The following is a 56,872-nucleotide window of genomic DNA, read 5'->3' on the forward strand; positions in this document are numbered from 1 at the left end:
CTCCTCAACGGCCCGTGCACCCGGGTCCAGGCTCCGCGGCTGCAGCGGATCACCTGCAGAACCCGACAGGCCAACACTCCCTGGAAGGGCGAGGATGATACGGAAATGGCGGTTATCGGCGGTGAACGCGATCGCCGCCCGGCCGTCCTCCCAGCCGCAGCGGAACCCGGTGGCACCATACCCGGTGAGCATGTCCTGGATTTCCGCACGGAAGGCGGCACAGCTGATCGAGGCGCCCCGGACATAATTAGTCGTCATGTCTCAGGGTAGGCCGCTCCGTGCCCCGGCCGCATTATGTAGGCCGGTCCGCATTAGGTGCCGTGCCGTATGGTCAGAGGTACGGAGCAATTCTTGCTCCTGTTATGGCGCAGCACCCTGTGCTGCCGCCGAGGAGCGCATCATGGCTGATAAATCCCCCCGACAATCCGCGTCCAAGAAATCCGGCAAGTCGATCAAGGAAAAGCGCAGCGAGAAGAAGGCCAAGGCTGCGGACAGCGCGGCCGCGGAAACACTCTCCGCCACCAAAAAACGCTGAGGCCCGCGACCTTGCTGAGCCTCGGGGTCCTGGCCACAACGCGCAAGGCCGGCGAACGCAGGCTGCCCATCCATCCGCTGCACTTCGAACGCATCGACGCCGACCTGCGCGAACGGATCATCCTCGAACAGGGCTACGGTGAGCGCTTCGGCGTTTCCGACGCCCAGCTTGAGCCGCAGGTAGCCCGGATTGTGTCGCGGGAAGAGCTCATCGCCGCGGCCGACGTCGTGGTGCTGCCGAAACCGCAGCCCGAAGACCTCGCCGAGCTGCGCGACGGGCAGGTCCTGTGGGGCTGGCCGCACTGCGTCCAGGACCGTGCGGTCACCCAGTTGGCCATCGACAAACGCCTGACCCTGATCGCCTTCGAGGCGATGAACCACTGGGCTTCGGACGGCGGATTCGGCCTGCACGTCTTCCACAAGAACAACGAGATGGCCGGTTACTGCTCGGTGCTGCATTCGCTGGAGCTGATCGGTTCCACCGGCGACTACGGACGCCGGCTGAGCGCCGTCGTTATTGGGTTCGGGGCCACCGCCCGGGGTGCGGTGACGGCGCTTAACGCGCACGGCATCCATGACGTCCAGGTCTTGACGAACCGCGGGGTGGCGGCGGTCGGTTCGCCGATCCATTCCGTGCGGATCACCCAGTTCGACCACGATGCCACCGCCCCGTATCTGAGCCACGTCATTACGGACCAGGGCCGGGTGCCGCTGGCGCCGTTCCTCGCCGGGAGCGACATCGTGGTCAATTGCACGCTGCAGGACCCCAACAACCCGCTGATCTATCTCACCGAGGCGGACCTGGACGGTTTCCGGCCGGGCAGCCTGATTATCGATGTGTCCTGCGACGAGGGCATGGGATTCAGCTGGGCGAAGATGACGACCTTTGCCGATCCCATGTTCGAGGTCGGGGACCACATCCACTACTACGCCGTGGACCACACACCGTCGTACCTGTGGAATTCGGCGACCTGGGAGATCAGTGAGGCGCTGATGCCGTTCCTGCGGCCGGTCATGACGGGGCCGGACGGCTGGAACGCTGATGACACCATCAGGCGGGCGATCGAAATCCGCGCTGGCGTCGTTGCGAATCCCGCGGTCCTGGCCTTCCAGAACCGCTCGGCGGATTACCCGCACCTGCCCGCCTGACGGCGGCTGCAGGCAGCAGACGGGGCGCGGTTCCCTGCCTTGACAGCCTCCGCTTGTGCCCGGCAGCTGCCTCGATCTTGCGCGGGGTGGAGGCCTCGCTGACCGGGATGGTCATGCTTGGCGCACGAGGGCTTTATGCGGCAGGGCGTTCGACACTGGACGAAAATAACGACTGGTTGGTATGTTGTGGGCATTCAACTCTCCACCATCGACGAGCGGGAGTGCATATGTTAGCTGCTTGCGTGACACGTACAGATGCAGACCATCCAATCCGGGGCTTGACCGTCGCCGATGTGCCGGAGCCTCCCTGCCGGGACGGCTGGGTGCGGGTAAATGTCCGCGCGGGGTCCATCAACCAGCACGATGTCTGGATCCTTAAAGGAACGGTACCGCTTACCGTAGGGCTGCCCGCCGTCATCGGAATGGATGCCGCAGGTACGACCGACGACGGACAGGATGTGATCGTGCACGCTGTGTTGGCGGATCCAGCCTTCAGGGGCAGTGACGAGACCTTGGATCCCCGGCGCACCTTCCTGCCCGAAGCCGGGCACGGCACTCTCGCCGAAGTCATTGTCGTGCCGCGGCGCAACCTGGTGGCAAAGCCGAAGGAACTTTCCTGGGCGGAGGCAGCGTGCCTGCCTACGGCCTGGCTGACCGCTTACCGCATGCTTTTCACCAAGGCAGGTGCGCGTGCGGGCGACCGGGTGCTCATCCAAGGTGCCGGCGGCGCCGTCTCCACGGCCGCCATCGTCCTTGCCCGGGCGGCCGGGCTGCAGGTCCACGTCACGGCCAGGGATCCAGTCCGGGGCGAACGCGCCCGCCGGATCGGGGCCCACGAGATCCATCAGCCCGACGATCGGCTTCCGGACCAGATGGACATCGTCATCGAATCGGTCGGTGCAGCCACGTGGAAAGCGTCCTTGGCCGCTGCCCGGCCCGGGGGGTGCGTCGTCGTCTGCGGCGCCTCGACCGGGTTCACCGTCCCGACGAATCTGGCCCGGATTTTCTCAAAACAATTGCGAATCGCCGGGTCAACGATGGGCACGCGCGCCGAGCTCGAATCACTGGCGGGGTTCCTTGTTGCCCACGGCGTGCGGCCCGTCGTCGATTCCGTGAAACCGCTCGCGCAGGTCGCGCATCAATTTGACCGGCTGCTAGCCGGGGCGGCGTTTGGGAAATTGGCGGTGTCGATGTGACGTACGTTGAGGTGGAACGGCGTGGAGGCGCTTCCTGGGCGCGGCTGTGCCGGCCGGAACGTGCCAATGCCCTCGGCCCCGAGATGGTTCAGGAACTCAGGGCATGGTTGCGGGCGGTAGGGGGTGATCCGGGCATTTCCGCCCTGGTCATCACGGGCTCGGGCACGTCGTTTTGTCCCGGAGCGGATATCAAGGCCTCCCTGGCCCTGGCGCACGCCCCGGAGGAACGCGCGGCGTACCTGGCCTCGGGGCGAAGCCTGATGGAGGATCTATCCCGGGCGCCGGTCCCGGTGGTCGCCGCGGTCAATGGGGTGGCCTTTGCCGGCGGATTTGAACTCGTCCTTGCCTGCGATCTGGTGGTCGCGGCAGAAAGCGCCGTCCTCGGGGACCTGCACCTGGCCAGCGGGCGCATTCCCGCGTGGGGGTCATCGGCCAAGCTCATGTCCGCCCTCGGTCCTTGGCGCGCGGCGCAGGCGCTGCTCCTGCCGCAGCGTTTCACGGCCGAGCAACTGCGAGGATTCGGCGTCATTGCCGACGTGGTGCGCGATGCCGATTTGCCGGCGGCCGTCGACCGCATCGTGGACGGACTGGCCCGGGTCGAAGCCGGGGCCCTGCGCGCCATGAAGGCGCTGCTGGCCGCCCAGAAATCCGAACTCCTGGGCCGGCTTTCGGCCGTGGAATGGGAATCCTTTACCGCGTATCTGGCCGGACCGCAGATGCAGGAAATGCCGTGGGCCAGCCGCCCGCAGAAAGACCTTGACCATTCCGTGTGAGCTGGCTTACAGTTCAATCCAGTTCAACATACCGACTGGCCGTTATGAAATTTCCAAAAGTCACATTGAGCACCGGCTCAGGCTCCGGGGCACAATGCGAATGCTGCAAGCGATCAGCGACGAGCTTTGCCAGATCAAGGAGGATCTCGTGCACACAGTACGGGCCGAGGGAAACAGCTGTACCGGGAAAAGCCCATGGTAGCGGGGCGCACGATACTGGACGTGAAAGCCCTGTCCATCGTGCACCCGGGCCGGCGGGGCAAGCCTGCCTCCACCGCAGTGGATGGGGTGGACCTGAGCGTGGGAGCCGGGGAAATCGTCGGCGTCGTCGGCGAGTCCGGGTCGGGCAAGACGTCCCTGGCCATGGCGGTTCTGGGGCTTGGCCGGACTACCAGCGGCAGCATCGACGTCGACGGCATCGTGCCCGGACCGCGCCTGCCGCTCGACCAGCGGGCCGCCATCCAGATGGTTTTCCAGGACCCCCACGGTTCCCTCGACCCGCGTCAGAGCATCGGACGGGGCCTGCGCGAACTGCGCCGGCTGCATAAGGCCCGCACCGGCTGGATCAGCGACGAAGACCTGCTGTCGCGGGTCGGGCTCTCGGGGGACGTCCTGACGCGGCTGCCGCACCAGATCAGCGGCGGACAGGCCCAGCGGGTGTCCATTGCCCGGGCGCTGCTGCTCCGCCCCACCCTCTTGCTGGCGGACGAGCCGACGTCGGCCCTGGACGTTTCGGTCCAGGCCCAAATCCTGCGCCTGCTCAAGGGCCTGCGTGACGAAGAAGGCCTCACGATTCTCTTCATCAGCCATGACCTGGCCGTGGTGCGGTCGGTCTGCGACCGGGTCTACGTGATGAAGAGCGGCCGGGTCGTCGAATCCGGCCGGACCGGCGAGGTCCTCGAGCGCCCGCAGCATCCCTATACCCAGGCCCTGCTGGCTGCCGTGCCCGGCGGGGATGCGCGGATTCCGGGCCTTGAGGCGCCGGCTGCCGAAGCGCCGCAGGTCCTCCGGGACGAACTCAGCCAATCCCGGCTGGCTACTGCAGGGGAGACAGCATGATCCGCCTCATCCTGTCCAAGACCGCCAATGCGGTGCTGACGCTGCTGATCGCCTCCTCCCTGGCGTTCTTCCTAGCCCGTGGGAGCGGCAGCCCGGTCCGGGAGATCCTGGGCGACTCCGCCACACCCGAACAGGTCGCCCAGCTCACCGCGGAACTCGGGCTGGACAAGCCGCTCATCGTGCAGTACGGGCAGTTCCTGCTCGACCTGGTCAGCTTTGACCTGGGCGACTCCCTGCGGTACGGGCAGAGCAATCTTGAGCTGATCGCCGGCCGGCTGCCGGCCTCCATCGAATTGGCGCTCTTTGCCCTGCTGCTGGCCGTGGCCGTCGGCGTGCCGCTGGGAATCATTGCCGCGATGCGCGAGGGAGGCGTCGTCGACCGGATCGCCTCGATGCTCGCCCTGCTGGGCCAGTCGGTGCCGCTGTTCTGGCTTGGCCTGATGCTGATCCTGCTCTTCGCGGTACGGCTGGGGTGGTTCCCCGCCGGGCAGAACGACGGCATCGATTCCCTGGTACTGCCCGCCGTGACCCTGTCAACGCTGCCGATGGCGCAGATAGCCCGCCTGACCCGCTCCAGCATGAGCGAGGTGCTGCATGAAGGGTTCATCTCTGCCGCACGGGCCAGGGGGCTTGCCGGGTGGCGGATCATCCTGATTCATGCCTTCCGCCCGGCGTCGCTGCCCGTCGTGACGATCGTCGGCCTCCAGGCGGGAATGCTCCTGTCCGGGGCGGTAACGGTGGAGTACGTCTTCGCCTGGCCCGGATTGGGAAGCCTGGCCACGCAGGCGGTGCAGACCAGGGACTTCCCGCTGGTGCAGTCGATCGTGGTCTTCGGCGCGCTGGTCTTCGTTCTGATCAATCTCGCAGTCGATTTGCTGTACGGACTGGTTGACCCGCGGATCCGGGAGGACGCATGAGTGCCTTGACGAGAACGCCCGCAACGTACGGGGCCGGCAGCAAGGGGCGGGTTCCGTCCCGGGGGACCGCTTCGGTCATCGCTTTCGGGGCGCCCCTGGCCTGCATCGCGCTCATCGCGCTGCTGGCACCGCTGCTTCCGCTGTCGAACCCCAACGCCCAGGTGCTGTCGGAGGCGCTCCGGCCGCCGGCGTGGTTGGAAGGCGGGGACTGGAGCAGTCCGCTCGGAACCGACCAGCTGGGCCGGGATGTCCTCTCCCGCCTCGTGTTCGGCGGCCAGCTCACCTTCGTCATCGCATTTACCGGCATGGTGGCCGGGGCGGTTCCGGGCATCCTGCTGGGCCTGCTTGCCGGCTACCGGCGGGGGTGGGTGGACGCCGTGATCTCGCGCCTGGTCGAAGCCCAGCTGGCCCTGCCGTTCATCCTGGTTGCGATCGCCATTATCGCCGCCAACGGGCGGTCCCTGCCGATCCTGGTGGCCGTCCTGGCCCTCGTCGGCTGGGCCCAGTACGCACGGGTGATCCGCGCCGAAACGCTGTCCCTGCGGGAGCGTCCCTTTGTGCTCGGCCTGCGCTGCGCTGGGGTGCCCACCTGGCGTATCATGCTCGGTCACCTCCTGCCGAACCTGGCCGGATCGGCGACGGTGCTTGCGACCCTGCAGATGGGCACCATCGTCCTGGCCGAGAGTGCGCTCAGCTTCCTGGGCCTGGGCGTCGTCGCCCCGGACATCAGCTGGGGGGCCATGCTGGCCGAAGGCCGCGAGCAGCTCACGCTCGCGTGGTGGGTGGCGCTGCTGCCGGGCCTGGCCATTACCGCCGTCGTGCTCCTGGTCAACCTGTTTGGCGACGCCCTGCGATCCCGATTCGATCCCAAGAAGCGGAGTTTCTAGATGAGCACAGTCCTGTCGGCACGTTCCGTCACCATCGAAGCAGCCACCGGTGCAGGTCCCGTCAAACTGGTCCACGACGTCAACCTGGACATCCGCGAGGGCGAAATCCTGGGCCTGATCGGGGAATCGGGCAGCGGCAAGACCACCGCTGCCCGGGCGATCGTGGGTCTTCTCGAGCGGAACGTCCGCGTGAGCTCGGGAGAGATCGCATTGCGCGGGAAGACGATCTCGTCCCCCGAGGTCGACGACTTCAGGAATGTGCGGGGGAGCGAGATCGGCATGGTCTTCCAAAGCGCCTCGATGTCGCTGAACCCGCTGATGAAGGTTGGCAAGCAGCTGAAGGAAGTGGTCCGCCGGCATCAGCGGCACCTGTCCCGGCAGCAGATCACCGAGCGGCTGGACCAGGTGCTTCGACAGATGGGATTCACGGATCCCGCCCGCGTCCTGGCCTCCTTCCCGCACCAGCTCTCCGGCGGCATGCGCCAGCGGGTTTCCATCGCCCTGGCCGTGGTGACGAATCCCGCGGTGGTCATCGCCGACGAATGCACCTCGGCGCTGGACGTCACGACGCAGGCCGAGGTGGTGCAGTTGCTGCGTTCGCTGACCACCGACTCCCGCACGGCGATGCTCTTCGTCACCCACGACCTGATGCTGGCCCAGGACCTCTGCTCCCGGATCGCCGTCATGTATGCGGGGCAGATCATCGAAACGGGCGACGCCCGCGAGGTCGTTAGCAACCCGCGGCACCCCTACACCCGCGCCCTGCTGGCGGCAATCCCGACGTGGGGCGAGGAAGAGATCCAGGGGATCGAAGGCTCTCCGCCACGGGTGGCGGCGGATTGGCAGGGATGCCGGTTCGCCCCGCGGTGCCCCGTCGCGAGGGACGAATGCACCCGGACCAGGATTGGGTGGACCCCGACCGGGACCCGGTCCGGTGCCCGCTGCCTCATCGTCGAGGAGGAGGAACCGGAGTCCTCCGGTTCCATGCTCGACCACGTGTAACCGAGTTTGTCCCAGGTATTTCCATGCACTTTGTTGCTACACCTTAGGAGGCTCTACATGATTCGTTCCCGTCGCAGAAAGCACGCGCTACTGGGATTGGTGGTTGCGCTGGCCCTCGGCGCCGCCGGCTGCTCGGCAGGCGGCACCGAAGCTGCCAAGAGCACGTCCGGCACGGCCGGCACGCTCAAGGTCGTGGTCCCCACCGAGCCCGTAACGCTGAACCCGGTCCTGTCCGTGATCAGCGATGCCCGGGTGTGGGGCTCGATCATGGACCCGCTCGTCGACGTTGATTCCGCGGGAGCGCCCCAGGACACCGGCCTCGTGACCGCATGGAAGCAGTCCTCGCCCACCGAGTGGGACCTCACCCTCCGCAAGGGGGTGAAGTTTTCCAACGGCGAGCCGTTCGACGCGGCCGCGGTCAAGTTCGTGATTGAGCAAAACATTACGGACCCTGCCGCGAAACTGGCCACCTATATGAGCGTGGTCAAGGCAGTGGAGGCCGTCGACGCGTCCACTGTCCACATCACGACGAAGTCCGCCTACAATGCCCTTCCGCAGCTGCTGTCCGTCGTCTATGCCGCTCCGCCGGCCTATTACAAGGAGAAGACTGCAGCCGGCTTTGCAAAGGCGCCCGTCGGCACGGGTGCCTTTGTGTTCGACTCCTACGACCCGGGGCGCCAGATCGTGGTCAAGAAGAATCCGGACTACTGGCGCGGGCCTGCCAAACTGGACGGCATTACCTTCACCTGGGCCCCGGACGCGGCGTCGCGGACATCGCTGCTGCAGACCGGGTCGGCAGATGTCGCGATCGATGTCTCGGTTGAACAGAAGGCCGCCATTGAAAGCGACCCGAAGCTGCAGCTGGCCGCCGAACCATCGACGGCGGAGATGATGGTCTTCTTCGAGGCGGCCAAGGCCCCCTTTGACGATGTGAAGCTGCGGCAGGCCGCCGCCATGGCCATCGACCGCGATGCATTGGTCAAGTCCCTGTTCCACGGTGACGGGGCCAAGGCCCAGCCGCACATGATCGGCCAGCTGATGTCCTCCACCCCGAAGCACGAGTCCCCGGTCGCTTACGATCCGGAGGGTGCCAAGAAGCTCCTGACAGGGAGCCAGCCGGCCATTACCTTCTCGTATACGGTCGGCCGCTACCCCCAGGATTCGAAGGTCGGCGAGGCCGTGGCCGGCATGCTCGAGGCCGTCGGTTTCAAGGTCAAGCGCAATCCGCTCGATGTGGCCAAGTTCTTCGAGCAGCGGCCTGCCGGCGCGTTCGAGATGTACATGTACCAGGTTTCGCCGGTGTTCCTGCAGCCGGACGTCTACGTTCACGGCTTCCTCACGGAAAAGAGCATCACCCACCACTGCGTCGACCCGCGGATCGATGAGCTGTCGGCCCAGGCGCTGGAGGCTGGGACCCAGGCCGAGAGCGAGCAGAAGTACGCCGAGATTGAGGACTATGCGCTCAACGAGAAGTTCTGCAACGTCCCGCTTTACGACGTCGTGGGCCTGTACGGGCTCTCGGACAAGGTCGAAGGGTTCGTGGCGCCCCGCAACCAGCTGCCGAACTGGTCCGTCGTCTCGATGAAGGGCTGAACCGCCGCATGAACAGTTCCGGGCAGCACCGCAGGGCGCACCGGCGGTGCTGCCCGGACCGTATGGACTTAAGGAGTGCCGGGTAATGGACGGGATCTTAGCTGGAACGCAGGAGGAATCCTGCGCCGGGGTTGTCCGGCTGAACTGGGCCTCGGCCAGGTCGCGGAACGCGATCGGTGCGGCGGAAGCCGGGGGGCTGGCGGCCAGATTGGACCACCATGCCGTCCTCGGCTCCACCGCCGTCGTGGTCCTGGGACTGGGCCAGGCGCCGTTCTGCAGCGGCTGGAACCTCCGGGACCTGGATGAGCTGCGGGGGGCCACGGTGGAAGAAACCCGGGCCTTCTTTGACCACGGGCGCCGGCTCCTTGATGCGGTCAGCAACTGCCCGCAGCCGGTGATCGCGGTCGTGGCCGGGGCGGCACTGGGCTTCGGCTGCTCGCTGCTGTCCCGCTGCGACCTTGTGCTGGCGGCCGACGACGCGGTGTTCGGGGTGCCGGAGATCAGGCACGGTTTCGCGCCGGCAACGGTGATTCCCGAACTCCTGGCCACCCTGGGCCCGCGCGAGACGGCGGCGTGGGCCTTGACCGGCGACCCGGTGCCGGCGGCCCGGGCGGCTTCGGCCGGTCTGGTGCACCGGACCTTCGCACCCAGGGACTTGGAGTCCGCGGCGCTGGAACTGGCCCGGACCATGGCCAGGTACGAGCCCGGTGCGCTGCGCGGCACCAAGCGGCTGATCCGGGATGCCGAAGACCTGCCCCGGCAGGAACGGAGGGCCTTGGGCGTGCAGGCCGCAATGGCCGGCTTCGGCGGGCGGGGCCAGTGAACGACGACGCCGGCAAGAGTTGGCGGAGACGAGGAGACATTGTGAGTGATTCAGTATCAACAGGGCGGCTGCGGGTGGGCATGTCCCTGTCCGCCCACTACGAAATCGGCGCCGATCCCCGGGCCGGGCTGCGGGACACGATGGAGCAGGTTGCGCTCGCCGAAGAGGTGGGCCTGGATTCCATCCTGATCGGACACCACTACCTGACGCGGTCGCAGTTCCTGCAGCCGCTCTCGGTGGCGGCCTACCTCGCCGCCCGCACCGAACGGATCCGGCTGGGCTTCGGGGTCTACCTGCTGCCGTTGACCAACCCGGTGGCGCTCGCCGAAGAACTGGCCACCCTCGATGTGCTGTCCGGGGGCCGGCTGATCGCCGGTTTCGGTTCCGGATACCGCAGCGTGGAGTACCGGGCCATGGGCGTGCCCTATGACGAGCGGTTCCGCCGGCTGGAGGAATACGTCACGGTCGTCAGGGCGCTGTGGAGCGGCGATCCGGTGACCATGTCCGGAAGCTTTGGCGAGCTTGAGGACGCCAGGACGTTCCTCCGCCCGGTGCAGCCGGGCGGTCCGCCGGTTTGGGTTGGCGCCTTCGGGCCGGTGGGCATGCGCCGGGTTGCCCGTTTGGATGCCGCCTGGGCGGTGGCCCCGAACGGCGACCTGGACGAGGTGGCGGCCCGGATGGCGTCGTTCCGCGAGACATTGGCGGACCAGGGCCGTTCCCTGGTCCGCGATTATCCGCTGCTCCGGGAGGGATGTGTCGCGGAAACGCGGCAGGCGGCGGCCGATGCGGCGCGCCCGTTCCTGGCGGCCCAGTACGAGGGGTACCGGGGCTGGGACCACGGCGCGTCCATCGATGACCTGCTGGCCGGACAGGCCGTGGTAGGCGACCCGGAGGCCGTGGTCGAGCGTCTTACCCGGTACGCCGAAATCGGCTACACGGATGTGGTCCTGCGCCTGCAGTGGACCGGCATGCCGCAGGAAGACGTGCTCAGGTCCATCCGGTTGCTGGGCCAGGAAGTCATTCCTGCCCTCGAGCACGTTAGGGTCGGGGTGCAGGCATGAAGACATACTGGGTGAAGGGAACGAAGTGAGCAGCAGCAATTTTGGCAATCTTGTCGACGTACACCGCAGCCGGCGTCCCGAGGCGCCGGCGCTGATAACCGCCGAGCGGACCTGGACCTACGAGGACCTGGCCGCAACGGTCCATGCCTTCGCCGCGTACCTGCAGGAAAGCGGGATCCGCCGCGGGGACCGGTTGGCCCTGCTGGGGATGAACTCGGCGCAGTACGTCGCTGCGCTGCTGGCCGTCTACCGGCTGGGGGCCATCGCCGTCCCGCTGAACTACCGGCTTCAACTCGACGAGCTGGAATACCTCCTGACCAATTCCGGCTCCGTCGGCGTGCTGGCCGACGGGCAGTTCACCGCTGTGATGGACACGGTGGGGCAGGCCCTGCCGCCGATGCGCACGCGCATCTGCCTTGACGGGCCGGGCGGCACCGGATGGGTGGCGTTCGACGACGCCGTCGCGCACCATGCCGGTGCCGAGGTGCCCGCCGAGGCGGTCGGCCCGGAGGACATCCAGCGGATCATGTATACGTCCGGAACCACCAGCAGGCCCAAGGGCGTGCTGGTGACCCACGGCATGGTGCAGTGCAACGTCGCGGCGATGACTGCCGAACTGCAGCTGTCCGCGGCGGACCGGATCCTGGTCTCGTCGCCGCTCTACCACATTGCGGGGCTCGATGCGCCCGGGCTGGGAACGCTTTTCACCGGCGGTGCGCTGGTCATCATGCGCAAGTTCGACGCCGCCGAGGCGTTGCGGCTGATCCAGTCGCACCGCGTCACCGGGGGGATATTCGTCCAGGCCATGCTGCATGCCCTGCGGGACGCGCGGGGCACGGGCGCCGACCTCTCCTCGGTCCGGTGGCTGATCTTCGGTGCCGCAGCCGGGGAGCTCTACAGCGACATCCGCAAGCAGTTCCCGACCGCGCGGCTGATCCAGTCCTATGGCCTGACCGAAGGATGTAGCATGGTCAGTTGCGTTCCCGAACGCCTCGCGGTCCAGAAGTATGGCACGGTGGGGACGGCGGTCCCATTTATCGAGTTCCGCGTGGTCGACGCCGAGGGCAGGGACGTTCCAGCAGGAGAGACGGGGGAGATCGTGATCCGGGGCAGCAAGGTGACGCCGGGCTACTGGGCGGCCGAGCCGGGTACCGGCAGCGGATGGCGCGACGGATGGTTCCACACCGGCGACGTCGGCCTGGTTGACCCGGACGGCTGCCTGTCGATCACGGACCGTTTGAAGGACATGATCCGCAGCGGCGGCGAGAACGTGTCCGGGGCCGAGATCGAGCGCGTCATCTACAAGCATCCGGCGGTGCACGAAGCCGCCGTCATCGGTGTTCCCGACGACCGCTGGCAGGAGGTCCCCAAGGCCTTTATCGTGCTCAAGGAGGGTTTTTCCATGCAGGAGGACGAACTGGTTGCCTTTTGCCGGGAACAGCTCGCCTCGTTCAAGACCCCGAAATACGTGGAGTTCCTCGACACGCTGCCGCGGAATCCGTCCGGCAAGGTGTTGAAAAAGGAACTGCGCAGCCCTCAAATGGTGAAGTAATGAATTCCAGTCCGACAGGAGAGCGATACATGGCAGTTTCCCGACGTGGAACCGGATCACGAGGCGGCACCTATGCCCCCGAAGAAACCCGCCGGCTCCTCATGGAGGCCGCCATGAAGTTGTTCGAAGACCGCGGTTACCACGTGACGACGGTCGAAGCGATCGTCAGCGAGGCGGGGGTGACCAAGGGCGCCTTCTATTACCACTTTACGGACAAGGAAGACATCCTCCTCCAAATCCAGGACGACTATATCGACAACCGCCTGCGCAACTGTGAACGGATCCTGGCCTCGACTGACGATCCGTTGGAGCAGTTGAAGGAACTGATCCACGAGGCGCTGATCGGTATTGTCGATTACCGCGCCCAGGTGGCTATTTTCCTGCAGGAGCGCCGCTTCCTGGTGGGCGAGAGGTTCTCGGCCATCAAGGCCAAGCGCGATGCGCTGGATGATCAATGGATGTCGGTGATGCGCGCCGGCATGGAGCAGGGTGTTTTCGCGCCGGTGGCCAGTCCCCGGATAGCCACCCTGGCGGTGCTGGGTATGTGTGCCTGGGCCGTCACGTGGTACCGCGCCGACGGCGCCCTCGGCATGCAGGAGATCGCGCAGCAGATGACCAACATGGTCGTCTCGGGCATTTTCCCGCGCCCGGGCGGAGCCGGAACCGCATAGCCGCCGATGCCGTACCGGCGGCCCGCCCGCCGGTACGGCAAATGTCCCCGGACCTCTTGTGGACTGGAGATTCGATCTGTAACATACCGACTAGTTGGAAGGTTTGTTCTCCGGAACAGCCTTCGGCGGCTTGTTCGGTACTGCAACATACTGACCAGTCGGAATGTATAGGAGCGAATAGTGAAATTTGGAGTGATGCACCTTTTCCCCGCGGACGGGGATGACCGCGATGTCCTGCTGGACACGGTCGACGACATTGCCTTGGCGGACGAGCTGGGATTCGACTCGGCCTGGCTGGCGGAACACCACTTTTCCCGCTACGGCCTCCTGGGCAACCCCCTGATGCTTGGCTCGCTGCTGGCCGAACGGACCAAGCGGATCACGCTGGGCACGGCGGTACTTGTGCTTCCGTTCCACGACCCGCTCCGTCTCGCCGAGGACGCAGCGCTGCTCGACAACCTCTGCGGAGGCCGGCTGCGGCTCGGCGTGGGCCGGGGGTACCAGCCCAAGGAGTTCCGCGGCTTCGGCAAGCTGGCCGAGCACAACAAGGAGCTGTACCAGGAGACGGTCGACATCCTGCAGCTCGCCTGGACGCAGCAGACGTGGTCGTACCACGGCAAACACTACAACTACGACGACGTCGAGATCTATCCGCGGCCCTATACCGCCGGCGGGCCGCCGCTGATCCATGCCTGCTCGTCCCGCGACTCGTACCGGGCCCGCGGCCTGCGGGGGGAGCCGATCATCTCCTCGCCGCAGTTCACCCCGCTCAGCCTGATGCAGAAGAATTTCGACAGCTACAAGGACGCCCTCGAGGAATCCGGGCACAACATCGCCGACTTCGAACTCCCCTACATGCAGCAGGTCTGGTGCGGGGACGGCCGGGGCGACCTGCTGGCCGTCAGCGAGGCTGCCCTGGCCTACTACAAGCAGGTGGGCCAGGTCATCCCGGGCTCCGAGGAAGCCACCGAGCGGGAGCGGAAATACTACGAAGCAGTGCGGCGCAACATCGACCTGCTGAATCTGGAGCGCACCCTGACCCACGGCGGCAACTTCGGCTCCGTCGACCAGGTCGTCGATACCCTGGGAACCTTGGCCGAACAGCTCGGGATCACCCACTACATCGGCTGGTTCCGGATCCCGTCCCTCGACCCGGGCATTGCCCGGGCGTCCATGGAGCGGTTCGCCTCCGACGTCATTCCCCAGCTGCGGGACACGCAGCGAGTATCGGCCACCGCCACAGCCTGAAAGGCATAAAAATGAAGAAGACCGTCACTGAACTGCTCGAGAACGTCTGGAACGCCGAGGGGATGGAGACCGATCCCAAGGTGCTCGAGGACATCGTCCTCTATGAGAAGGATCCCTCCATCTCCGCGGCGTTCATCACCTTCAATGCCCCGGAGAAGCTCAACGCCGTTCCGGTCGCCGCCCTGGAGCGGGTCGGCGACCTCGTCCGCGAGGCCGATTACGACGACGAAGTGAAAACCATTGTGTTCCGCGGCAACGGCCCGGCGTTCGGCACGGGAGCCGACGCGGCGGAGCTCGGCCACTACATCGGCTACAAGAAGCAGGCCTCGGGCGAGCGCCGCAGGCCCCCGTCGCAGCGGCAGCGGATCCTGCCGGACAAGCAGCTGCTCTCCGGTGCGTTCGCCGAGGCGATCAGCAACTCGCTCAAGGCGACCATCTGCGCCGTCCGGGGCTACTGCTACGGCGGGCACATGAAGATCGCCCTGAACGCCGACATCGTCCTGGCCACGCCGGACGCGCAGTTTACGCATCCCGCCTTCCGGTATCTGGGTGCGGCGCCGCAGGACATGTACGTTTGGATCGAAAACCTGGGCATCAAGAAGATGAAGGAGATCATGCTCACCATGCGCCCGCTGGGGGCCGTCGAGGCGGAAGCGGCCGGACTGGTCAACAAGGTGGTCGAGCAGGACGAGCTCGACCAGTGGGTGCGTGACTACTGCCAGGCGATCTCCTTCATGCCGCTGGACGGGATGATGATCGGCAAGTCCATGATGCGCCTGGCGCAGGAAGCCCGGGGCAAGGGGGTCGGCGAGATGACCGCCTGGGTGGGCCACGGGTGGGCAACGAACTTGCAGCTGCAGGACGGCGAGTTCAATTTTGTCAAGGAGCGCCGGGACAAGGGCCTGTCGCAGGCGCTGCGCGAGCGGGACGAGGCCGTCGCGCCCTTCTTCCGCCTTGGCGGCCGGCTCGGAGAGGAATGATGCAACTATGAAATTCGGAATCCTTGCCTCCGCGCAGTATCCGTTTAACGAGGACCTGCAGACCCGGCTCGGGGAGCTGTGGGACCTGACCGAGCACGCGGCGGATCTGGACTACGACTCGGTGTTCATGATCAGCCATTTCATGGGCAACCTGCAGACGCCGCAGACCATTTCGACCACCGCGAAGCTGATCGAGCATTCGGGCAACATGACCGTCGGCACGGGCATCCTGCTGCTGCCGCTGTTCCATCCGGTGCACATTGCCGAAGAATTCGCGACCCTGGACCACCTGTCCAAGGGCCGGCTCGTCCTCGGGGTCGGGGCCGGGTACCGGGACAACGAGTACAAGGCCTTCGGGCTGGACAAGTCCCGCCGCTTCGGCCGGATGCGCGAGAGCATCGAGCTGATCCGGGCACTGTGGACCGGCGAAGAGGTCGATTTCCATGGCAAGCACTTCGAACTCGAGGGCGAGCACATCGGAATCCGCCCGTACCAGGAGAACGGCCCGCAGATCTGGATCGGCGCGGGGGCGGAAGGCTCGGTCAAGCGGGCCGCGACGCTCGGGGACGCCTGGTTCGCCCCGGGCAACTCGCCCAAGCCGAACTGGAACGAGACCGCCATGGGGTGGCACGAGGAGGCGCTGGCCGGGGCCGGCAAGCCGCGGGAAGGGCGCGAGTACCCGATTATCGTGCAGCTGTTCTGCGGCGAATCCACCGAGTCGGCACGGGAAATGGTCCGGCCCTACATCCAGGATTCCTACTTCGCGTATTCGGAGTATTCGCAGCTGTCCTGGCAGCGCACGGCCTTCGAGTACCTCTGGGACAACGTGTTCCTGGTCGGCAGCCCGGACGACCTGGCACTGCGCATCAAGGCACTGGAGGCGACCGGCTTCAACCACATCGTCTTCCGGCCCTTCTGGACCGGCATGCCGCCGGAGCTGGCCCACCGGTCCCTGTCGCTCTTCGCGGAAGAAGTCATGCCGCGTTTCCGGGCGGCCGCGGACAGCGGAGCGGAGAAAGGACGATGACCGTGACGTCTGAATCCTTGGTCATGGAGGCGGGCGAGCTGACCTCCGAGTGGTTCCGCACGGTGATGGGAACGGTGCCCACCAGCGTGGCCGTGGTGTCCGGCCGCGGCGCGGGTGGAACGCCGGTGGGCCTGGCGATCGGCACCCTGACGTCGGTATCGCTCAATCCTCCGCTGGTCGCCTTCTGCCCGGGGCGTGACTCGAACAGCTGGCCCAAGATCCGCTCCAGCGGCCGCTTCTGCATCAACGTGCTGGCCGGCGACCAGCAAACGGTCAGCGGCGTCTTCGCGTCCAAGCGCGGGAACAAGTTCGACCACGTGGACTGGGTGCCGTCCGAGGACGGCCTTCCGGTGATCGAGGGCGCCGTGGCCAGCATCGAATGCGTCCTGCAGGATGAGCACGACGCCGGCGACCACACCATCGTCGTGGGGCGGGTCGTGCGGATGGCTGCCAGGCCGGCCGCGCGGCCCCTCGTCTTTCTCGGGGGCAAGTACGGGCAGGTGGCGTGACCACCGCGCTGGCCCCCGGTCTGTTCTCGATCCCGGTGGCCATCCCGATCCCGTCGCTGGCTACGGTGAATGTCTACCTGCTGGAGCTGGAAGGCGGCGGGGTCGCCCTGATCGACACCGGCTGGGATGACGAAGCGTCCTACCGCAGCCTGGTCGACGGGGTCGCGGCCGCCGGGCACGGGCTTGACGACGTGGCGACGATCATCGTCACCCACGCGCATCCGGACCACATGGGCCTGGCCAGGCGGATACGGGATATTTCCGGGGCGCGTGTTCTGATGCACCACGTGGAGGTCGGCAGGCTGCGTGACGGGCCGACCGGACCCCACGCCTACAACGCCGCGGTGCGCCGGACGTTTCCGCGCTGGGGGGTGGAGGCATCGGACCTGGAGAACTGGGTCGGCGCCAGTGCCGCGATGCCGGCCCGTTCCTGGGACGTCGCGGCCGAGCCGGTCTGCCACGGGCAGCTGCTGGATCTGCCCGGCTGGCAGCTGGAAGCGCTGTGGACGCCCGGGCACACGCCGGGGCACCTGTGCCTGTACGACCGCACGACGCGCCTCTTGTTCTCGGGCGATCACGTGCTGCCCCGCATCACGCCGGTGATCGGGATGCATCCGGGCGAGGAGAGCGATCCGCTGGCCGATTTCCTGGCCTCCTTGGAACAGGTGGCCGCACTCGATGTGTCGACGGTCCTGCCCGCACACGGAAGCCCCTTCAGCGGGGTTGCCGACCGGGCCGCGGAGCTCATGGCGCATCACCGGCAGCGCCTGCAGGAAGTGCACTCCCGGGTGGAAAAGCAGCCGGGAGTCACGGCCTGGGGCCTGGCCAACCAGCTCACCTGGTCACGGCCTCTGGCCGACGCGCCGGCCCCCACCCGCCGGCTGGCCCTGGCCGAAACCCAGGCCCACCTGGTGCACCTGCACCGCAGGGGCGAACTGGCCAGGTCCGGCACCGGCGCCGAGCGCTGGACAACAACCTGACCGGGCCGTGCCCGGCTTCCGCCGCGGCTTTCAGAAGGCTTTAAAAGGAGTAGGTATGAACCGCAATCTTGCATCCGATTTGGAACAGCGGGCCGTCTCGGACCCGGATACGGTGTGTTTGACGTTCGAGGACGGCCGGCGGTGGACGTACGCCGGCCTGAATGCGGCGGCCTCGGCACTGGCCGCGGTGCTCGCCGGGGCTGCCGCGGGCCGCGGGCACCGCGTCGCCGTCCAGCTGCCGAATTCCCCCGAACTGGTGGTCACCCTGCTGGCAGCCTGGAAAGCCGGGCTGGTGCCGGTGGCCCTCAGCGGCCTCTACAACCAGGCCGAGGTGCGCAAATGCCTCGACCAGGTGCGGCCCGCCGTGGTGATCTCGGCCGCCGGAGCTGCTCCCGGGGACTCAGCCGAACTGCCGCCGGCCACCGTGGCCCGGATTGCCGCCGCCCACGAAGGGACCGGGCCCGTACCGGCGGGGCCGGCCCTGGCCGCTCCCGCCGTCGCGGCGGAGGACGAGGGCATCGTCCTCTTCACCGGGGGCACCACGGGGGAACCCAAGGCGGTGTCGCTGACGCACGCCGGTACCTACACCTCCATGAGCAACCTGGTCCGGGCGCAGAAGGGCCGGCCGGGCCCGCTGCCGACTGCCGGCGCCGAGGTGCCGCCGAACCTGCTGGCGCTGCCGCTGTTCCACAGCGGCGGATTGCAGTCGATGCTGGTCGCTTTCCACCTGGGGCGCGCGGCGCTGCTGATGGAACGGTTCTCGGTCGACCGGATCGCCCGCCTGGTTCCGCAGTACGGTGTCGACAACCTCTTCCTGCTGCCGACGATGATCTATGACCTGGTGCGCGCCGCACCTGCCCCCGACCTGGGCTCGGTCCGCAGGGTGCTGGTAGCCGGCCAGCGGCTCGACCCCATGCTGCAGCAGGAGTTCGAAAAGAAGTACAACGTGATGGTCCTGTCCAACTACGGATCCACCGAACTGGGCCACGTGGCCGGCTGGACGGGACGGGACATCAAGGCAGGGATGTGGCGGCCCGGCGCCGTCGGCCGGGTCTACGACGGGGTCACCCTGGAAATACGCGACGGGCAGGGGAACGCACTGCCGGCCGGACAGCCGGGCGAAATCTGGGTACGGTCCCAGCGCACGCTCGGCTATGTCGGCACCGGCGCAACCACGGCGGGCGACCTCGTGGCCGCAGGCTGGATCCGCTCGGGCGACATCGGCTACCTCGACCATGACCAGGTCCTGTTCCTGGTCGGTCGAAGCCGGGAGCTGATCAAGACCGGGGGCTTCCAGGTTTGGCCGGCCGAGCTCGAGCAGGTGGTGCGCGAGGCTGACGGCATTGCCGACGTGGCGGTGGTGGGACTGCCTGATCCGCGGCTCGGGGAGATTCCCGTGGCCGTCGTCGTGCCCGCGGACCCGGACGCCGATGCCGACGAACTGGAGGCTGCCGTCATCGGCCACTGCCGCGAGCGGCTGGCCCACTACAAGGCGGTCCGGAAGGTGTTGGTGCTGGACTCGCTGCCGCGCAGCGAGGTCGGCAAGATCCGCCGGGACGAACTGGAGTCGGCCGTGCAGGAGAGGCTGGGCGCCGGTGCGGAAATTCGCTGAGGCGGCGCCCCGCACCGGCCCCGTCCGGCGCGGGGCGCCGGACGGGGCCGGTGCCTCAGGAGGCAGGCAGGCTGCGGTAGACGGAGAGCACGATGCCGTCGGCGAGCCAGACCGATGCGCGCTGCTCGTGCGCGCCGGCGGCCGGTGCGGCAGCGGGTGCCGCCCCGGCGGCCAGCAGATGCTGCCAGGCGGCATCCACATCCTCGACCTTGATGTTCAGGCTCGCCTTGGCGCCGGCCGGAAGCTCTTCGGGCGACGTGAGGGCCAGGGAAATCCCGCCCAGGTCGAACGCCGTCCACCGCTCGCCGTCCCGCATGGTCACGGGCGGGGAGACCAGCGTGTTGAGGATGGCCTCGGGGCCGCTGGTGCCCGTCGGTGCCGTCAGGGCGATGCTGCGAAGCACGGGAGCGGTCATGGATCCTCCTGGTTGATTGTTCTGGGAAAGCAACATACTATCCGGTCGGTATGAAGGGATCAATGATGAACCTGGCACCTGAGCTCGACGCGCTGCACCGGCGCGTCGCCGCGGTCATGCGGCAACGGGTCGCGCCGCGCGCAGCGGAAATAGACAGCACGGGGGACTACCCGGAGGATCTTTACGAGCTGTTCCGGACCGAGGGGCTGCTGGCGCTTTCGCTGCCCGAAAACCTCGGTGGATCCGGCCTCGGAGTCCGCGGCCTGACCGTCGCGACGGAGGAAGCCGCCAAGCATTCGGCAGCCGCCGGGGTCATGCTGCTGCTCTCGCGGCTGCCGGTGGCCCCGCTGTTGGCCGGCGGCACGGACGAGCAGCTTCAGCGGTGGGCGGTGCCGCTCGGCCGGGGCGAGCGGCGCGGTGCCTTTGCGATGTCCGAACCGCAGGCAGGAAGCGACGTGCTCGGCCTCACCGCATGCGCCGAGCCGGACGGGAACGGGTGGCGCCTGACCGGCACCAAGTCCTGGATTTCCGGCGCGGCGGAAGCCGACTGGTTCGTCGTGGTGGCCAGGGTTGCCGGCTCCGGGGAGCGCCGGGCCGACGCCGTCCGGGCGTTTGTCGTCGATGCGGACGCCGCCGGGCTCTCCCTGACGCAGACGCACCGCCGGCCCGGCTGCCGCGGGGTAAGCCTGGGCGACATCAGCCTCGACGGGGTCGCCGTCAGCGACGACCGGCGGCTGCCGGGCATCACCGGTGTCGGGCACTTGCTGGGCGGACTGGCCACCATGCGGCCGGTGGTTTCCGCCCGCGGACTGGGACTGGCGGCCGCGGCCCTGATGCTGGCCGTGGAACGGATCGAGGACCGCCAGGTCGGCGGGCGGCCGGTGGCTGTCCAGCAGGGAGTCCAGTGGCAGGTCGCCGAGACCGCCGTCCAGCTGGAGTCCGCCCGGCTGCTCACCTACCGGGCCGCCGAACTCATCGATGCGGGCAGCAGCGGACCGCGGACCGCCGGCCAGCTCGCCGCCGCCAAGCTCGCCTCGAGCGAGATCGCGGTCAAGGCCGCCGCCCTGGCGTCCCAGCTGCACGGCGCGGAGGCCTGCCTGGCCGGACACCCCGCGGAGCGGCTGGTCCGCGACGCACGCCAGCTCACGATCGTCGAGGGGACCTCGGAGATCCAGCGCAACATCATCGCCCGCGCCGTGCTCGACAGAACCCTGTGGTGGCAGACGGCCGACCTTCCCGTAGAAAGCGAGTCCAGAGCGTGATCTGTGAGAACCGAGTAGTCATTGTCACCGGAGCCGGCCGCGGCCTGGGCCGCAGCCATGTGGAGGCGCTGGCGCGCAGCGGCGCGAAGCTGGTGGTGAACGATCTGGGCGTCAACCGGGACGGCCAGGGACAGGGCACGCCGGTGGCGGAAGAGGTAGCCGCGGCGGTGCGCGCCCAGGGCGGCGAGGCGGTGGCCAGCATGCACGACGTCAGCGACTGGCAGGACGCGGAGGCCTTGGTCCGGCAGGCGGTTGACACCTACGGACGGCTCGACGCCGTGGTCAACAACGCCGGCATCCTGCGGGACCGCATGATCGTGAACACCACCGAGGCCGAATGGGACGACGTCATCCGGGTGCACCTGCGCGGGACCTTCGCCATGCTGCGCTTCGCCGGGGCCTACTGGCGCGAGCAGGCCAAGGCCGGCAGCCCGCTGGAAGGCAGCGTCGTGAACACCACCTCTCCGTCCGGGCTCTTCGGCAAGCCGGGCCAGGCCAACTACGGCGCCGCCAAGGCCGGGATCGCGACGCTGACGATGATCGCTGCCGAGGAGCTTCGCCCCTACGGCGTCACGGTCAACGCCGTCGCCCCGGTGGCCCACACACGCATGACCGCGGACCTGGTCAGCGATCCCGACGCCGCGCGGCAGCTCGCGCCCGAACACGTCTCGCCGGTGGTGGTGTGGCTTTCGAGCCTCCGGTCCCGCCATGTCACCGGCCGGGTGTTCGAGGTTTCGGGCAAGCGTTTCGGCATCGCCGAGCCCTGGCGCCACGGGCCCGGAGTCGTCCCGCAGGACGTGATGACGCCCGCCGAGGCGGGGCAGATCGCCGACACGCTGCTGCCGGCGGCCATGGTGCCGGAGCGGATGGGGGGCAACCTGTGACCGCCCGCACGGTTCTCGGGCGTCCGCGGTACGACGGGCTGCCCCGGGCCGGGGACGCCCCGGCGGGGTCCAGCTGGGGGCTGTGGGACGAACCGGCCCTCGGCGCGCTCAACGCCCTGACCCCGGCACAGGTGCTGGCCGCCGCCGCCACGGTGCGCAACGGCGAGGTGTACCCGCTGGACCTGCCGCAGGGCTTCATCGATCCGCCGCTGTTCGGCCGGCCGGCGGCCGAACATGTCGTCACGGGGACGGAGGAGGAGCTGGCCCGGGACGACCTGCTGAACGGCTGGAACACCCAGGGTTCCTCACACTGGGACGGATTCCGCCACATCCGCGACCCCCTCGGCTTCTACGGCGGGATCCCCGGTGCCGGGCACGGCATCGAGGCGTGGTCGCGCCACGGCATCGTGGCGCGGGCGGTCGTTGCCGACGTGGCCGGGTTCCGGGCGCGGGCCGGGGACCCGATCGACGCGACCCGGCCCGTCTGCATCGACGTCGACCTGCTGGAACGGACGCTGGCGGCGCAGGAGTCCGTCCTGCGGGAGGGCGATGTGCTGATGCTGCGCACCGGGTGGCTGGACTGGTACAAACGGGCCGACCGGCGCGCCCGTGCCGAGGCAGCCGACCGGAACCTGCTCCAGGCACCGGGGCTGCTGGCCGACGAAGCCACGGCCCGCTGGCTGTGGGACGCCGGTGTGTGCGCGGTGGCCGCCGACAACCCGTCCGTCGAGGTCTGGCCGCTGCTCACCGGAGCCCGCGGGGACGAGCCGTGCCTGCACATCCGGCTGCTGGCGCAGCTGGGGATCCCGATGGGGGAGCTGTGGGACCTGGATGCCCTGGCCGCGGCGTCCGCCGCCGACGGCCGCTGGGACGGGATGCTGGTGAGCTCCCCGCTGCCGCTGCCCAACGGCTGCGCCTCGCCCGCCAACGCGGTGGTGATCCGATGAGCGGCCGGATGCCCATCACCGACTTCGAGACGGTGCTCACCACCACCCGCGCGGTCCGCCGGCGGCTGGACTTCGACCGGCCGGTTCCGGCCTCCGTGCTCCATGAGTGCCTCGGCCTCGCGCTGCAGGCACCGACCGGAGGCGACGCCGAGGACTGGCGGTTCGTGCTGGTCAACGACCCGGAGACCAGGCAGGCCATCGGGGCGGAGTACCTGCGGATCTTCGATGCGAAGATCCGGCCGCGGATGCCGATGCTCCGCCAGGGCGCCACGATGCGCACCCAGGCCCCCGCGCACCTGGACGAGGCGGTGCAGCGCCGCCGGGCGAAGATCTACGAGAACGCAGCCTACCTCGCGGAGAACATCGGCCGGGCCCCGTGGCTGGTCCTGGCCTGCGCCACCCGGCCGGACTCGGACGCCCGCATCCGGTCGGCCATCTACGGCTCGGTTTTCCCCGCGGTCTGGTCGTTCCAGCTGGCACTGCGGTCCAGGGGCCTCGGCTCGGTGATCACCACCCTGCATCTGCGCGAACCCGAAGGGGTGACCCGGATCCTCAGGATCCCCGACGGGGTCACCCAGTGCGCCCTGTTGCCCGTCGCCTACACGCTGGGCACCGACTTCCGTGCGGCGGCCCGCAAACCCGTCGAGGACGTTACCTTCCTGAACCACTGGGACCATCCGGCCGGGGACCTCGTCTCCGGCACCGAACCCTTAGGAGCAAACCATGACTGATGCAGCAATCGCCGTGCTGGGCGGAACCGGGCCGCAGGGCAAGGGACTGGGCTACCGGTTTGCCAAGGCCGGCCGCCGGGTAATCATCGGCTCGCGGGACGCCGCCAAGGCCTCGGCCGCGGCCGGCGAACTGGACGAAACACTCGGCGGCGACGGCCTGGTGACCGGGATGGCCAACGCCGAAGCCGCCGCGCAGGCCGGCCTCGTGGTGGTCGCGGTGCCGTGGGACGGGCACAACGAACTGGTCGAATCGCTGCGCGGGGAACTGAGCGGGAAGATCGTCGTCAGCTGCGTCAACCCCCTGGGCTTCGACAAGGCGGGGCCGTACGGGCTGGACATGGGCAACAGCAGCGCGGCAGAACAGCTGCAATCAATCGTTCCGGCCGCCCGGGTGGTCGCGGCCTTCCACCATGTCTCCGCCGCCAACCTGATCGGGCCGGCCGAGAAGCTCGACCACGAGGACATCCTGGTGGCCGGGGATGACAAGGAAGCGGCCGCGCAAGTACGCGCGCTGGCCGCGACGGTCACCGGCAGCCCCGGCGTCGACGCCGGCCCGCTCCGCCTGGCCCGGCAGCTCGAACCGCTGACGGCGGTGCTGATCAGCATCAACAAGCGGTACAAGACCCGGTCCGGGGTTTCGATCAGCGGGCTGCCGCAGGACTGAGCCCGCCGTGGAGACCATGCTGACGTTCGCTCCCTCCGACCTGGCCGAGCTGGGGCGGCAGGCCCGGGCCTGCGAGCGCGCCGGGATCACCGCGGTGGGTGTGGGCGACTCGCCGGGCTACCACGATCCGTATGTCGCGCTGGCGGTGCTGGCGCAGTGCACCTCCTCGATCCGGATCGGTCCGATGGTCACCAACGTCGTGACGCGCGTCCCGCAGGTGTCCGCCGGGGCCATCCGGTCGATCAACGACCTGGCCGGGGCCGGACGGGCCTTCATCGGGCTCGGCGCCGGGGACAGCGCCCTGGCCGGTGCGCAGGTCCGGCCGGCCGGCGTGGCCGGGCTCCAGCAGGGCATCGAGGCGGTCCGCCGGCATTGGCCGGCGGCGGCAGCGCGGCCCTGGCGCGTCGTCGTCGCCGCCAACGGGCCGCGGACACTGCGGATGGCGGCAGCCACCGCCGATGTTGTCGTGTCCGGTACCGGGACCGATGACGCGAGCATCCGCCGGGCGGTGGACCTGGTCGGCGAGGTCCGGCGGGAGCGCGGGCGCGCCGCAGCCCTCTGGGTGGTCGCGCGCATCAGCGTGGGCGAGGACCGCGAGTCGGCGGTCACCGAGCTCCGGCCCCTGCTGGCCTCCGCCGCCAACCACGTCTTCGCCTCCGCCGCGGAAAGGGACCGCCTCGACGCCCGGACGGCCCGGGCGGTCGCCCGGCTGCGGCAACGTTACGACTATGCGTCGCATGGCCGCCGCCGGGGGAACCCGAACGCGGAGCTGGTGGACGAACTGGGCCTGCGCGAAACGCTGGCGGAACGGTTCGCGCTCGCCGGTCCGGCCGGACACGTCGCCGGCCGGCTCGCGGAGCTGGCGCGGGCCGGCGTCGACGGCGTTGTCATACCGGCGGTCGGGCTCGATGCGGACCGCCTGGTGGAAAACTTAGGCAGCCGGGTGCTTGGCAGGCCCGGGGCACAGCATGCAGGAAATTGACCCATCACAGAAGGAGAGTCCAACCATGGCTTCAGTAGGCGAGATCCACCACGTTGCGGTGAACGTGCGGGACCTGGACGCGTCGATTCGGTTCTACGGGGACGGGCTTGGCCTGCGGAAGACCCTGGACATGCCCGTGGGGAACCCCACGACGTGGCGCACCATGGCGCTGCCGGAAGGCACCACCGGCCGGTCCGTCTTTATGCAGGGGCCGACCCGGGTGGGCCAGCTCGAGCTGCTGCAGTGGGACCTGCCGGTCCCCGAGGACACCCGCCCCAAGCGGGCCGGGGACCCCGGCCCCTGCGTGCTCTCGTTCTCCGTCTCCCACGACGACATCCGCGAGGTCTACGACCGGCTCCGCAGCATGGACGTGCACTGCTACACGGAACCCACCACCAACATCCTGACCAACTACGGGGCCGTCACGCTGTTCTTCTGCGAGGACCCGGACGGCAACCAGGTGGAGGTCATTGCGCTGCCCACGTACGAGGAGGTGAAGGCATTCCGTGCCGCGACCATGGCCGCTGAAGCTCCTGCCGGGCACTGACCAGCAGGCACCGGGACGCCGCTCGCCCCTGGTGTCGCTGGGCGTCCCGGTGTACCGGCGTTTCATCGCCGCCCAGACGCTCAGCTGCCTGTGCCTGTGGATGCACCGGACCGCGCACGTGTGGCTGGCGATCCAGATCACCGGCGGCGATCCACTCAGCGTCGGACTGGTGACCGGCCTGCAGTACCTGCCCATGTTCCTCAGTGCGCTGGGCGGACGGCTGGGGGACCGGCTGAACAAGCGGCGGCTGCTGATCGCGAGCCAGAGCATTGCCGCTGCCGGCAGCCTCGTCCTCGGGGTGCTCGCCTACCTGGGGGCGGCGCCGCTGGTCTGGGTGTGCATCTTCGCCGTGGTGCTGGGCATTCCCGCCGCGGTCGATGCTCCCGTCCGGCTGGCCATGCCGCGGGAACTGGTCGTCCCGGAGCTGCTGAGCAGCGCCATCGGGATCAACGGCATTGTCTTCCAGGTGTCCCGCGTCGTCGGCCCGGCGATCGCCGGCGTCTGCATCGCGGCCTGGGGCGTCGGCAGCGGATTCCTGCTGGCCGGCGTGAGCGGGGCCCTCGGCGTGGCGGCGCTGGCAGCACTGCCCAGAGGCGTTGCCCGGGCCGGGCGGGGCGCCGCGGCGACGCGCCGGAGCCCGGCGACGCGCCGGATCCGCGACGGCGCAGGCCTGATCGGTCCGATCGCGGGAGCATTCGTCGTGGGCGCGTGCCTGGCCAACCTCCAGCTGGCCCTGCCGCTCATCCTCACCGGCATTCCCGGGGCCGGTGCCGACAGCTTCGGCCTGTTGGTCGCGATGACCGGCCTGGGTGGAGCGGCCGGCGCGGCCGTTGCGGCGTCCTTCCGCGGTCCTGCCCCGAACGGGCGCCTGCACCTGCTGCTGGCCGGCTTCGCGGGCCTTAGTGCGGTGGTCGCCGTCCTGCCCAGCGTCCCGGCGCTGGCGCTGGGCGTCCTGGCCGCGGCGGTATTTATGCAGGCTTACAACACGATGGCCATCTCCACCCTGCAGGCCTACACGCCGGAAGGCGGGCACGGCCGGGTGATGGGCCTCTACGTCTTCTGCTATTTCATCTGGTCCGGTATCGGCACCCCCATGTTCGGGCTGGCCTCCGCGCAGATCGGCCCGCGTGCCGCCCTTGGCATCTCGTCGGGGCTCTGCCTGGCCGCGGTGATCGTCCTGTCCCTGCGGGTGCGCCGGTCCACCCCCGCTGTTCCCGCTGACGCACCGAAAGGAACCGAATCCGCATGACTGACCAGGGCCTGAAAGGCTTCTTCACTCCCGACAATGTGGCACTGATCGGGGCCAGCGAAAGCTCGGGCTGGACGGCGATGCTCCTCGAAGGCCTCGCGGCCTCGGCGGCACCGCCCCAGGTCCATTTCGTCAACCCCCGCAGCAGCACCGTCCACGGCAGGGCGGCCTTCGCCACGGTGGCCGAGATCCCGGGCGTGGTGGACCTGGCATTTGTGCTGGTGGGGCCGGACCGGGTGCTCGGCGTGGTCCGGGACTGCCTCGATGCGGGCATCCGCGACTTCGTGGTGCTGTCCTCCGGCCTGGGCGAGAGCAGCGCCTACGGGACGGCAACGCAGGAACTGGCCGAGCTGTGCGCCATGCACGAGGCCCGCCTGCTCGGACCCAACGTCAGCGGGTTCGTGGACCTGGCCCGGGGGACGGCCCTGTTCGGGCTGGCCTGGCCCCCACACCTGCTGCGCGGCAGCGTCGGCCTGGCCATGCAGTCCGGCGGGCTGGCCACCCACGCCCTGAGCCTGTGTGCCCAGTGGGGCATCGGGGTCAGCCGGCTCGTCACCACGGGCAACGAGGTCGGCATCACGGTCTCCGATGTGCTGGACGATTTTGCCGACGATCCCGACACCAGCGTCGTGGTCCTGTTCCTCGAGTCCATCCGGGACCCGGAGCGCTTCCGCCAGGCGGCGGTCCGGGCACGCGAGGCGGGCAAGGCGGTGGTCGCGCTGCACGTCGGCAGCTCCGAGCTGGGCCGGACCTCGGCGCTGGCCCATACCGGTGCCCTGGTGGGCGATCACGCCACCGCCATAGCCGCGCTGGAAGGAACCGGCGTCGCCTGCGTCAAGTCGCTCGAGGAACTGATTGCGGCGGCGGGGCTGCTGGCCCGCCATCCGGAAGGGCTGCCCGGCAGCCGGCTGGCTGTCGTCGCGGCCTCCGGGGGCGCCTGCGAGCTGATCGCCGACTCCGCCCAGCGGCTCGGGCTGGCCCTGCCGCCGCTGCCGGACAGCGTCCAGGGCTACCTGGGGACGGTGCTGCCCGCCGAAAGCACCGCCAGGAATCCATTGGATGTCACCGGTTTCGTGGTCAAGGAGCCGGAACTGACCTTCCAGGCGGTTGCCGGAATCGCCGCGCATGCAGCCGGCGACTACGACGCGCTCGTGTTCCAGTCGGTCCTGTTCCCCGCCGAGGATGCGGTCGACGATCCGGCGGTCCGGGAGCGGTTCCGGCGGCTGGGGGAACTGGTCCGGTCCACACCGCTGCCGGTGCTGCTGCAGACCGCCGGCACCTTCTCGCTGTCCCCGCGGGTGGCCGAACTCGTGGCCGGGAACGGGCTGTTCGTGCTGCCGGGGATCGCCGTCGGCATGCGGGCCATCGCCGCCGCGGCGCATTCCGCGCGGCTGCGGGCCGGGGCGCGGAACGCGGAGACCCCGGCCGCCGGGGTGCTCCCGGCGGGGGCGGGGGATGTGGCGGCGGCCATGCGCGACTGCGGGGTGCCGACACCGCCCGCCCGGGTCGTGGCAACGGCGGAGGAAGCAGCCGCCGCCGCGGCGGAGATCGGCTTCCCCGTTGCGGTGAAGCTGGTCAGTCCCGACGTGGCCCACAAGTCGGACGTCGGGGGAGTGGCCCTGGGCCTGCGGGATGCGGCAGCGGTCCGCGGCGCGGTCGCCGGCATGCAGGCCGCGGTGCGGCGGGCGCGCCCCGATGCACGCATCGAGGGCTACCAGGTGGTGGCGATGCGGCCGGCCGGTATCGAACTCCTCGTCAGCGTCACCCAGGACGCGACCTGGGGGCCGATGCTCACCGTGGGCTCGGGCGGTGTGCTCACCGAGGTGCTGGAGGACGTCGTCGTCCGGCCGCTGTCGCTGGACCCGGCGGTGATCAGCCAGATGCTCGGGCAGCTGCGGATCGCGCGGCTCTTCCCCGGCTACCGGGGCGCACCGGCCGCCGACCTGGACGCGGCGGTCGCCGCGGTCCAGGCCATTGGCCGGCTCGCCCTCCGGCTGGGCCCGGCCGCCCGGGCGGTGGAAGTGAACCCGCTGTGGCTCCGGGGGAAGCAGGCCGAGGCGCTCGACCTGCTCGTGGACTGGGCCTAGAGCCCGGCGGCAAGGGGCCGGCCGCCGGCCCCTTGCCGCCGGCGGGTCAGGGACGCTCCAGCAGCGTGGCGATGCCCTGGCCCACCCCGACGCACATGGTGGCGACCGCGCGGTGAGCCTGGCGGTCGGACAGTTCCAGCGCGGCGGTGAGCGCCAGGCGCGTCCCGCTCATGCCCAGCGGATGGCCCAGCGCGATGGCGCCGCCGTTGGGATTGACGTGCTCCGCGTCGTCGGGCAGGCCCAGGCGCCGGAGGCAGGCCAGTGACTGCGCGGCAAAGGCCTCGTTGAGCTCGATGAGGTCGATGTCGGCGATGCTGAGGCCGAGCCGGGACAGCAGCTTCCCGGTGGCGGGCACCGGACCGAGGCCCATCAGCCGCGGCTCCACGCCGGCCGTCGCCGTGGCCACGATCCGGGCCAGCGGCGTGAGCCGGTAGCGTTCCACCGCCGCCTCGCTGGCAATGAGCACCGCGGCCGCCCCGTCATTGATCCCGCTGGCATTGCCGGCAGTCACCGTGCCGCCGGACCGGAAGGGCGCCGGCAGCTTGGCCAGTGCCTCGGCGGTCGTGGGGCGCGGATGCTCGTCGGCTTCGACCAGCACCTCCCCGCGCCGCGAGGGCACGGAAACCGGCACGATTTCGCGCGCCAGCCGGCCGCGGGCGGCGGCTGCCGCGGTGCGCTCCTGCGAACGCAGCGCAAAGGCGTCCTGGTCCTCCCGGGAGATGCCGTCCAGCGCCGCCACATTCTCGGCGGTCTCCGGCATCGAGTCGGTGCCGTACAGCTCATTCATCGTCCGGTTGACGAACCTCCAGCCAATCGTCGTGTCGTGGATTTCCGGCACGCGGCTGTAGGCCGCGGTGGACTTCGGCATCACAAACGGCGCCCGGCTCATCGATTCCACTCCGCCGGCGATGACCAGGTCGGCCTCGCCGCCGGCCGCCATCCGTCCGCCCATGGCGACCGCATCGAGTCCTGAACCGCAGAGCCGGTTGACCGTGGTGCCGGGCACGGTTGCCGGCAGCCCGGCGAGCAGCACCGCCATGCGGGCAACGTTCCGGTTGTCCTCGCCGGCCTGGTTGGCGCAGCCGAGCAGGACCTCGTCGACCGCCGCGGGGTCGAGGTCCTGGTGCCGGGCCATCAACTCCCGGATGACGTGGGCGGCGAGGTCATCGGCACGCACCGGACTCAGGCCGCCGGCATACCGGCCGATGGGGGTGCGGACGCCGTCCACGAGGTAGGCCGCAGTGGAATTTCGGGTGCTGTGCATCGGGTTCTCCCAACCTATTGAGTAACATACCGACTGGATGGTATCTTGCAGGGAACAGGCCTTCAACCGGTGCAACGAGGACTCTACGGCGTACTCTACGCCGCGCAGCCGCTCCGAGCCGAATAGGAGATTAATGTGAATCGTGCAGCCCAATCACTGGAGGAGTTGCGCTCCGAAATCAAGCAGTGGATTGCCCGCAACCTGCAGCCGGACCTGGTCGGCATGGACGACATGGACGTGGAGCGGGAGATCTGGGGGAACCCGGACAGCCCGAAGCACGAGGCCTTCCTCGCCTACGAAAAGGCCTCCCTGGAAGCCGGCCTGGTCTGCCCGCACTGGCCGGCAGAGTACGGCGGCCGGGATTTCGGGGACCTGGAGATGGCGGTGCTGGCCGAGGAACTGGCGGCGGTGGGCATGCCGCGCCTGACGCGCGGGATGGGCGAGCGGCTGTGCGGCCCGTCGATCATCGCCCACGGAACCGAGGAGCAGAAGGCCCGGTTCCTGCCGCGGATCATCAGCGGCGAGGACCGCTACTGCCAGGGCTTCTCCGAGCCCGGCGCCGGTTCGGACCTGGCCTCGGTCAGCACCCGGGGGGTCGTCGACGGGGACGAGATCGTGATCACCGGCGAGAAGATCTGGACCTCGCGGGCCCACCTGGCCAACATGATGTTCCTGCTCTGCCGGACCGACCCGGACGCGCCCAAGCACAAGGGGATCTCCTTCGTGATCGTGCCGATGCGCGACAACGGGATCACCATCAGCGAGGTGATCACCATGGCCGGTGACAACGCCTTCTGCCAGGAATTCATCGACGGCGCCCGCGCCCCGCTGGCGAACGTCATCGGCGGCCTGGGCGGCGGCTGGAAGGCGGCCATGACGACGCTGGGCAGCGAACGCGGTGCCGTGGCGGCGACCCAGCACCTGCAGTACGAGCAGGAGCTCGACGAACTGGTCCGGCGGGCCCGCGAGCTGCAGCGGCTTGACGACCCCCAGGTCCGCCAGGACCTGGCCTGGGCCTTCTGCCAGGTCCATGTCATGAAGGCCACCGGGCAGCGGGTGCTGGCCAAGCTGGCCAGCGGCGGGGAAGTGGGTCCGGAGGCTTCGCTGACGAAGCTGGTCTGGAGCGAGTACCACCGCCGGCTGGGCGAAATCGCGGCGGACCTGCAGGGGGCCCACGCCCTGGTCCGGCCCGAGGGGGACGGGTACAAGGTGGACCGGTGGCAGAAGGCGTTCCTCGCCAGCCGCGCCGAAACCATCTTCGCCGGCACCAGCGAGGTCCAGCGCCGGATCATTGCCGAACGGGTCCTGGGCCTGCCGCGCGAGCAGTCCGCCGGGGCAGCCAAATGACCCAGCTCATCGATGCCGGGCCGGACCGGCGGCACGCACCGCTGCTGGACCGGCTGCTCCAGCCGCGCTCGGTGGCCCTGGTCGGCGCGACCGACCGGTCCCGCTGGTCGTCGCAGACCTTCGAGAACCTGCGGCGCTACTCGCCCCAGGTGCCGGTGTACTGCGTGAGCCCGAAAGGCGGGACCGTCCACGGGGTCCGCGCCTACACTTCGCTGGCGGAGATCGGCGCACCGGTCGACCTGGCCTACGTGATGACGCCGCGGGAAACCGTGCCCGGGATCCTGCGGCAGGCCGGCGCCGCCGGCGCGCGCGCCGCCGTCGTCCTCACCGCAGGCTTCGGCGAGACGCCGGACGGCAAGGCGTACCAGGCGGCGGCCGTCGAGGCCGCCGCGGAGGCCGGCGTGGCGCTCCTGGGCCCCAACGGCAACGGCTTCATCAATGTGCACGATTCGGTGGTCCCCTTCGGACTGGCGCTGCCCCGGTTTCCGCTGCCCGGGCCGGCCTCGTTCGTCCTGCAGTCCGGGGGCCTGGTCAAGCCGGTCCTGAGCCTGGCCGACGCCTGGGGCGCAGGGGTAGGCGTTGTGGCCTGCACCGGAAACGAAGCGGCGCTCACCGCCGCCGACGTCGCGGCCGCCCTCCTCGACGATGAGCGAACCGGCGCCGTCGGGCTCTTCCTCGAGACGATCCGCGACACGGAAGCCTTCCGGCACCTGGCCCGGAAGGCGGTGGAACTGGACAAGCCGGTCGTCGCCCTGACCGTCGGGCGCAGCGACGCGGCCCGGCGGGCCGCCCAGGCCCACACCGGCGCCCTCGCGGCCGACGCCGCGGTCTCGTCCGCGGTGCTCAAATCCCTGGGGGTGGTCGAAGTTTCCTCGGTCGAGGAACTGGTGGCCGCCACCGACCTGCTGGCCCGGGGAGTCCGCCCGCGCGGCCCGAAGATCGCCGTCGTGGGTGCATCCGGCGGCGCCTGCGAACTGGTGGCGGAAAAGGCCTCCGCGCTCGGCCTCACGGTGCCCGAACTCCCGGAAGCGTGCGTGGCCGCCCTGGCCGAGGTGCTCCCGGACATCTCCCAGGCGCAAAATCCACTGGACGTCACCGGCTTCGCGACCGTCGACCCGATGCTTCCGGTGCGGGCGCTGGAAGCCATGCTGGCCACCGCCGACACGGACGCGGTGCTGTTCCAGGCGTTCGTGCTGCCACCCGACGACACCGCCGATCCCAACGCCGCCCGGGCCTACTTCGCCGGGATCGCCCGGGCCGTCCGGTCCGCGGACCTGCCGGTCCTGCTGCAGGACGAGGTGTCGGCCCCGGTGTCCGGGCTCGGCCGCTCCATCCTCGACACGGAAGGGCTGGTCCGGCTGGCCGGCATCGAGGTCGGCATCACCGCCCTGGCGCATGCCGTGCGCTGGACCGCGTCCCGCCGCGCCCTGCTGTCGCGCCAGGCCGAAGACCGGGCCGCCGTCGTGCTGGCCCGGCCGGACAAATCCGCCGCGCTCTCGGAATTCGACGCCCTCAGGCTGCTGGCCGCCGGCGGGGTGCCGGTCATCCCGCAGACCTTGGCCACCTGTCCCCGGGAGGCCGTGCAGGCGGCCGCGGCCCTGAAGGGACCGGCCGTGCTGAAGGTCTGCTCCCCGGACATCGCACACAAGTCGGACATCGGCGGCGTGGTCCTCAACGTCCAGGGCGAGGCCGCAGTCGCGGCCGCCTACAACGGCATCATGAATCGGGTGCCGGCCCAGCTGCCCGAGGCCCGCATCGACGGAGTACTGGTCTCCCCGATGCGGTCCGGGGGGATCGAACTGATCGCCGGCATCAACCGCGACCCGGTGTGGGGGCCGGTCCTCCTCCTGGGCATGGGCGGCGTCCTGGTCGAGGTCCTGAAGGACGTGGCGCTGCGGCCGCTGCCCGTCACCCGCGCCGATATCGCCGAGATGCTGGCGGAGCTGCGGGCCGCCCCGCTGCTGCACGGCGTCCGCGGCCAGGCCCCCATCGCGCTCGAGGCGCTGGCCGATGCGGTGCTCGCCCTCACCGATGTGGCCGCCGCCCTCGGCGGCGAGTTGCAGTCTATCGAGATCAACCCCCTGCGTGCGGACCATACGACCGTCGAGGCGCTTGACGCGCTCATCGTCTGGGCCGACGACGCCGTTTCCGACGTGGAAGAAGGAGAATCCAATGACGTTGAGCTACACCGCTGAACACGAGGAGTTGCGGGGCTCCGTCCGCCGGCTGCTGGCCGAGCAGGCCGGCAGCGCACAGCTTCGCCAGCTGATCGATTCGCCGGAACCCTACGATGCCTCGCTGTGGAAGACGATGGCCCAGGAACTCGGACTCCACGGCATGGCCATCCCCGAGGAGTACTCGGGCTCCGGGTACGGCTTCCTGGAACAGGCCGTGGTGATGGAGGAAATGGGCCGGGCGGTGCACCGCTCGCCGTACTTCTCCACCGTCATCCTGGCCGCCACCGCCCTGCAGTTGGCCGACCAGGAAGACGCGCGGGCCCGGTGGCTTCCCGGCATCGCCAGCGGGGAGACCGTGGGCACGGTTGCGCTCGCCGAGGCCGACGGCGACTGGACGGCACCGCGGGTTGCCACCAGGGCCCGGGCCGGGGACGGCGGCTACCGCCTCCACGGCACCAAGCACTTCGTCACCGACGGCGCGGCCGCGGACCTGATTATCGTGCTGGCGGACAGCGACGACGGCGAGCTGCTGCTGGCCGTGGACGCGCAGGATCCGGGGGTCACGGTGGCCGATGTCCCGGTCCTTGACCAGACCCGGCCGCTGGCCACGATCACGTTCGACGGGGCCGCCGGAACGGTGCTCACCGCCGGTGCCCGCACCCGGGAGGTGCTCGCCGGGCTGCTGGACACGGCGCTGGCGGCCCTGGCCGCCGAGCAGGTCGGCGGCGCCGGCCGCGCGCTCGAGATGGCGGTGGAGTATGCGAAGATCCGCGAGCAGTTCGGGGCCGCCATCGGCAGCTTCCAGGCGATCAAGTTCAAGGCCGCCGACATGCTGCTGCAGCTGGAGGCCGCCCGCTCCGCCGCCCTCTACGCCGCCCGCGCCGTCGCCGAGGACGCCGCCGACCGGACGGTGGCCGCCGCCGTGGCCAAGGCCGTCTGCTCGGAGGGGTACTTTGCCATCGCCGCCGAATCCATCCAGATCCACGGCGGCATCGGGTTCACCTGGGAGCACGACGCCCACCTCTACTTCAAGCGGGCCAAGGCCTCGGAGCTGCTGTTCGGCAATGCCGGCGTGCACCGCGAACGCCTGGCCCGGCAGCTGGGGTGGACGGCATGAGCGAGAAGGCCGCTCCCCGGCCCACGCCCGACACCCAGCCGTTCTTCGACGCCGCGGCCCGGGGCGAGCTGAGCCTGCCCAAGTGCCGCGACTGCGGGGAGCTCTTCTTCTACCCCCGCAGCTGGTGCCCGCGCTGTTCCTCGGCGGATCTGGAATGGACGCCGTGCTCGGGACGGGCGCGGCTGCACTCCTACCTGATCAACACCCGCCCCGCGCCGGGCTTCGAGGACGAGACCCCGTACTCGATCGCCGTCGTCGAACTTGAGGAAGGGCCGCGCATGATGACCAATATCGTCGGCGTTCCCCAGACGCCGGAGCACCTAGTGCTGGACATGGAACTCGAGGTGGTGTTCGACAAGCACGGCGAAGTGGCCGTGCCGAAGTTCATGCCGGCAGGTGGCGCGCGATGACGAACACGATCAGGAACAAGACAGCCATCATCGGGGCGGCCGAAACCCAGCGGCTCGGGACCATCCCGGACCAGTCGGCCATGCAGCTGCACGCCGAAGCCGGCCTCGCCGCGCTGCGCGACGCCGGGCTGACGGTCCACGACGTCGACGGCGTGGCCTGCGCCGGGGAATCGCCGGTGGAAGTGGCCGAATACCTCGGCATCACGCCCCAGTACCTGGACGGCACCCACGTGGGCGGGTCCTCGTTCATGCTGCACGTGCGGCATGCGGCCGCCGCCATCGCGGCGGGGCTGTGCACCACGGTGCTGATCACCCACGGGGAGTCGGGCCGCTCGCGCGTGGGCATGCAGCCGTGGGCCCCGGCTCCGCAGTCGATGCGCGGCCAGTTCGAGGTGCCGTACGGCGTGATGGGCCCGCCCACGACCTTCCCGATCGGGCTGCTGCGCTACATGAAGGACTACGGCATGACGCCGGAACAGCTGGCGATGGTCCCGGTGGTGCAGCGGCAGTGGGCCGGACTGAACCCGCGCGCCAAGCTCCGGGACCCGATCACGGTCGACGACGTGCTCTCCTCCCGGATGGTGGCCTACCCGATCCATCTGCTCGAATGCTGCCTGGTGACCGACGGCGGCGGGGCGGTGGTGATCACCTCGCTCGACCGGGCGAACAGCCTGGACCTGCCGCACGACCCGGTCGTCATCCTCGGGGCCGGCGAATCGAGCGAATCCGCGATGGTCTCGATGATGGCGGATGTGACCTCGTCCCGGGCCTTCCGCACCGCCGGGGAACGCGCCTTCGCCGAGGCGGGGATCAAGCATAGCGAGGTCGACCACCTGATGATCTACGACGCCTTCGCCCACGTGCCGATCTACGGGCTCGAGGACCTGGGCTTCGTCGGCAGGGGAGAGGCCCCCGCCTTCATCGGGGACGGCCACACCGCCCCGGGCGGGTCGCTGCCGCTGAACACCAACGGCGGCGGGCTGTCCTACACGCACACCGGCATGTACGGGATGTTCGCGATCCAGGAATCGGTCCGCCAGCTGCGCGGCCAGGCGCCGGCCCAGGTGCCCGACGCCAACATCAGCGTGGTGCTGGGCAACGGCGGGATGTTCATGAGCGCAGGCGTCCTGGTGCTCGGAACCCCCGCGGCCGCCTGAAACCACTGCCACCCAAAGGAGGGACACCTATGAACGAGCCCATCTGCGACGGCCGCGTCGTGATCGTCACCGGCGCCGGCGGAGGCATCGGCCGGTACCATGCCCTGGAATTCGCGCGGCAGGGCGCCAAGGTCGTGGTCAATGACCGCGGCGTGCGGGTCGACGGCTCCGACGGCGCCCGGGAAACGGTGTCGGCGGCCGACGCCGTCGTCGCCGAAATCATCGAACGCGGCGGCGAGGCCGTGGCCGACTACCACGATGTGTCCGACATGGCGGGCGCCGAGGCCCTGGTGCAGCGGGCCGTCGACGAATTCGGACAGCTCAACGTGCTGGTGAACAACGCCGGCATTGTCCGCGACCGCACGGTGGCGAACATGGCCGAGTCCGAATGGGACGACGTCATCCGGGTGCATCTGAAGGGCACCTTCGCGCCCACCCACTTCGCGAGCCGGTACTGGCGCTCCCTGCACAAGGAGGGACGCCCGGTGCCGGCCCGGATCGTCAACACGACCTCGACCTCGGGCCTGTTCGGCAACCCCGGACAGTCGAACTACGGCGCCGCCAAGGCCGGGATCGCCTCCTTCACCATGATCACGGCGATGGAACTGCACCGCTACGGGATCAAGGTCAACGCCGTTTCCCCGGGCGCCCGGACCCGGATGACCGCCGGCCTGATCGACGAGCCGGAGGGCGACTTCGACCCGTTCGACCCGGCCGCCATCGCCCCGTTTGTGGTGTGGCTGGGCTCCGACGCGGCCGGCGAGATGACCGGGCAGGTGCTGGCGGTCTCGGGCGGAACCGTCACGGTGCTCGAGCCCTGGCGCCCGGGACCGTCCGAGGAACGCCCGCACCTCTTCTCGGTCCAGGACGTCGCCGACGTCGTGCCGAAGCTGCTGGCCGACGCCTACATCAATCCGCGCCTGCCCCAGGGCTGAACGGGAGAGGAAAAAACCATGGTGCTTGACCTGGCCTCCGTCGGCCGTGCCAACGGACCGCACACCCTGGAATGGACCGAGCGGGACACCTTGCTGTACGCGGTGTCCGTCGGCGCCGGCCAGGACCCCCTGGCCGAGCTGGCGCTGACCACCGAAAACAGCGAAGGGCTGGCCCAGCAGGTGCTTCCCTCCTTCGGGGTCGTGGTCGGGCAGCAGGTCCTGCGGCCCGACATCGGCGACTTCGACCGGTCCAAGCTCGTGCACGCCGAACAGCACTTCGAGCTGCACCGCCCGCTCACCGCCTCCGGTGCCCTGGCGGTGACCGCCAGGGTCGGGGCCATCTACGACAAGGGCTCCGGGGCGCTGGTCTGGACCGAGACGACGTCGGTGGATGCGGCCACCGGGGAGCCGGTGATGACCGCACGCTCGGCCAGCTTCATCCGCGGCGAAGGCGGCTTCGGCGGCGAGCGGGGACCGGCAGCAGCCTGGGACGCGCCGGCCCGGCAGCCCGACGTCGAGGTGGCCATGCCGGTGCGTCCCGAGCAGGCCCTGCTGTACCGGCTCAACGGCGACCGAAACCCGCTGCACTCCGACCCGGCGTTTGCCGCCCGGGGCGGTTTCGACCGGCCCATTCTGCACGGCATGTGCACTTTCGGTTTTACCTGCCGGGCCCTGGTTGCCGCCGCCGGGGGCGATCCGGCCCGGCTGACCGCCATGGGCGGCCGTTTCTCCGCTCCGGTGTGGCCCGGCGACACCCTGACCGTGCAGGTCTGGCAGGACAACGAGGACGTCCTCTTCCGCACGCTGCGCGGCGACGGGACGGTAGTGATCGACCACGGGCGGGCCCGGCTCGCGGAGCCTGGCGGCGCCGCCGGGGCCGGCACCCTGGCCGCCCACGCCGGGTCCGCCCGGCGGTAAAGACATTCCACACAACTTTCGCACCACAGAAGGAGACATCCATGGCCCGGACCGGGACACCGCCCACCGCCCTCGAGCTGTTCGGCATCGACGGGCTGCTGTCCGACGACGAGCTGGCGATCCGGCAGACCGTGCGCGAGTACTGCGACGGGAAGATCAGGCCGCATTTGGCCGACTGGTTCGAGGCCGGCAGCCTGCCGGCCCGCGAGCTCGCCCGGGAACTGGGCAGCCTCGGGGCGCTGGGAATGCACCTGGAAGGCTACGGCTGTGCCGGCATGAGCGCCACGGCCTACGGCCTGGCCTGCCTGGAGCTGGAGGCGGCCGACTCGGGCATCCGGTCCCTGGTCTCGGTGCAGGGGAGCCTGGCGATGTACGCGATTTGGGCCTACGGCAGCGAGGAGCAGAAGCAGGAATGGCTCCCGCGCATGGCGTCCGGCGAGGCCATCGGCTGCTTCGGCCTGACCGAGCCCGACCACGGCTCGAACCCCTCGGGCATGCGGACCTACGCCAAGCAGGACGGCGATGACTGGATCCTCAACGGCACCAAGATGTGGATCACCAACGGGTCGATCGCCCAGGTGGCGGTGGTGTGGGCGGCCACGGACGACGGCGTGCGCGGCTTCGTGGTGCCGACCGACACCCCGGGCTTCTCCGCCCCTGAGATCAAGAAGAAGCTGTCGCTGCGGGCCAGCGTGACCTCGGAACTCGTCCTGGACTCCGTCCGGCTCCCCGCCTCCGCCATGCTGCCCGAAGCGACGAGCCTGCGGGCCCCGCTGGGCTGCCTCAACGAGGCCCGCTTCGGCATCGTCTTCGGCGCCCTCGGGGCGGCCCGCGAGTGCCTCGAGACGGCGACGGCGTACGCCCGGGAGCGCGAGGTCTTCGACAAGCCGCTCGCCGGGTTCCAGCTGACCCAGGAGAAGCTGGCGAACATGGCACTGGAGCTGGGCAAGGGGATGCTGCTGGCCCTGCACCTGGCCCGCCTGAAGGAGCAGCACGCCCTGGCCCCCGAGCAGGTCAGCCTCGGGAAGCTGAACAACGTGCGCGAGGCGATCCGCATCGCCCGCGAGTGCCGCACCATCCTGGGCGCCAACGGGATTTCGCTGGAATACCCGGTGATCCGCCACGCCAACAACCTGGAATCCGTCTTGACCTACGAGGGCACGAGCGAGGTCCACACGCTTGTGATCGGGCAGGCCCTGACCGGCCTGCCGGCGTTCAGGTGAAGTCCGGCCGTAACGAACTGGGAGAGTCAGATGAAAATTGCAGTGCTGGTAAAGCAGGTGCCGGACACCTACGGCGACCGCAGGATGGACCCGGCCACCCGGACCGTGGACCGCGGTTCGGCCGATCCGGTGATCGACGAGATCAACGAGCGGGCCGTGGAGGCCGCGCTCCAAATCAAGGAGGCGGGGGACGGCGTGACGGTCACCGCCGTCACCATGGGACCCGTCCGGGCGGTGGAGGCGCTGCGCAAGGCCCTGGCCATGGGCGCCGATTCGGCCGTGCACATCTGTGACGACACGCTGGCCGGCTCCGACGCCATGCAGACCTCCGAGGTGCTGGCCGCCGCGCTCGCGGGCCGGGACTTCGACCTGGTCATCGCCGGCAACGAGTCCACGGACGGCCGGACCGCGGCCGTGCCGGCGATGCTCGCCGAACGCCTCGGGATGGCCCAGCTGACGTTCCTGCGCACCGTCACGGTCAGCGGCGGCAGCGTGTCCGGCGAGCGGATGACCGGGAACGGGTACGTGGAGGCACAGGCGCCCCTGCCCGCGGTGGTCTCGGTCACCGAGCAGTCGGCCGAACCGCGGTTCCCGAAGTTCCGCGGGATCATGGCCGCGAAGAAGAAGCCGCTGCAGACCCTGACCCTGGCCGAACTGGGCCTCCCCGGCGGCGAGGCCGGCGGGGAAAACTCCTGGTCCCGGGTCCTGGACGTCACCGCGCGGCCCGCACGCACGGCCGGGACGGTGGTCACCGACGACGGGACCGCCGGTACCCAGGTCGCCGAGTACCTCGCCGCCGCCAAACTGATCTAGCCGCAGCTTTCCGGAAAGGAAAAAAGATGTCCCAGGTGCTTGTCCTTGCCGAACACGTGCAGGGCGAACTGAAAAACAACGTGGCCGAGCTGCTGGCGGCCGCCGCACGGCTCGGGGAGCCGGCCGCCGTCGTCGTGCGCCAGCCGGGAACCGGCGCGCAGCTGACCGCCCGGCTCGGCGAACTCGGCGCCGCCGCGGTGTACGTCGCCGACGTCGAGGAAGCCGACGCGCTGCTGGTCACCCCGCAGGTCGCCGCCCTGGCCGCCGCGGTGGCCGCCGCCGGCGACGTCTCCGCGGTGCTGGTGGGCACGTCGATCGACAGCCGCGAAGCCGCGGCCCGCCTGGCCGTCCGCCTCGGCGCGGCATTCCTCAGCGACGTCGTGGACCTGGCAGCAGCGCCCGACGGCGTGCGGGCCACCCAGCAGGCCTTCGGCGGCGCGTACACGGTCACCGCCACGGCGGCGCGCGGAATCCCGGTGATTTCGCTGCGCCCCAACTCCGTGCCCGGAACGGCCCCCGCCGCCCAGGCCCAGGAGATCCGGCTCGCACCCGGCCCGAACATGGCCGCCGCGGCCCGGATCACGGCCCGCCACGAAGGGCAGGCCGTCTCCACCCGTCCGGAGCTGACGGCGGCCGATATCGTCGTCTCGGGCGGCCGCGGCCTGGGTTCGGCCGAAAACTTCGTGCTGGTCGAGCAGTTGGCCGACGCCCTGGGGGCGGCCGTCGGCGCCTCGCGCGCCGCCGTCGACGCCGGCTACTGTGCCCACACGATGCAGGTGGGCCAGACCGGCACCACCGTCTCGCCCAACCTCTATCTCGCCCTGGGTATCTCGGGAGCGATCCAGCACCGTGCCGGCATGCAGAGCGCCAAAACGATCGTGGCCATCAACAAGGACCCGGGCGCACCCATCTTCGAGATAGCGGATTTCGGCGTCGTCGGCGATGTCTTCACCGTGGTGCCGCAGCTGATCGAGGCCGTCAACGCGCGGCAGGCGGTCGGCAGCCCGGCCGGCTGAGCAGGCCGCCGCGAGCACATGCCGGAACCGGCACCCAGACACAACCGAGCGGGCGGGCCGCAGCGGCCGCCCAAGGGGGATTCACAGCATGGAAATTTCGCAATCAGCAGCCCTGGTCACCGGCGGCGCGTCCGGACTGGGCCTGGCCACGGCCACCCTGCTGCATGAGGCCGGGGCCTCGGTGGTCCTGGTCGACCTGCCGCAGTCCGCGGGCGAGGAGCAGGCGGCCCGCCTCGGGAACCGGGCGGCGTTTGTGGCCGCCGATGTCACGGACCCGGACCAGGTGGCGGCGGCGATCGACAGGGCCGGTTCGCTCGGCCCGCTGCGCATCACGGTCAACTGCGCCGGCGTCGCCACGCCCGGAAAAATCATCGGCCGCTCCGGCCCGCTCCCGCTCGAGGACTTCGAGCGCGTGGTGCGGATCAACCTCGGGGGCACCTTCAATGTCCTCCGGCTGGCCGCCGCGGCCATGCAGGCGCTGGAACCGGCCGGCGAGGAACGCGGGGTCATCATCAATACCGCGTCGGTCGCGGCGTTCGACGGGCAGATCGGCCAGCCGGCCTATGCCGCCTCGAAGGCCGCCGTGGCGGGACTGACCCTGCCCGCGGCCCGCGAATTCGCCGCCAGCCTCATCCGGGTGGTGGCCATTGCCCCGGGCATCTTCGAGACCCCGATGATGGCCGGCCTGCCGGAGAACGCCCGCGAGTCGCTGGGCAGCCAGGTCCCCCACCCCTCGCGGCTGGGGCGCCCGGACGAATACGCCCAGCTCGTCCGGCACATTGTGGAAAACCCGATGCTCAACGGCGAGACGATCCGCCTGGACGGCGCCATCAGGATGGCTCCGCGATGAGCCCGCTTCGGAGGAAGGCAGCGTAATGTCCACTTCGACACGACCATCCCCGGTCACCCATGCCCGGTGGTTCAAGCCCGCCGTCGCCGGCGCCGCCGCCCTGGCGGCACTGGTGCTGGTGGTGCTGGCGGCCCAGGGGCTGCGGACCCTGCCCGCGGTCCAGTCCTTCATCGCCGACTATCCGGGCCATACGGACCTGCCGGCGGGCGCGCCGACCGGGCTGCCGGCCTGGCTGGGCTGGCAGCATTTCCTCAACGCCTTCTTCATCGTCCTGATCATCAGGTCGGGGTGGCGGGTGCGCACCGTGACCCGGCCGCAGGCCTACTGGACCAGGAACAACAGCGGCCCGGTCCGGACCAAGAACCCGCCGCAGAAGATCAGCCTGGACCTGTGGTTCCACCTGAGCCTCGATGCGCTCTGGGTGCTCAACGGGCTGGTCTTTATGGTCCTGCTCTTCGGGACCGGCCAGTGGATGCGGATCGTGCCGACCAGCTGGGACGTCATCCCGAACGCGATCTCCACCGCGCTTCAATATGCCTCGCTGGACTGGCCCACCGAAAACGGCTGGGTGGCCTACAACAGCCTGCAGGTGCTGGCCTACTTCAGCATCGTCTTCATTGCCGCCCCGCTGGCGCTGCTCACCGGCCTGCGGATGTCCCCGGCCTGGCCGAAGAACGCGCCGGGACTCAACAGGCTCTACCCGGTCGAGGCGGCCCGGGCCGTCCACCTGCCGGTCATGTTCTATTTCGCGGCCTTTGTGGTGGTGCACGTGAGCTTGGTGCTGGCGACCGGAGCGCTGCGGAACCTGAACCACATGTACGGATCACGTGATGACGCCAGTTGGGTGGGGTTCTGGATCTTCGCGGCCTCGCTGGTGGTCATGGTCGCTGCCTGGTTCCTGGCCCGGCCGCTTTTCCTGCGCCCCGTCGCCTCGCTGTTCGGGAAGGTCACGCGGTAGGAATGGGTCAGCAGGGGAGTGGCAGCAGATGAAGGAAACCACGGTTCCGGCCGGCGGGGCCGCGTGGGCCTGGACGGTCGTCATCCCGTTCAAGGGCGGCCCCGGCGCCAAGAGCCGACTCGGCACCGGCACGCCGGGAACCGCGGGGTTCCGGCCCGACGTGCGGCAGGCCTTGGCCTTGGCCTTCCTGGCTGACACAGTTGCCGCCGCGCAGGCGGTGCCCGCAGTCGGTCGGATCGTGATCGCCTCCTCCGACCAGGCCGTGCTCACCGTCCCGGACATCGTCCTGGTCGCCGACCCCGGACGGGGACTGAACGCCGCCGTTACCGCAGGCGTCGAATGGGCCCGGGAACAGCAGGACGGCGGCCCGGTCGCAGTCCTGGCCGGCGACCTGCCGTCCCTGACCTCCGGCGACCTGGCCGCCGCCCTGGACCTGGCCGCTGGCCACCGGCTGGCCTTGGTGCCGGACCGCCACGGCACCGGCACTACCCTGATTACCGCCGCCCCTGGAACCGAACTAGTACCGAGGTTCGGCCCCGGATCCTGCGAGGCGCACCGGCGGGATGGGCACTTCCTGCTGCCCGTGTCCGCGGCCTCCACCCTGCGCGCCGACGTCGACACGCCCGCCGACCTCGACCGAGCCCTGCGCCGCGGCACCGGCCCCCGCACCCGCGCCATAGTCCTGCGATCCGGGCCTACGGCAGCGGGGGGCACAATCAGGAATGGCTCCCGCGCATGGCGGCCGGCGAGGCCATCGGCTGCTTCGGCCTGACCGGGCCCGACCACGGAACGAACCTGCCCTAGGGCAACCACGCGCTAGCAAATCCCATCAACAATACATTTAATAATTGATCGTTTCCGCCACGTGGCATAGCATCCGTTCCAATGCACAAATTAGTGACACGCCGCACACCACGGACCTGGTGGGCCTGAACGTCCGGCTCGGCATCGCGGCGTAGCTGCGCCCTACGTTGGATGACAGGTTTGCCGCCACAGATCCTCCATGGGAAATTTCCCGTGTCGGGCCGGGGGGAGGAGCGGCTGTCGATTCTTTGATTGGAGCCGGAATTAGTGAAGATCCTTGTGAATATTGCCAGCGACGGGTTCGATGGCTTCCTGACGCGGGTCAAGGCGGCAGAAGACGCCGGACTCTATGGCGTGGGGGTCGGCGATACGCCGCACTTCCGTGACCCGTATGTCAGTCTGGCCGCCGCTGCGGCAGCGACATCGCGGATACGCCTGGGCACGGCGGTGACGAATGCGGTTACGCGCCATCCCGCCGCCCTGGCCGCCGGGGTTTCGGCGCTTGACGACCTCTCCGGGGGGCGTGCTTTCCTCGGAATCGGAGCCGGCGACAGCGCGGCCCACCATCGCGGCCTGCGGCCCTCGAAACTGGCGGAGTTGAGGGAGTCGATTGCTGCCGTCCGCGACCTGTTCGCCGGTGGCACGGCTCGGTTTGGCGGCAAGGACGTTGGGGCGCAGTTTACGACGGGGCAGGTTCCCGTGGTGCTTGCCGCCGGCGGGCCTGGGTCGTTGCGCCTGGCCGGGGAGATTGCGGACACCGTGCTCATCGGCGGTGGGATTGATCAGGTCAATGTGTCAACGGCCATCGGGGCGGTGCGCGACGGCGAGGCGGCGGCTGGACGCCGGCCCGGCTCGGTAGGCATCTGGATCGTCGCCCGGACCGCCATTGCTCCGAGCCTGGAAGAGGGCTATGAAAGCGTGAAGGTCGTGCTTTCCGTCGCGGGAAACCATGCATTGCGTGCCGATCTGGCGTCGGGCCGGGTGCCGGCGGAGCTGGCCGAGCCTGCCCGTGCATACTGCGAGCGATATTCCTTTGCACACCATGGCACGGCGGGGGACAATCCCAACGTTGCCCTGTATGAATCACTGGGGTTGCGGGAGTATCTGCTGGAGAGGCTGGCGGTGATTGGGACCGGCGAGCAGGTCGCGGCAGCCTACGGCCGGCTGATGGACATCGGTGTCGAGGGCGTGCTGGTGCCGGCCGTGGCCGAAGACAGCCTGCAGCTTATTCAGCGCCTGGGCGACGAGGTTGTTCCACGGGTGGGAACAGGCTCGGAATCCTTGGTTGACTGAGCCGCCGGTGTGGGGACGGCGCCGTCGCCGGTTGGGTCGGGTGCCGGCAAAGCCCGCCGGCGTCCCGCCCAACTGCGTGGGCCGATGGCAGCTGTTCATCTGAGACGATTGTTACTATGATAAATAGAGTCGTTTTTCAGGTTATCTTCTAAATCTCGTGGCTTTCTCCCGGACCAGTTCGTCGAAAGCTACTATGAATTGAAGAGTTGATTCAGTTTTCGGCTGTCCCGTGGCCGTTCTCGGGTGTGTCCGCGACCGCAGCCGCAGCGGTGCATTCTGTCCAGCAAGGAGTGCCATGGAGGTAGCCCGGCAGCGCCGGATCGAGCTGGCACGGGTTCCCGGTGCACGGCTGGAACAAGCGGACTTCGCCGTGCGCGCCATGGAGCGCACGGCGGGCGCCGTACAGTTTGCCAAGGCGATGGGTGCCATTGTCGTAGCCAGTGCAGCGGGGCCGGAACGGACTGCCTTCGTGCGTGATGAACTCGGTGTCGAACTGGTGATGGACCGCAGCCGCGAGCTCGCGGAGCAGTTGCATTCGCTCGCACCGCACGGGCTGGACGTCTACATCGCCTCCGTCGGCGGGGACCGGCACGCACCCGTCCTGGCGAATACCGGATCCATGATCCGTTGGGCAATCAGTATGGCGGGGCTGCGGATCGAGGACCATCCGTGGCTGCGACCTTCGCTGGAGACCTTCGTGGCACAGCATCGATCAAGCAGAGGGCGGCCGATGGCCATACGCGCCATTGCTCACGTCCGGCACGGCTTGGATAATCTGCCTGCGGCAATTGTGGATGTCCTGGCGGGCAGGGGAATCGGCCGCGGCATCGTAGGCGTGAGGGAACTGGGAGTGGATACGTGAGTACCGGAACGATTGGGCAGAGCACTGCCGACACTACGGGGCAGACCCGGACCGGCCGGGCGCTGGCCCTGCTGGGCGACCACTGGACACTGTTGATATTGCAGCGGGTCTTTATGGGAGACCGGAAATATCAGGAGATCCGCGACGCGGTACACGTTTCGGACTCTGTGCTTTCGAACCGGCTCAAGGCGATGACCGATGGCGGGCTGCTGCTCAAGATGCCCTACAAGGATGGACGCATCCGCTATGAATACTGCCTCTCCGAAGCGGGCAAAGCGACGTGGCGGATCTTCGTTGCGGCCTGGGCCTGGGAGCGGAATTGGCTTGAGCCCGTGCCCGGCCGTCGGACGGAACTGTTCCATTCACTGTGCGGGCATCACGTGATGCCGAATCTGGTTTGTGGACGATGCACCCTTCCGGTGACCACCCGGGATACATCCGTGATGCGTACTGCGGCCTCGCTCGCCTACGTAGTTTCGGGCCCGCGGCGCCACCGTCAGCGTCGAACGGCGGAGATGAAGCACGATTTCGGATTCCAGCCGGAGATGATGGAGCTGCTGGGAGACCGCTGGAACCTTGCCCTACTCTCTGCTGCCGTCATTGGCATCCGGCGCTTTACCGACTTCGAACGGTATCTGGGAACCCCGCCGACGGTCCTGTCAACCCATCTAACCCGCTTGGTCGAGCTCGGGATTTTCCGCCTCCAGGAATTGGCAGGCAGCAGCGGGCGCACCGACTACCGCTTCACCGACAAGGGACGGGCGCTCTCCGGAGTGCTGATGCAGGTGGTGCGCTGGGCGGACGAGAACATCCTCACGGGTGAAGAATCCTCCATCGAGATCATCCATGACCCCTGTGGACGCAAACTGGTCCCCGAGTATGCCTGCAGTGATTGCGGAAAGCTGCTCAAGCGCCACGAAGTTCGCTTCGAACTTCTAAATTCGTAACTTCCTTTTTTATGTTTCGTAGCTTACGGGCCTCGCATCCCCTTCCTATTGCTTGCCGTTGACATATCTGACTTCGTTAATCATAGTAAAAGCTGGAGATGTTCCTGGGCAACGAAGCTCCTTCCGTGCAGTTGGCCATCGGTCGTTGGCGGGAGGCGACCTCGTTGAACGACAGTGATGGAAGGGCTTGAGGGACTATGGGAACGATTAATGTGACATTGGGTCTGTGGCAGGACCGGCCCGCGGAAGAGGCGCTGGAGACTGCCGCAGCCGCTGACCGGCTGGGCTATTCGGAGTTGTGGATCGGCGAAATGGCGACCTACGACGCCTTCTCCCTGGCCACGGCTATCGGCCTGCAGAACAAGAGGATCACTCCGGCGGTGGGCCCGTTTGCGGTGTCCGTGCGGACACCGGTGAACGTTGCCGTGAGTGCCGCGACGGCTTCGTCCCTGATCGGCCGCCCGGTCAATATTGCGCTGGGGACCTCCAGCAACGTCGTCGTGACCGAATGGCACGGGCAGCCGCGTGAGAAGCCGGCCAAGCGGCTCGAGGAAGCCACTGAGGTTGTCAGCCGCCTGTTGAAGGGTGAGAAGGTCGATTTCGACGGTGAAACCCTGCACACCAAGGGTTACCACCTGCGGCTTCCCTCCCCCGGATCCTCGGTGGCTGTTGCTGCCTTTGGCCCGCGCGCCATTAACTTTGCCGCCGCCAATGCCGACCGCGTCCTGCTGAACATGGTGACCGTGGAATCGGCGCGCCGGCTGTGCGACCAGATCGCAGCTGCCGCGAAGGCCGCCGGCAGGCCCAAGCCGCCGGTCGCACTCTGGCTGGCGACCTCGGTGGATCCGACGCCCGAGGACCTGAAGCAGATGATCCGAAGCAAGACCGGGTATCTGGCCGCCCCCGGCTACAGCGACATGTTCATCGAGGCCGGCTTTGGCGACCTGGTCGCCTTGGCCAAGACCCGCCCGCATCCGAAGGAACTGCGGGCCGCGATGCCCGATGCCGAACTGGCCGCCGTCACCTGCATCACCGGCAGTATCGGCGATGTGGAGTCCCGGATCAGCGCCTACTTCGATGCCGGTGTCGACGAGATCTGCATCGTCCCGACCACAGCCGGTGATCCGGGCGGTGTGCGGACCCTGACCGAGATTTCCAAATTGCTCTAGGGCGCCCGTTCCCAGCCAATGACCAAGCCGTGAGGAGAACTAACTATATGAATGCCGACCAACTACTGCTCGAGGGTGTGCGGGTCCTGGAAATGGGACAGTACATCTCGGCTCCGAGTGCCGCCCGGGCCCTGGCAGACCTGGGGGCCACCATCATCAAGGTGGAGAATCCGCTCACGGGAGGGGACCCCACGCGGTGGATGCGCGGTGGCGAGACGGACTGGAGCCCGCAGTACGCCTCGTGGAACCGGGGCAAGAAGAGTGTGGCGCTGGACGTTAAGAGCGAGGAGGGGCGCCGTGCCCTGCATACGCTCGTTGGAACATGCGACGTCCTGCTGGACAATGTCAGGCCGGGTGTCCTCGACAGGCTGGGGCTGGGGCCGGAGGAGCTGAAAGCCATTAATCCCGGCCTGATCCACTGCACCATTACCGGCTTTGGTCCGACCGGCCCGATGGCCGACCAGCCCGGTTACGATTCGGTGATCTCGGCACGCTCCGGCCTGTACAGCGAGATGACGCTGAAGGGGTCCACCCCTGCCGGCCCGCTGTTTTCGGACCTGCTAACCGGAATGCGCGCTGTCCAGCTGATCAGTGCCGCGCTGGTCCACCGCGAACGCACCGGCAAGGGCTGCCGCCTGGACGTTCCCATGCTCGGCACGGTGACCGATTTCATGGGTGAAGCCGTTGCCCAGGTGACCGCCGGAACGCACACCGGGGAATCCCACGCACGCCAGGCCCGCGTCGGGATGCTGGCGTGTACAGCCGCCGACGGCAAGTCCTTCATCCTCAATATCGGCGAACGGCCGGAAACTTTTGAACTTCTCAAAGAGATTTTCGAGGCCAACGGTGCGCTCGATGACAGCCGGTTCGCCACCTTTAACGACCGGGTGAACAACCACATCGAATTCAATGCGGCGGTCAACCGGCTGACCGTCCTGCGTGACCGCGATGAATGGATGAAGAGGTGCGCCGAGGGCAAGCTGCCCGCCTCGCCGATGCAGACCTTGGCGGAGGCGATCGAGGACGAGCAGGCGAAGCATCTCGGTCTCGTCGAGGAGACCCGGGTCGATACGGACCGGACGATCCGGTTGGCCTCGCCGGGGTTCCTGGTCAACGGGAAGCCGGCCACCGGGCAAGGCGTACCGCCGAATCTGGGTGCGGATACCCGGGCCGAGCTCGAGGCGGTCGGTGTGCCTGCCGGGGATGTTGCAGCGATAGAGGCGACCATTGCTGCCGCGGGAATCGACAAGCGGGTCGAAGCCCGGCGGGCCTTGGCCGCACCGACGCGCTAGGCCGGCCGCGCAGAAAGCCCGCCGGGTGCCGTACATTACGGTGCCCGGCGGGCCTTCTGTGCCCTTTTGGCGGATTGCGGGCGAATCGATGGGCATGCCGATGACGTTCGTCCATGAAGGGAAGGCAGCCCGTCCGGAATCGTGGCGATCTCGGACGGGCAACCCGTGCCGCTGCGGCTGAGCGAAACCTGCTCCGGAACTAGACGAAACGGAATTCGGTACCGCAAATTGTCTTCGTGTCCCCGCGCCTGGCCGGATCCAGCGGGGTGAGGTGCAGTGTGGTGAGCCCTTGCCATCCATTGGCGGGGACGAATTTCAGGTAATTGCCGCCGAGCCTGACGGTGTTGGCCCCGGCATCGAGTTCTGCCTGAAATACATCCGCAGTGGCCGCGGCAATGGCCTCGGGATCGTGGACTGCGACATCGGCGCCGACGATGTCTTTGACGATGGTGCTTTGGGTGTAGGTCTCGGGGCGCCCGGTCCACCAGCCGTCCGGCAGGTCATACTCGTAGGTCTCCAGGCGCGTCCCGAAAACCTCGGGATCGAACTGAATGACCTTCTGGCCCTGGAATTTCTTGTCTTTAGTCAAGGTCAGATTCCTGGCCAGGGCTCGTTCGCGCAGCTGATAGCAGTCCTGAGTCTGGAGGACGACCATCTGCGCGCATTCGCCGCCGCGGTCCTCCAGTACCCCGTGCAGGCGGTGGTTGGCCCAGATTGGCTGGCCGACCTCGATGAAGGAATTGCCGACCATCATGATCTCGTTGACGAACCCGTATTCGAGCGTGTAGGTGTGCGTGTGGCCCTGCCCCACACCGAGCCACTCGTGCAGCTCGCCGCTGGTGGCGGCGAGATTCTCCGAGGTGAGGACGTAGTGGCGGATGACGGTGTCCAGACGATGCGGCATAAGACAAACTCCTGGCTTAAAGTGGCGGAGGCAACCTGCGCGATTGGTGGTTGTTGGCGACATGAAGTGTCGAAGTGTTCCCTAGATTACACAGCCCCTGAAGGAGCAAGAAATGGCCCAGATCATCGTTGTCGGTGTCGACGGAAGTGAAACGGCCATGACGGCCGCCCGAACTGCCGCCCGGCTTGCCGCCGGCATGCGTGCCGACCTGCGGGTCGTGACGGCCTATGAACGGGGTGACGGTGAGGGCGTGGTCGCAATTGGCAATGACCGGTGGCTCGTCTCCGACAGCGCCGGGGCGGAAGCCCTGGCGAAGGAGATCGCCGCGGAACTGGGCGAAACCGCCCCGGAGATCACCTTCGCAGCGATTCCCGGCAAGCCCCACGAGGTGCTTATCGACGAAGCCGAACGCCTCGGGGCGAAGCTGATCGTCGTCGGCAACCGGCGGATGCAGGGGCTGGGACGCGTGCTTGGCAGTGTGGCCAATACCGTCACACACCACGCTCCGTGCGATGTCTATGTCGCGAAGACTGTGTAGGTCACTTCGAAAGTCGTAACAATCTCGAATATTTGCCTTGAATGGGGAGAACGCCGCCCACACAACCCCTAAAGCTGGACGACCTGGCCGATCTGGACGCCAGGTTCGATGAGGCACGCAGTGTTCCCGCTCGCCCTCCCAGCAGAAGGCCTGCATCGCAGCGGATGTCCAGGGGACTGACAGGATTGTCCGGGGACCAGGGGATATAGCGCCACGGCCCTACTACCTGTCGTCCGGCACCTGAGTAGAGAAGCGGCCCCGGTTTTGTACGCCCGGAGGGCAATTGCTTGATGCCCTCGTCCTCGATTCCCGTCATGTCGACGCGGAAATTCGAAGTGCGCTGGCTCAGCCGGTAGCGTCCTAGGCAACGGTAGGCGGAGCCCGGACGCTGTCAGGCACACAGGGTTCGGCAGGTTCTAGTCATCGGAGGAATTGAAGAGATGCGGCTTTTCGACGACCAGGCGGTCTCGGAGTTCATCGCCCAGGGGTGGTGGACCGGAGATACCTGGGGGGACTGCCTGCGGCGCTCAGTCATCCGCTTCCCCGACCGGGAATGCCTCACCGACGCCCCGAACAAGGCTGCCTTCATGGGACAGGCACCGCTACGGCTCACCTGGACCGAGTTCGAGGCGGCAGTGGACCGCTGCGCGGAGATCCTTTACGGCCACGGGATCCGCAAGGACGACGTGGTGGGAGTCCAGATCCCGAATTCGGTGGAACTGATGATTACGTATCTTGCCCTGAACAGGCTGGGCGCCATCCTCTCGCCCTACCCTGTTGCCTATCGTCGGCACGAACTTTCGCAACTGGCTCCGATAGCCGGTGTGCACGCCATTGTGACCACGGCAGGTTTCTCCGGCCGGGACCTGCGGGAAGACGCAGCCGCCGTCCTGGCGGGGGCGCAGGCCCGGGGCGGGCTATTTGCCTGGCACGCCGAAGACGGCGGGCAGTGCCACGGCCTGGATCTGGTCGACGTGCTGAAAGGTCCGCGCGGCGACATAGAGTACGGCGCCTATGTCCATGCACTGCAGCCACACCCCAACGACTGCGCAATGATTCTGTTCACCTCCGGGACAACTGGTGCCCCGAAGGGCGTGCCGCGCGGCCACGGTGATTCGCTGGTCAGCGCATCGGCCACGGTGGCCGCTCCCGGCCTGACCTACCGTGACGTTGTGCTGGCCCCGATGCCGATGGTCAACGGTGGGGCACTGTCCGGCATGTTCCTTCCCTGGCTGCTGACCGGCTGCCGCCTGGTGCTGCACCAGCCGTTCAACCTCGAGATTTTCGCCGCGCAGATCGAGTCGGAATCCGTCACGTACTCCGTGGCACCGCCGACGATCCTCAACGACATGGTGTCGGATGACACGATCTTCACCCGTTACGATCTTTCCTCGCTGCGGGTCCTAGGTTCCGGATCCGCGCCGCTGAGCGCCTGGATGATCAAACGGTGGGAGGCCGACCACGGTGTCGAAATCATCAACTACTTCGGCGCGACCGAGGGAGTGCAGTTGTTTGCCGACCGGGATGCGGTACCGGACCCGGGACTCCGCGCCCGCTACCTGCCCAAGCCGGGTTCGCCGCTCTTCCCCTGGCGCACCGAGGTAGGCCGGCGCAGCGAATCCCGGCTGGTCGACACGGAGACGGGCGAAGAGGTAACACGCCCCGGCAGGCACGGTGAGCTGCGGGTCAAGGGACCGAATATTTTCTGCGGGTACCTCCATGGCGCCGGGGATGCCTTCGATGAGCTCGGCTTCTACCGCACCGGCGACCTGTTTGAATACTCCCCGGACCACCCCGACCTGTTGATTCTGGTGGACCGGGCCAAGGACGTGATCATCCGCGGTGGACTGAACATTTCGGCTGCGGAGATCGAGGCCTTGCTCGTCGCCCACCCGAAGGTGGCCGAGGTGGCGGCAGTGGGCAGGAAGGACGCGCGGTTGGGGGAGCGGACCTGCGTTTTCGTGGTTCCGCGCCGGCAGGCGGATCCGCCGACCCTGGCCGAACTGGTGGATTTCCTGAACGAGGAACAAGTCGCCAAATACAAGCTGCCTGAATTCCTGGAGCTGATCGAGGCCATGCCGCGCAATCCGGCGGGCAAGGCGTTGAAGGTCCAGTTGCGCCGCATGGTCAACGGCGGGGACGGCAGCGCCACCGGCCAGTAGCTTGCGGTGTCAACGGCGCGCCGAGCCACATCCAGTGCCCGCTATGCTTACTCGTCACGGAAGCCGGTGCCGCAGATCGCCTTGGAGGCTCCCTTGCGCTGCAGGGATGTGAGTTCCAGAGCGGCCGGCCCGCACCGTTTTCCCCGTTGGCCTGAAAGAAACCCCACCGTCTGCCCGTCGACGGTGACGGAGTGGCTCGACGAGTCGAGCGCGGCCCGGAACAGATCTACAACATCGGCCGCTGCTGTCGCCGGGTCCTTGACAACGCTGCTCGCCTTTGAACCGGACGTAGCCGGTGCGCCCAACCAGCCGTCCGGCAGGCCGGTTGGCATTGGCAGGTTCCGGTCGGCGGGGAGGGAGGTAGTGCCGCTCCCGCAATTGTGCGAAGTCTGCCAACTTGGCTGGACGCTGGTAACTTCTAAATTTGTAACTCTTGTCTCTCAGTGTTGGAAGTCGGTTCATCAATCCGCGACCCGTCGGTCCGGCTATGTTTCGCATAATCTGCTAGCTAGCTGCAATCTTTTCAGGTAGTTCGCGGTGAATAGTTGACAAGGCTGACTTCGTAACTAATAGTATAAAGGTCAGCCTGTGAGATCAATCACGAAGTGGTGGAAATTGATAGTACTCAAGCGCCTCGGCAGCTCTCTTGCCCTGCTGACCATGGTTTCGGCCATCACCTTTTGCATGATCCTTCTGGTCCCGGGTGATCCGGCCGTAACCGCGGCCGGACCTGAGGCGACCAATGAACAGATCGAGGAAACGCGTGAACGCCTCGGCCTGAACGACAACATGCTCGTTCAGTTTGGCCGGTGGTTTGCCGGCGCCGTCTCCGGTGAGCTGGGCAGTTCCCTGCAGGGCGGGACCCCGGTGTCCCAACTGATCGGAGAACGCTTCCCCGTGACCCTTGGCCTGGCGGTTGCCGCCCTGGTCATCGCCGTGGCGGTTGCCGTTCCGGCCGCGATCATCGCCGCTGCCAACAAGGGCAAGCTGGTCGACCGGCTGATCACCCTGGTTGCCTCCGCCGGCGTTGCGGTCCCGACGTTCTGGCTGGGACTGATGCTGGTGGTCGGATTCTCGCTGTACGCCAGGCTGCTGCCGTCCTCGGGCTATGCCCCGTTCTGGGAGGACCCGCTGGAGTGGGCCCGATTCATCATCATGCCCGCGCTCACCCTTGCAGCGGCCCCTGCCGCCGAGATTGCCCGGCAGTTGCGCGGATCGATGATCGGGGTGCTGGAGCAGGACTACATCCGCACGGCGACGGCGAAGGGCCTGCTGCCGCGGGCCGTGCTGCTCAAGCATGCCTTGAAGAACGCCGGCGTTCCCGCGATGACGGTGATCGGGCTGCAGGCCGCGTTCCTGCTGGGCGGTTCCGTCATCGTTGAACAGATTTTCGGTATCCCGGGCCTGGGTGCGCTGTCCATCACCGCCGTCCTGCAGCGCGACATTCCGGTCATCCAGGGTGCCGTACTGGTGACTGCGATCTCCGTCCTTGTAGTCAACCTGCTCGTTGACCTGTCCTACCGAATCTTCAACCCGAAAGTGCGTTGAGACCATGATTGAAACCAGCGAACGCACGCCGGACCCGACCGCGGATGTCTGGGTCGAAGCGACCCGGCGCGCGATTCAGGAGCGGGAGTCCGGCTACCGCCGCAACACCAAGGAACGGACGAAGCCGTGGGCGCGGTTCAAGAAACGCTTCCTGAAGCAGCGTGCCGGCATGGTGGCGGTGGTGTTCCTGCTGCTGGTGGTCCTGACGGCCGTGTTTGCGCCGTGGCTTGCGCCGCTGGACCCCAACAAGCAGAACCTTGGCCAGATCCTGCAGTATCCGAGTGCGGAACACCTGCTTGGTACGGATGACCTGGGCCGGGACGTGCTGTCCAGGCTGCTCTACGGAGCCCAGGTATCGCTCGTGGCCGCGGTCCAGGCGACCGGCATCGGCGTCCTGCTCGGGCTGCCGTTCGGTTTGATCGCCGGCTACGCGGGGGGCAGGACCGACCGTGCCATCATGTTCGTCAATGACGCGCTGATGAGCATGCCGGGCCTGCTGCTGGCCATTGCCATTGTCGGCATGCTTGGCCCCGGGCTGACCAACGCCATGGTTGCCATCGGCATCGTCTTTGCCCCCCACATCCTGCGCATCGTCCGCGGAAGCGTGATGGAGGTCAAGGAAGAAACCTACATCGAGGCATCGCGCAGCCTGGGCACGCCCACCTCGCGGATCATCGTCGACCACGTGCTGCGCAATGTCCGTTCTCCCTTCATCGTCGGCGTCTCGCTGATGACCGGCCGGGCGATGCTCAACGAAGCGAGCCTGAGCTTCCTGGGGATGGGCGCCCAATATCCGGACGCCAGCTGGGGAGCCATGCTGGGACGGGCCTTCCCGTACGTTGACCGCGCGCCGTTCCTGATTATCTACCCGGGTATCGCGATTGCACTCGTTGTGCTGGCATTCAACATTGCCGGCGATGCGCTGCGCGACTCCCTTGGACGCGAGACGAGAAAGAGCTAAGTGATGAATGTGGACAACGGCGCCGTCCTGCTGCAGACGTCGGAACCAACGCAGCAGCCGGTCAAACCGCTGGTCTCGGTCAAGGACCTCTCCGTGGAGTTCGTCACGGACCACGGCTGGCAGCGGGTGATCAACAACGTGTCCCTGGAGATCGCGCCGGGGAAGATCCTTGGCGTCGTCGGCGAATCAGGGTCGGGCAAGAGCGTCACGAGCCTGGCCATGATGCGCCTGCTGCCCAAACAGGGAAGCCGGATTGCCGGCGGCTCGATCGAGATCGACGGCGAGGACATCCAGTCCCTGGATGACAAGGCGCTCTCGCAGATGCGCGGAAACCGCATGGCGATGATTTTCCAGGAGCCCATGACCAGCCTTAACCCGGCCTATACCATTGGCGAGCAGATCGCTGAAACGGTGCGCCGGCACAAGCGGGTTTCCTCGAAGGAAGCCTGGAAGCGCGCTGTCGAATCCCTGGACGACGTCGGCATTCCCAACGCCGCCGGCAGGGCGCGCCGCTATCCGCACGAATTCTCCGGCGGCATGCGCCAGCGGGCCATGATCGCCATGGCCATATCCTGCAAGCCGCGCGTGCTGATCGCCGACGAGCCGACGACGGCGCTGGATGTCACGATCCAGGCACAGATCCTGCAGTTGCTGCGGAGCATGTGCGAAGACCTTGGCCTGGCCATGATGTTCATCACGCACAACATGGGGGTCGTCGCCGATACCTGCGACGACGTGGCCGTGATGTACGCCGGTGAGATCGTCGAACGGGCCGGGATCTACGAGATCTTCGCCCAGCCGAAGCACCCCTACACCGAAGGTTTGCTGCGTGCGGTGCCGAAACTGCAGGGACGCAGCGAACTGGC

At 68.4% G+C, this 56,872-nt stretch carries 55 protein-coding genes and 1 pseudogene (2 of these 56 only partly in view); 51 read left to right on the plus strand and 5 right to left on the minus strand.

Translation table 11 applies throughout. From position 1 onward, the window contains the following. Window positions 1-258, minus strand: partial view of a hypothetical protein gene (locus LVY72_RS15890; RefSeq protein WP_237822629.1) — the 5' portion only. It extends 210 nt beyond the left edge of the window; 258 of the gene's 468 nt are visible here — the first part of the coding sequence; its start codon is at window positions 256-258; the stop codon falls past the left edge of the window. Window positions 259-400: 142 nt separating this feature from the next. Between LVY72_RS15890 and LVY72_RS24440 the strand changes: the two genes are divergently transcribed. From LVY72_RS24440 to LVY72_RS15980, 19 genes are all read left to right on the plus strand, one after another. Then, window positions 401-535, plus strand: coding sequence for a hypothetical protein (locus LVY72_RS24440; protein ID WP_269092576.1), 135 nt, complete (start codon window positions 401-403; stop codon window positions 533-535). Window positions 536-546: 11 nt separating this feature from the next. Further along, entirely contained in the window at window positions 547-1,683 is a 1,137-nt protein-coding gene (locus LVY72_RS15895) for a N(5)-(carboxyethyl)ornithine synthase (RefSeq protein WP_237822631.1), read from the plus strand. Window positions 1,684-1,961: 278 nt separating this feature from the next. Continuing rightward, complete coding sequence (locus tag LVY72_RS15900; RefSeq protein ID WP_237822633.1) at window positions 1,962-2,879, plus strand: zinc-binding dehydrogenase; 918 nt, start codon at window positions 1,962-1,964, stop codon at window positions 2,877-2,879. Continuing rightward, a complete protein-coding gene (locus tag LVY72_RS15905; RefSeq protein ID WP_237822635.1) occupies window positions 2,876-3,652 on the plus strand; it encodes an enoyl-CoA hydratase/isomerase family protein in 777 nt (258 codons plus the stop codon). The genes LVY72_RS15900 and LVY72_RS15905 overlap by 4 nt, the downstream gene beginning before the upstream one ends. 222 nt (window positions 3,653-3,874) lie before the next feature. Next, window positions 3,875-4,711, plus strand: coding sequence for an ABC transporter ATP-binding protein (locus tag LVY72_RS15910; protein WP_237822637.1), 837 nt, complete (start codon window positions 3,875-3,877; stop codon window positions 4,709-4,711). Next, complete coding sequence (locus LVY72_RS15915) at window positions 4,708-5,628, plus strand: ABC transporter permease (protein ID WP_237822639.1); 921 nt, start codon at window positions 4,708-4,710, stop codon at window positions 5,626-5,628. Before LVY72_RS15910 ends, LVY72_RS15915 begins: the two co-directional genes overlap by 4 nt. Then, window positions 5,625-6,515, plus strand: coding sequence for an ABC transporter permease (locus LVY72_RS15920; RefSeq protein WP_237822640.1), 891 nt, complete (start codon window positions 5,625-5,627; stop codon window positions 6,513-6,515). The genes LVY72_RS15915 and LVY72_RS15920 overlap by 4 nt, the downstream gene beginning before the upstream one ends. After that, a complete protein-coding gene (locus LVY72_RS15925; protein ID WP_237822642.1) occupies window positions 6,516-7,517 on the plus strand; it encodes an ABC transporter ATP-binding protein in 1,002 nt (333 codons plus the stop codon). It begins immediately after the preceding gene. Between the two features lie 57 nt (window positions 7,518-7,574). Further along, a complete protein-coding gene (locus tag LVY72_RS15930; protein WP_237822644.1) occupies window positions 7,575-9,110 on the plus strand; it encodes an ABC transporter substrate-binding protein in 1,536 nt (511 codons plus the stop codon). 85 nt (window positions 9,111-9,195) lie between these two features. Beyond that, entirely contained in the window at window positions 9,196-9,933 is a 738-nt protein-coding gene (locus tag LVY72_RS15935; RefSeq protein ID WP_237822646.1) for an enoyl-CoA hydratase/isomerase family protein, read from the plus strand. Window positions 9,934-9,974: 41 nt separating this feature from the next. Continuing rightward, window positions 9,975-10,994 carry an LLM class flavin-dependent oxidoreductase gene (locus LVY72_RS15940; RefSeq protein WP_237822648.1) on the plus strand — a complete coding sequence of 340 codons (1,020 nt, stop codon included), beginning with the start codon at window positions 9,975-9,977 and terminating at the stop codon, window positions 10,992-10,994. A 25-nt stretch (window positions 10,995-11,019) separates the two neighbouring features. Continuing rightward, on the plus strand, window positions 11,020-12,546 hold the full coding sequence (locus LVY72_RS15945; RefSeq protein ID WP_237822650.1) for a class I adenylate-forming enzyme family protein: 1,527 nt from the start codon (window positions 11,020-11,022) through the stop codon (window positions 12,544-12,546). Window positions 12,547-12,647: 101 nt separating this feature from the next. After that, window positions 12,648-13,217, plus strand: coding sequence for a TetR/AcrR family transcriptional regulator (locus LVY72_RS15950; protein ID WP_269092593.1), 570 nt, complete (start codon window positions 12,648-12,650; stop codon window positions 13,215-13,217). Between the two features lie 180 nt (window positions 13,218-13,397). Then, on the plus strand, window positions 13,398-14,465 hold the full coding sequence (locus LVY72_RS15955) for an LLM class flavin-dependent oxidoreductase (RefSeq protein ID WP_237822654.1): 1,068 nt from the start codon (window positions 13,398-13,400) through the stop codon (window positions 14,463-14,465). Window positions 14,466-14,476: 11 nt separating this feature from the next. Then, complete coding sequence (locus LVY72_RS15960; RefSeq protein WP_237822656.1) at window positions 14,477-15,445, plus strand: enoyl-CoA hydratase/isomerase family protein; 969 nt, start codon at window positions 14,477-14,479, stop codon at window positions 15,443-15,445. A gap of 7 nt (window positions 15,446-15,452) precedes the next feature. Further along, complete coding sequence (locus tag LVY72_RS15965; RefSeq protein WP_237822658.1) at window positions 15,453-16,472, plus strand: LLM class flavin-dependent oxidoreductase; 1,020 nt, start codon at window positions 15,453-15,455, stop codon at window positions 16,470-16,472. 2 nt (window positions 16,473-16,474) lie between these two features. Next, window positions 16,475-16,981 carry a flavin reductase family protein gene (locus LVY72_RS15970; protein ID WP_237822660.1) on the plus strand — a complete coding sequence of 169 codons (507 nt, stop codon included), beginning with the start codon at window positions 16,475-16,477 and terminating at the stop codon, window positions 16,979-16,981. Next, a complete protein-coding gene (locus tag LVY72_RS15975) occupies window positions 16,978-17,961 on the plus strand; it encodes an MBL fold metallo-hydrolase (protein WP_237822662.1) in 984 nt (327 codons plus the stop codon). The genes LVY72_RS15970 and LVY72_RS15975 overlap by 4 nt, the downstream gene beginning before the upstream one ends. Window positions 17,962-18,016: 55 nt before the next feature. After that, window positions 18,017-19,573: a class I adenylate-forming enzyme family protein gene (locus tag LVY72_RS15980; RefSeq protein WP_237822664.1), complete on the plus strand. Its 1,557-nt coding sequence runs from the start codon at window positions 18,017-18,019 to the stop codon at window positions 19,571-19,573. A 55-nt stretch (window positions 19,574-19,628) separates the two neighbouring features. On the opposite strand, the gene LVY72_RS15985 is transcribed toward LVY72_RS15980, so the two are convergent. Then, window positions 19,629-19,988 carry a VOC family protein gene (locus LVY72_RS15985; protein WP_237822666.1) on the minus strand — a complete coding sequence of 120 codons (360 nt, stop codon included), beginning with the start codon at window positions 19,986-19,988 and terminating at the stop codon, window positions 19,629-19,631. A 62-nt stretch (window positions 19,989-20,050) separates the two neighbouring features. On the opposite strand from LVY72_RS15985, the gene LVY72_RS15990 reads away from it, so the two are divergent. The 9 genes from LVY72_RS15990 to LVY72_RS16030 are packed head-to-tail and all read left to right on the plus strand — an operon-like array spanning window position 20,051 to window position 29,341. Next, window positions 20,051-21,250, plus strand: a complete 1,200-nt coding sequence (locus LVY72_RS15990; RefSeq protein ID WP_237822668.1) for an acyl-CoA dehydrogenase family protein — start codon at window positions 20,051-20,053, stop codon at window positions 21,248-21,250. Continuing rightward, on the plus strand, window positions 21,247-22,134 hold the full coding sequence (locus LVY72_RS15995) for an SDR family NAD(P)-dependent oxidoreductase (protein WP_237822670.1): 888 nt from the start codon (window positions 21,247-21,249) through the stop codon (window positions 22,132-22,134). The genes LVY72_RS15990 and LVY72_RS15995 overlap by 4 nt, the downstream gene beginning before the upstream one ends. Further along, window positions 22,131-23,081 (plus strand): cyclase family protein, encoded by a 951-nt coding sequence (locus LVY72_RS16000; RefSeq protein WP_237822672.1) that lies wholly within the window; start codon window positions 22,131-22,133, stop codon window positions 23,079-23,081. The genes LVY72_RS15995 and LVY72_RS16000 overlap by 4 nt, the downstream gene beginning before the upstream one ends. 8 nt (window positions 23,082-23,089) lie before the next feature. After that, the gene (locus LVY72_RS16005) at window positions 23,090-23,812 is read left to right on the plus strand and encodes a nitroreductase family protein (RefSeq protein WP_237822674.1); all 723 of its coding nucleotides are present in this window, start codon (window positions 23,090-23,092) and stop codon (window positions 23,810-23,812) included. Further along, the gene (gene npdG, locus LVY72_RS16010; protein WP_237822676.1) at window positions 23,805-24,476 is read left to right on the plus strand and encodes an NADPH-dependent F420 reductase; all 672 of its coding nucleotides are present in this window, start codon (window positions 23,805-23,807) and stop codon (window positions 24,474-24,476) included. The genes LVY72_RS16005 and npdG overlap by 8 nt, the downstream gene beginning before the upstream one ends. 16 nt (window positions 24,477-24,492) lie before the next feature. Then, window positions 24,493-25,458 carry an LLM class flavin-dependent oxidoreductase gene (locus tag LVY72_RS16015; protein WP_237822770.1) on the plus strand — a complete coding sequence of 322 codons (966 nt, stop codon included), beginning with the start codon at window positions 24,493-24,495 and terminating at the stop codon, window positions 25,456-25,458. Window positions 25,459-25,483: 25 nt separating this feature from the next. Continuing rightward, window positions 25,484-26,005 carry a VOC family protein gene (locus tag LVY72_RS16020; RefSeq protein WP_237822678.1) on the plus strand — a complete coding sequence of 174 codons (522 nt, stop codon included), beginning with the start codon at window positions 25,484-25,486 and terminating at the stop codon, window positions 26,003-26,005. Next, window positions 25,965-27,254 (plus strand): MFS transporter, encoded by a 1,290-nt coding sequence (locus tag LVY72_RS16025; RefSeq protein WP_237822680.1) that lies wholly within the window; start codon window positions 25,965-25,967, stop codon window positions 27,252-27,254. The genes LVY72_RS16020 and LVY72_RS16025 overlap by 41 nt, the downstream gene beginning before the upstream one ends. Further along, window positions 27,251-29,341: an acetate--CoA ligase family protein gene (locus tag LVY72_RS16030; RefSeq protein ID WP_237822682.1), complete on the plus strand. Its 2,091-nt coding sequence runs from the start codon at window positions 27,251-27,253 to the stop codon at window positions 29,339-29,341. The genes LVY72_RS16025 and LVY72_RS16030 overlap by 4 nt, the downstream gene beginning before the upstream one ends. Window positions 29,342-29,387: 46 nt before the next feature. On the opposite strand, the gene pcaF is transcribed toward LVY72_RS16030, so the two are convergent. Next, entirely contained in the window at window positions 29,388-30,605 is a 1,218-nt protein-coding gene (gene pcaF, locus LVY72_RS16035) for a 3-oxoadipyl-CoA thiolase (protein ID WP_237822683.1), read from the minus strand. A 135-nt stretch (window positions 30,606-30,740) separates the two neighbouring features. Here pcaF and LVY72_RS16040 point away from each other — a divergent pair, with 135 nt between their 5' ends. From LVY72_RS16040 to LVY72_RS16125, 18 genes and pseudogenes are all read left to right on the plus strand, one after another. Continuing rightward, window positions 30,741-31,952 carry an acyl-CoA dehydrogenase family protein gene (locus LVY72_RS16040; RefSeq protein ID WP_237822685.1) on the plus strand — a complete coding sequence of 404 codons (1,212 nt, stop codon included), beginning with the start codon at window positions 30,741-30,743 and terminating at the stop codon, window positions 31,950-31,952. After that, window positions 31,949-34,147: an acetate--CoA ligase family protein gene (locus tag LVY72_RS16045; RefSeq protein ID WP_237822688.1), complete on the plus strand. Its 2,199-nt coding sequence runs from the start codon at window positions 31,949-31,951 to the stop codon at window positions 34,145-34,147. Before LVY72_RS16040 ends, LVY72_RS16045 begins: the two co-directional genes overlap by 4 nt. Beyond that, the gene (locus LVY72_RS16050; RefSeq protein ID WP_237822690.1) at window positions 34,125-35,246 is read left to right on the plus strand and encodes an acyl-CoA dehydrogenase family protein; all 1,122 of its coding nucleotides are present in this window, start codon (window positions 34,125-34,127) and stop codon (window positions 35,244-35,246) included. The genes LVY72_RS16045 and LVY72_RS16050 overlap by 23 nt, the downstream gene beginning before the upstream one ends. Further along, on the plus strand, window positions 35,243-35,656 hold the full coding sequence (locus LVY72_RS16055) for a Zn-ribbon domain-containing OB-fold protein (RefSeq protein ID WP_237822692.1): 414 nt from the start codon (window positions 35,243-35,245) through the stop codon (window positions 35,654-35,656). Before LVY72_RS16050 ends, LVY72_RS16055 begins: the two co-directional genes overlap by 4 nt. Next, complete coding sequence (locus tag LVY72_RS16060) at window positions 35,653-36,813, plus strand: thiolase C-terminal domain-containing protein (RefSeq protein ID WP_237822694.1); 1,161 nt, start codon at window positions 35,653-35,655, stop codon at window positions 36,811-36,813. The genes LVY72_RS16055 and LVY72_RS16060 overlap by 4 nt, the downstream gene beginning before the upstream one ends. A gap of 29 nt (window positions 36,814-36,842) precedes the next feature. Next, window positions 36,843-37,748 carry an SDR family oxidoreductase gene (locus LVY72_RS16065; protein ID WP_237822696.1) on the plus strand — a complete coding sequence of 302 codons (906 nt, stop codon included), beginning with the start codon at window positions 36,843-36,845 and terminating at the stop codon, window positions 37,746-37,748. An 18-nt stretch (window positions 37,749-37,766) separates the two neighbouring features. Continuing rightward, entirely contained in the window at window positions 37,767-38,666 is a 900-nt protein-coding gene (locus LVY72_RS16070; RefSeq protein WP_237822698.1) for a MaoC family dehydratase, read from the plus strand. A gap of 41 nt (window positions 38,667-38,707) precedes the next feature. After that, window positions 38,708-39,889 (plus strand): acyl-CoA dehydrogenase family protein, encoded by a 1,182-nt coding sequence (locus tag LVY72_RS16075; RefSeq protein ID WP_237822700.1) that lies wholly within the window; start codon window positions 38,708-38,710, stop codon window positions 39,887-39,889. Between the two features lie 30 nt (window positions 39,890-39,919). Beyond that, entirely contained in the window at window positions 39,920-40,702 is a 783-nt protein-coding gene (locus LVY72_RS16080; protein ID WP_237822702.1) for an electron transfer flavoprotein subunit beta/FixA family protein, read from the plus strand. Between the two features lie 26 nt (window positions 40,703-40,728). Continuing rightward, window positions 40,729-41,718 (plus strand): electron transfer flavoprotein subunit alpha/FixB family protein, encoded by a 990-nt coding sequence (locus LVY72_RS16085; protein WP_237822703.1) that lies wholly within the window; start codon window positions 40,729-40,731, stop codon window positions 41,716-41,718. 88 nt (window positions 41,719-41,806) lie between these two features. Next, complete coding sequence (locus LVY72_RS16090; protein ID WP_237822706.1) at window positions 41,807-42,568, plus strand: SDR family NAD(P)-dependent oxidoreductase; 762 nt, start codon at window positions 41,807-41,809, stop codon at window positions 42,566-42,568. Between the two features lie 25 nt (window positions 42,569-42,593). Beyond that, on the plus strand, window positions 42,594-43,526 hold the full coding sequence (locus tag LVY72_RS16095; protein ID WP_237822708.1) for a cytochrome b/b6 domain-containing protein: 933 nt from the start codon (window positions 42,594-42,596) through the stop codon (window positions 43,524-43,526). Window positions 43,527-43,554: 28 nt separating this feature from the next. Next, window positions 43,555-44,187 (plus strand): annotated as a pseudogene (gene cofC, locus LVY72_RS16100) (2-phospho-L-lactate guanylyltransferase); the annotation flags it as partial. Between the two features lie 410 nt (window positions 44,188-44,597). After that, window positions 44,598-45,623 (plus strand): LLM class flavin-dependent oxidoreductase, encoded by a 1,026-nt coding sequence (locus LVY72_RS16105; protein ID WP_237822711.1) that lies wholly within the window; start codon window positions 44,598-44,600, stop codon window positions 45,621-45,623. A gap of 295 nt (window positions 45,624-45,918) precedes the next feature. Beyond that, the gene (locus LVY72_RS16110; protein WP_237822713.1) at window positions 45,919-46,485 is read left to right on the plus strand and encodes a zinc-binding dehydrogenase; all 567 of its coding nucleotides are present in this window, start codon (window positions 45,919-45,921) and stop codon (window positions 46,483-46,485) included. After that, the gene (locus tag LVY72_RS16115) at window positions 46,482-47,432 is read left to right on the plus strand and encodes a winged helix-turn-helix transcriptional regulator (RefSeq protein ID WP_237822715.1); all 951 of its coding nucleotides are present in this window, start codon (window positions 46,482-46,484) and stop codon (window positions 47,430-47,432) included. The genes LVY72_RS16110 and LVY72_RS16115 overlap by 4 nt, the downstream gene beginning before the upstream one ends. Before the next feature lie 212 nt (window positions 47,433-47,644). Next, window positions 47,645-48,601, plus strand: a complete 957-nt coding sequence (locus tag LVY72_RS16120; RefSeq protein WP_237822717.1) for an LLM class F420-dependent oxidoreductase — start codon at window positions 47,645-47,647, stop codon at window positions 48,599-48,601. A gap of 47 nt (window positions 48,602-48,648) precedes the next feature. Next, a complete protein-coding gene (locus tag LVY72_RS16125; protein ID WP_237822719.1) occupies window positions 48,649-49,893 on the plus strand; it encodes a CaiB/BaiF CoA transferase family protein in 1,245 nt (414 codons plus the stop codon). Window positions 49,894-50,092: 199 nt separating this feature from the next. Here the strand turns inward: LVY72_RS16125 and LVY72_RS16130 are convergent, their stop codons facing one another. Further along, window positions 50,093-50,797 carry a hypothetical protein gene (locus LVY72_RS16130; protein WP_237822721.1) on the minus strand — a complete coding sequence of 235 codons (705 nt, stop codon included), beginning with the start codon at window positions 50,795-50,797 and terminating at the stop codon, window positions 50,093-50,095. A 112-nt stretch (window positions 50,798-50,909) separates the two neighbouring features. Between LVY72_RS16130 and LVY72_RS16135 the strand changes: the two genes are divergently transcribed. Together LVY72_RS16135 and LVY72_RS16140 are read left to right on the plus strand one after the other, a co-directional pair. Beyond that, a complete protein-coding gene (locus LVY72_RS16135) occupies window positions 50,910-51,335 on the plus strand; it encodes a universal stress protein (protein WP_237822724.1) in 426 nt (141 codons plus the stop codon). Between the two features lie 440 nt (window positions 51,336-51,775). Beyond that, window positions 51,776-53,497, plus strand: coding sequence for a class I adenylate-forming enzyme family protein (locus tag LVY72_RS16140; RefSeq protein ID WP_237822726.1), 1,722 nt, complete (start codon window positions 51,776-51,778; stop codon window positions 53,495-53,497). Window positions 53,498-53,544: 47 nt separating this feature from the next. On the opposite strand, the gene LVY72_RS16145 is transcribed toward LVY72_RS16140, so the two are convergent. Continuing rightward, window positions 53,545-53,829, minus strand: coding sequence for a hypothetical protein (locus tag LVY72_RS16145; RefSeq protein WP_237822728.1), 285 nt, complete (start codon window positions 53,827-53,829; stop codon window positions 53,545-53,547). 256 nt (window positions 53,830-54,085) lie between these two features. Here LVY72_RS16145 and LVY72_RS16150 point away from each other — a divergent pair, with 256 nt between their 5' ends. The 3 genes in view from LVY72_RS16150 to LVY72_RS16160 are tightly spaced (at most 4 nt apart) and all read left to right on the plus strand, a layout consistent with a single transcriptional unit that may run on beyond the window. Then, on the plus strand, window positions 54,086-55,045 hold the full coding sequence (locus LVY72_RS16150; protein WP_237822731.1) for an ABC transporter permease: 960 nt from the start codon (window positions 54,086-54,088) through the stop codon (window positions 55,043-55,045). A gap of 4 nt (window positions 55,046-55,049) precedes the next feature. Beyond that, window positions 55,050-56,006 (plus strand): ABC transporter permease, encoded by a 957-nt coding sequence (locus LVY72_RS16155; protein ID WP_237822733.1) that lies wholly within the window; start codon window positions 55,050-55,052, stop codon window positions 56,004-56,006. Window positions 56,007-56,009: 3 nt separating this feature from the next. Beyond that, window positions 56,010-56,872: the 5' portion of an ABC transporter ATP-binding protein gene (locus LVY72_RS16160; protein ID WP_237822735.1), read on the plus strand. Its footprint extends 178 nt past the window's final position; 863 of the gene's 1,041 nt are visible here — the first part of the coding sequence; it begins with the start codon at window positions 56,010-56,012; the stop codon falls past the right edge of the window.

Origin of the sequence: Arthrobacter hankyongi (assembly GCF_022012395.1) — a bacterium.
GTDB classification, from domain to species: Bacteria; Actinomycetota; Actinomycetes; order Actinomycetales; family Micrococcaceae; genus Crystallibacter; species Crystallibacter hankyongi.

What these genes read in the sequence shown, in the direction of transcription:
- LVY72_RS24440 (WP_269092576.1), top strand. Translation starts at nt 401, where the DNA reads ATGGCTGATAAATCCCCCCGACAATCCGCGTCCAAGAAATCCGGCAAG.
- LVY72_RS15915 (WP_237822639.1), top strand. Translation starts at nt 4,708, where the DNA reads ATGATCCGCCTCATCCTGTCCAAGACCGCCAATGCGGTGCTGACGCTG.
- LVY72_RS15920 (WP_237822640.1), top strand. Translation starts at nt 5,625, where the DNA reads ATGAGTGCCTTGACGAGAACGCCCGCAACGTACGGGGCCGGCAGCAAG.
- LVY72_RS15925 (WP_237822642.1), top strand. Translation starts at nt 6,516, where the DNA reads ATGAGCACAGTCCTGTCGGCACGTTCCGTCACCATCGAAGCAGCCACC.
- LVY72_RS15930 (WP_237822644.1), top strand. Translation starts at nt 7,575, where the DNA reads ATGATTCGTTCCCGTCGCAGAAAGCACGCGCTACTGGGATTGGTGGTT.
- LVY72_RS15935 (WP_237822646.1), top strand. Translation starts at nt 9,196, where the DNA reads ATGGACGGGATCTTAGCTGGAACGCAGGAGGAATCCTGCGCCGGGGTT.
- LVY72_RS15950 (WP_269092593.1), top strand. Translation starts at nt 12,648, where the DNA reads ATGGAGGCCGCCATGAAGTTGTTCGAAGACCGCGGTTACCACGTGACG.
- LVY72_RS15960 (WP_237822656.1), top strand. Translation starts at nt 14,477, where the DNA reads ATGAAGAAGACCGTCACTGAACTGCTCGAGAACGTCTGGAACGCCGAG.
- LVY72_RS15965 (WP_237822658.1), top strand. Translation starts at nt 15,453, where the DNA reads ATGAAATTCGGAATCCTTGCCTCCGCGCAGTATCCGTTTAACGAGGAC.
- LVY72_RS15980 (WP_237822664.1), top strand. Translation starts at nt 18,017, where the DNA reads ATGAACCGCAATCTTGCATCCGATTTGGAACAGCGGGCCGTCTCGGAC.
- LVY72_RS15985 (WP_237822666.1), bottom strand. Translation starts at nt 19,988, where the DNA reads ATGACCGCTCCCGTGCTTCGCAGCATCGCCCTGACGGCACCGACGGGC.
- LVY72_RS15990 (WP_237822668.1), top strand. Translation starts at nt 20,051, where the DNA reads ATGATGAACCTGGCACCTGAGCTCGACGCGCTGCACCGGCGCGTCGCC.
- LVY72_RS16005 (WP_237822674.1), top strand. Translation starts at nt 23,090, where the DNA reads ATGCCCATCACCGACTTCGAGACGGTGCTCACCACCACCCGCGCGGTC.
- npdG (WP_237822676.1), top strand. Translation starts at nt 23,805, where the DNA reads ATGACTGATGCAGCAATCGCCGTGCTGGGCGGAACCGGGCCGCAGGGC.
- LVY72_RS16015 (WP_237822770.1), top strand. Translation starts at nt 24,493, where the DNA reads ATGCTGACGTTCGCTCCCTCCGACCTGGCCGAGCTGGGGCGGCAGGCC.
- LVY72_RS16020 (WP_237822678.1), top strand. Translation starts at nt 25,484, where the DNA reads ATGGCTTCAGTAGGCGAGATCCACCACGTTGCGGTGAACGTGCGGGAC.
- LVY72_RS16030 (WP_237822682.1), top strand. Translation starts at nt 27,251, where the DNA reads ATGACTGACCAGGGCCTGAAAGGCTTCTTCACTCCCGACAATGTGGCA.
- pcaF (WP_237822683.1), bottom strand. Translation starts at nt 30,605, where the DNA reads ATGCACAGCACCCGAAATTCCACTGCGGCCTACCTCGTGGACGGCGTC.
- LVY72_RS16045 (WP_237822688.1), top strand. Translation starts at nt 31,949, where the DNA reads ATGACCCAGCTCATCGATGCCGGGCCGGACCGGCGGCACGCACCGCTG.
- LVY72_RS16050 (WP_237822690.1), top strand. Translation starts at nt 34,125, where the DNA reads ATGACGTTGAGCTACACCGCTGAACACGAGGAGTTGCGGGGCTCCGTC.
- LVY72_RS16055 (WP_237822692.1), top strand. Translation starts at nt 35,243, where the DNA reads ATGAGCGAGAAGGCCGCTCCCCGGCCCACGCCCGACACCCAGCCGTTC.
- LVY72_RS16060 (WP_237822694.1), top strand. Translation starts at nt 35,653, where the DNA reads ATGACGAACACGATCAGGAACAAGACAGCCATCATCGGGGCGGCCGAA.
- LVY72_RS16065 (WP_237822696.1), top strand. Translation starts at nt 36,843, where the DNA reads ATGAACGAGCCCATCTGCGACGGCCGCGTCGTGATCGTCACCGGCGCC.
- LVY72_RS16070 (WP_237822698.1), top strand. Translation starts at nt 37,767, where the DNA reads ATGGTGCTTGACCTGGCCTCCGTCGGCCGTGCCAACGGACCGCACACC.
- LVY72_RS16075 (WP_237822700.1), top strand. Translation starts at nt 38,708, where the DNA reads ATGGCCCGGACCGGGACACCGCCCACCGCCCTCGAGCTGTTCGGCATC.
- LVY72_RS16080 (WP_237822702.1), top strand. Translation starts at nt 39,920, where the DNA reads ATGAAAATTGCAGTGCTGGTAAAGCAGGTGCCGGACACCTACGGCGAC.
- LVY72_RS16085 (WP_237822703.1), top strand. Translation starts at nt 40,729, where the DNA reads ATGTCCCAGGTGCTTGTCCTTGCCGAACACGTGCAGGGCGAACTGAAA.
- LVY72_RS16090 (WP_237822706.1), top strand. Translation starts at nt 41,807, where the DNA reads ATGGAAATTTCGCAATCAGCAGCCCTGGTCACCGGCGGCGCGTCCGGA.
- LVY72_RS16095 (WP_237822708.1), top strand. Translation starts at nt 42,594, where the DNA reads ATGTCCACTTCGACACGACCATCCCCGGTCACCCATGCCCGGTGGTTC.
- LVY72_RS16110 (WP_237822713.1), top strand. Translation starts at nt 45,919, where the DNA reads ATGGAGGTAGCCCGGCAGCGCCGGATCGAGCTGGCACGGGTTCCCGGT.
- LVY72_RS16125 (WP_237822719.1), top strand. Translation starts at nt 48,649, where the DNA reads ATGAATGCCGACCAACTACTGCTCGAGGGTGTGCGGGTCCTGGAAATG.
- LVY72_RS16130 (WP_237822721.1), bottom strand. Translation starts at nt 50,797, where the DNA reads ATGCCGCATCGTCTGGACACCGTCATCCGCCACTACGTCCTCACCTCG.
- LVY72_RS16135 (WP_237822724.1), top strand. Translation starts at nt 50,910, where the DNA reads ATGGCCCAGATCATCGTTGTCGGTGTCGACGGAAGTGAAACGGCCATG.
- LVY72_RS16140 (WP_237822726.1), top strand. Translation starts at nt 51,776, where the DNA reads ATGCGGCTTTTCGACGACCAGGCGGTCTCGGAGTTCATCGCCCAGGGG.
- LVY72_RS16145 (WP_237822728.1), bottom strand. Translation starts at nt 53,829, where the DNA reads ATGCCAACCGGCCTGCCGGACGGCTGGTTGGGCGCACCGGCTACGTCC.
- LVY72_RS16155 (WP_237822733.1), top strand. Translation starts at nt 55,050, where the DNA reads ATGATTGAAACCAGCGAACGCACGCCGGACCCGACCGCGGATGTCTGG.